The organism is Streptomyces sp. NPDC085932, from assembly GCF_044540525.1.
Taxonomy (GTDB): Bacteria; Actinomycetota; Actinomycetes; order Streptomycetales; family Streptomycetaceae; genus Streptomyces; species Streptomyces levis.
Map to the genome: position 1 here is coordinate 344415 of NZ_JBITSJ010000001.1, position 56329 is coordinate 400743.

At 73.2% G+C, this 56329-nt stretch carries 52 protein-coding genes (2 of these 52 only partly in view); 21 read left to right on the forward strand and 31 right to left on the reverse strand.

Annotated elements, in window-relative coordinates:
- Positions 1–1124, reverse strand: partial view of an MMPL family transporter gene (locus ACIGAQ_RS01410; protein ID WP_399778265.1) — the 5' end (the start) only. Its footprint begins 1126 nt before the window's first position; 1124 of the gene's 2250 nt are visible here — the first part of the coding sequence; its start codon is at positions 1122–1124; the stop codon falls past the left edge of the window.
- Between the two features lie 340 nt (positions 1125–1464).
- On the opposite strand from ACIGAQ_RS01410, the gene ACIGAQ_RS01415 reads away from it, so the two are divergent.
- A complete protein-coding gene (locus ACIGAQ_RS01415; protein WP_399778267.1) occupies positions 1465–2019 on the forward strand; it encodes a DUF1697 domain-containing protein in 555 nt (184 codons plus the stop codon).
- Positions 2020–2201: 182 nt separating this feature from the next.
- Positions 2202–3017 carry a GvpL/GvpF family gas vesicle protein gene (locus ACIGAQ_RS01420; protein WP_399778269.1) on the forward strand — a complete coding sequence of 272 codons (816 nt, stop codon included), beginning with the start codon at positions 2202–2204 and terminating at the stop codon, positions 3015–3017.
- Positions 3018–3039: 22 nt separating this feature from the next.
- On the opposite strand, the gene ACIGAQ_RS01425 is transcribed toward ACIGAQ_RS01420, so the two are convergent.
- From ACIGAQ_RS01425 to ACIGAQ_RS01495, 15 genes are all read right to left on the reverse strand, one after another.
- Positions 3040–3792, reverse strand: a complete 753-nt coding sequence (locus tag ACIGAQ_RS01425; RefSeq protein ID WP_362277936.1) for a sirohydrochlorin chelatase — start codon at positions 3790–3792, stop codon at positions 3040–3042.
- A 5-nt stretch (positions 3793–3797) separates the two neighbouring features.
- On the reverse strand, positions 3798–4697 hold the full coding sequence (locus ACIGAQ_RS01430) for an ABC transporter permease (protein ID WP_311682949.1): 900 nt from the start codon (positions 4695–4697) through the stop codon (positions 3798–3800).
- Positions 4684–5472 carry an ABC transporter ATP-binding protein gene (locus ACIGAQ_RS01435; protein WP_311682947.1) on the reverse strand — a complete coding sequence of 263 codons (789 nt, stop codon included), beginning with the start codon at positions 5470–5472 and terminating at the stop codon, positions 4684–4686. The genes ACIGAQ_RS01430 and ACIGAQ_RS01435 overlap by 14 nt, the downstream gene beginning before the upstream one ends.
- Before the next feature lie 35 nt (positions 5473–5507).
- Positions 5508–6611, reverse strand: coding sequence for an aliphatic sulfonate ABC transporter substrate-binding protein (locus ACIGAQ_RS01440; protein ID WP_399778272.1), 1104 nt, complete (start codon positions 6609–6611; stop codon positions 5508–5510).
- Positions 6612–6833: 222 nt separating this feature from the next.
- Positions 6834–8168: a sulfate adenylyltransferase subunit 1 gene (locus ACIGAQ_RS01445; RefSeq protein WP_399778274.1), complete on the reverse strand. Its 1335-nt coding sequence runs from the start codon at positions 8166–8168 to the stop codon at positions 6834–6836.
- 2 nt (positions 8169–8170) lie between these two features.
- The gene (gene cysD / locus ACIGAQ_RS01450) at positions 8171–9109 is read right to left on the reverse strand and encodes a sulfate adenylyltransferase subunit CysD (protein ID WP_311682941.1); all 939 of its coding nucleotides are present in this window, start codon (positions 9107–9109) and stop codon (positions 8171–8173) included.
- Complete coding sequence (gene cysC, locus ACIGAQ_RS01455; RefSeq protein ID WP_394814271.1) at positions 9106–9642, reverse strand: adenylyl-sulfate kinase; 537 nt, start codon at positions 9640–9642, stop codon at positions 9106–9108. The genes cysD and cysC overlap by 4 nt, the downstream gene beginning before the upstream one ends.
- Positions 9643–9689: 47 nt before the next feature.
- Positions 9690–10400, reverse strand: a complete 711-nt coding sequence (locus ACIGAQ_RS01460; RefSeq protein WP_399778277.1) for a phosphoadenylyl-sulfate reductase — start codon at positions 10398–10400, stop codon at positions 9690–9692.
- Positions 10397–10576, reverse strand: a complete 180-nt coding sequence (locus ACIGAQ_RS01465) for a hypothetical protein (RefSeq protein WP_311682936.1) — start codon at positions 10574–10576, stop codon at positions 10397–10399. The genes ACIGAQ_RS01460 and ACIGAQ_RS01465 overlap by 4 nt, the downstream gene beginning before the upstream one ends.
- Entirely contained in the window at positions 10573–12270 is a 1698-nt protein-coding gene (locus tag ACIGAQ_RS01470; RefSeq protein ID WP_311682934.1) for a nitrite/sulfite reductase, read from the reverse strand. Before ACIGAQ_RS01470 ends, ACIGAQ_RS01465 begins: the two co-directional genes overlap by 4 nt.
- Before the next feature lie 130 nt (positions 12271–12400).
- Positions 12401–12484: a putative leader peptide gene (locus ACIGAQ_RS01475; protein ID WP_311241247.1), complete on the reverse strand. Its 84-nt coding sequence runs from the start codon at positions 12482–12484 to the stop codon at positions 12401–12403.
- A gap of 126 nt (positions 12485–12610) precedes the next feature.
- On the reverse strand, positions 12611–13183 hold the full coding sequence (locus tag ACIGAQ_RS01480; protein WP_399778280.1) for a GNAT family N-acetyltransferase: 573 nt from the start codon (positions 13181–13183) through the stop codon (positions 12611–12613).
- A 22-nt stretch (positions 13184–13205) separates the two neighbouring features.
- On the reverse strand, positions 13206–14525 hold the full coding sequence (locus tag ACIGAQ_RS01485) for a hypothetical protein (RefSeq protein ID WP_399778282.1): 1320 nt from the start codon (positions 14523–14525) through the stop codon (positions 13206–13208).
- Positions 14526–14700: 175 nt separating this feature from the next.
- Positions 14701–15978 (reverse strand): GAF domain-containing protein, encoded by a 1278-nt coding sequence (locus ACIGAQ_RS01490; protein WP_311682928.1) that lies wholly within the window; start codon positions 15976–15978, stop codon positions 14701–14703.
- A gap of 247 nt (positions 15979–16225) precedes the next feature.
- Positions 16226–17872 carry an acyl-CoA dehydrogenase family protein gene (locus tag ACIGAQ_RS01495; protein ID WP_399778284.1) on the reverse strand — a complete coding sequence of 549 codons (1647 nt, stop codon included), beginning with the start codon at positions 17870–17872 and terminating at the stop codon, positions 16226–16228.
- A gap of 110 nt (positions 17873–17982) precedes the next feature.
- Between ACIGAQ_RS01495 and ACIGAQ_RS01500 the strand changes: the two genes are divergently transcribed.
- Positions 17983–19134 carry a YihY/virulence factor BrkB family protein gene (locus tag ACIGAQ_RS01500; RefSeq protein ID WP_399778286.1) on the forward strand — a complete coding sequence of 384 codons (1152 nt, stop codon included), beginning with the start codon at positions 17983–17985 and terminating at the stop codon, positions 19132–19134.
- Positions 19135–19144: 10 nt separating this feature from the next.
- Here ACIGAQ_RS01500 and ACIGAQ_RS01505 read toward each other — a convergent pair whose 3' ends face one another.
- Positions 19145–20068: an NmrA family NAD(P)-binding protein gene (locus tag ACIGAQ_RS01505; protein ID WP_399778288.1), complete on the reverse strand. Its 924-nt coding sequence runs from the start codon at positions 20066–20068 to the stop codon at positions 19145–19147.
- An 81-nt stretch (positions 20069–20149) separates the two neighbouring features.
- On the opposite strand from ACIGAQ_RS01505, the gene ACIGAQ_RS01510 reads away from it, so the two are divergent.
- Together ACIGAQ_RS01510 and ACIGAQ_RS01515 are read left to right on the forward strand one after the other, a co-directional pair.
- Positions 20150–21085, forward strand: coding sequence for an AraC family transcriptional regulator (locus ACIGAQ_RS01510; RefSeq protein ID WP_362277909.1), 936 nt, complete (start codon positions 20150–20152; stop codon positions 21083–21085).
- A gap of 382 nt (positions 21086–21467) precedes the next feature.
- Positions 21468–22157 (forward strand): helix-turn-helix domain-containing protein, encoded by a 690-nt coding sequence (locus ACIGAQ_RS01515; protein ID WP_399778290.1) that lies wholly within the window; start codon positions 21468–21470, stop codon positions 22155–22157.
- On the opposite strand, the gene ACIGAQ_RS01520 is transcribed toward ACIGAQ_RS01515, so the two are convergent.
- Complete coding sequence (locus ACIGAQ_RS01520; RefSeq protein ID WP_399778292.1) at positions 22137–22541, reverse strand: VOC family protein; 405 nt, start codon at positions 22539–22541, stop codon at positions 22137–22139. The two genes, ACIGAQ_RS01515 and ACIGAQ_RS01520, sit on opposite strands and share 21 nt — an antisense overlap.
- A gap of 77 nt (positions 22542–22618) precedes the next feature.
- On the opposite strand from ACIGAQ_RS01520, the gene ACIGAQ_RS01525 reads away from it, so the two are divergent.
- The gene (locus ACIGAQ_RS01525; RefSeq protein ID WP_311688957.1) at positions 22619–23272 is read left to right on the forward strand and encodes a ThuA domain-containing protein; all 654 of its coding nucleotides are present in this window, start codon (positions 22619–22621) and stop codon (positions 23270–23272) included.
- Between the two features lie 308 nt (positions 23273–23580).
- On the forward strand, positions 23581–24120 hold the full coding sequence (locus tag ACIGAQ_RS01530) for a peptidoglycan-binding protein (protein ID WP_399778294.1): 540 nt from the start codon (positions 23581–23583) through the stop codon (positions 24118–24120).
- A gap of 33 nt (positions 24121–24153) precedes the next feature.
- Here the strand turns inward: ACIGAQ_RS01530 and ACIGAQ_RS01535 are convergent, their stop codons facing one another.
- The 3 genes from ACIGAQ_RS01535 to ACIGAQ_RS01545 all read right to left on the reverse strand — a co-directional run bounded on the left by ACIGAQ_RS01535 (position 24154) and on the right by ACIGAQ_RS01545 (position 26443).
- Positions 24154–24582 (reverse strand): helix-turn-helix transcriptional regulator, encoded by a 429-nt coding sequence (locus ACIGAQ_RS01535; RefSeq protein ID WP_362277899.1) that lies wholly within the window; start codon positions 24580–24582, stop codon positions 24154–24156.
- Between the two features lie 210 nt (positions 24583–24792).
- Positions 24793–25215, reverse strand: coding sequence for a RidA family protein (locus tag ACIGAQ_RS01540; protein ID WP_399778297.1), 423 nt, complete (start codon positions 25213–25215; stop codon positions 24793–24795).
- 184 nt (positions 25216–25399) lie between these two features.
- Positions 25400–26443, reverse strand: a complete 1044-nt coding sequence (locus ACIGAQ_RS01545) for a LacI family DNA-binding transcriptional regulator (RefSeq protein ID WP_399778299.1) — start codon at positions 26441–26443, stop codon at positions 25400–25402.
- A gap of 252 nt (positions 26444–26695) precedes the next feature.
- Between ACIGAQ_RS01545 and ACIGAQ_RS01550 the strand changes: the two genes are divergently transcribed.
- Entirely contained in the window at positions 26696–28282 is a 1587-nt protein-coding gene (locus ACIGAQ_RS01550) for a carboxylesterase/lipase family protein (protein ID WP_399778301.1), read from the forward strand.
- Positions 28283–28436: 154 nt separating this feature from the next.
- Here ACIGAQ_RS01550 and mmuM read toward each other — a convergent pair whose 3' ends face one another.
- Positions 28437–29381, reverse strand: coding sequence for a homocysteine S-methyltransferase (gene mmuM / locus ACIGAQ_RS01555; RefSeq protein WP_399778303.1), 945 nt, complete (start codon positions 29379–29381; stop codon positions 28437–28439).
- A gap of 178 nt (positions 29382–29559) precedes the next feature.
- Between mmuM and ACIGAQ_RS01560 the strand changes: the two genes are divergently transcribed.
- From ACIGAQ_RS01560 to ACIGAQ_RS01590, 7 genes are all read left to right on the forward strand, one after another.
- Entirely contained in the window at positions 29560–30678 is a 1119-nt protein-coding gene (locus ACIGAQ_RS01560) for an aminoglycoside phosphotransferase (RefSeq protein ID WP_399778305.1), read from the forward strand.
- Between the two features lie 23 nt (positions 30679–30701).
- Positions 30702–31529: an MOSC domain-containing protein gene (locus ACIGAQ_RS01565; RefSeq protein ID WP_399778307.1), complete on the forward strand. Its 828-nt coding sequence runs from the start codon at positions 30702–30704 to the stop codon at positions 31527–31529.
- Between the two features lie 139 nt (positions 31530–31668).
- The gene (locus ACIGAQ_RS01570) at positions 31669–32760 is read left to right on the forward strand and encodes a family 43 glycosylhydrolase (protein ID WP_399778309.1); all 1092 of its coding nucleotides are present in this window, start codon (positions 31669–31671) and stop codon (positions 32758–32760) included.
- A 1-nt stretch (position 32761) separates the two neighbouring features.
- Positions 32762–34174 carry an RICIN domain-containing protein gene (locus ACIGAQ_RS01575; RefSeq protein WP_399778311.1) on the forward strand — a complete coding sequence of 471 codons (1413 nt, stop codon included), beginning with the start codon at positions 32762–32764 and terminating at the stop codon, positions 34172–34174.
- 115 nt (positions 34175–34289) lie between these two features.
- Positions 34290–35327 (forward strand): rhamnogalacturonan acetylesterase, encoded by a 1038-nt coding sequence (locus ACIGAQ_RS01580; RefSeq protein WP_399778313.1) that lies wholly within the window; start codon positions 34290–34292, stop codon positions 35325–35327.
- Positions 35328–35473: 146 nt separating this feature from the next.
- Positions 35474–37156 (forward strand): DUF2264 domain-containing protein, encoded by a 1683-nt coding sequence (locus ACIGAQ_RS01585; protein WP_399778315.1) that lies wholly within the window; start codon positions 35474–35476, stop codon positions 37154–37156.
- A 239-nt stretch (positions 37157–37395) separates the two neighbouring features.
- Positions 37396–38187, forward strand: a complete 792-nt coding sequence (locus ACIGAQ_RS01590) for an isocitrate lyase/phosphoenolpyruvate mutase family protein (protein WP_399778317.1) — start codon at positions 37396–37398, stop codon at positions 38185–38187.
- A gap of 13 nt (positions 38188–38200) precedes the next feature.
- Here the strand turns inward: ACIGAQ_RS01590 and ACIGAQ_RS01595 are convergent, their stop codons facing one another.
- Both ACIGAQ_RS01595 and ACIGAQ_RS01600 read right to left on the reverse strand, forming a co-directional pair.
- Positions 38201–38788 carry a TetR/AcrR family transcriptional regulator gene (locus ACIGAQ_RS01595; RefSeq protein ID WP_399778319.1) on the reverse strand — a complete coding sequence of 196 codons (588 nt, stop codon included), beginning with the start codon at positions 38786–38788 and terminating at the stop codon, positions 38201–38203.
- Positions 38789–38898: 110 nt separating this feature from the next.
- Positions 38899–40221 (reverse strand): jacalin-like lectin, encoded by a 1323-nt coding sequence (locus ACIGAQ_RS01600; RefSeq protein ID WP_399778321.1) that lies wholly within the window; start codon positions 40219–40221, stop codon positions 38899–38901.
- A 249-nt stretch (positions 40222–40470) separates the two neighbouring features.
- Here ACIGAQ_RS01600 and ACIGAQ_RS01605 point away from each other — a divergent pair, with 249 nt between their 5' ends.
- From ACIGAQ_RS01605 to ACIGAQ_RS01615, 3 genes are all read left to right on the forward strand, one after another.
- Positions 40471–42162, forward strand: coding sequence for a PHP domain-containing protein (locus tag ACIGAQ_RS01605; RefSeq protein WP_399778323.1), 1692 nt, complete (start codon positions 40471–40473; stop codon positions 42160–42162).
- Positions 42159–42671, forward strand: coding sequence for a hypothetical protein (locus ACIGAQ_RS01610; RefSeq protein WP_399778324.1), 513 nt, complete (start codon positions 42159–42161; stop codon positions 42669–42671). Before ACIGAQ_RS01605 ends, ACIGAQ_RS01610 begins: the two co-directional genes overlap by 4 nt.
- Before the next feature lie 143 nt (positions 42672–42814).
- Positions 42815–44107 (forward strand): MFS transporter, encoded by a 1293-nt coding sequence (locus ACIGAQ_RS01615; RefSeq protein WP_399778326.1) that lies wholly within the window; start codon positions 42815–42817, stop codon positions 44105–44107.
- Between the two features lie 28 nt (positions 44108–44135).
- Here ACIGAQ_RS01615 and ACIGAQ_RS01620 read toward each other — a convergent pair whose 3' ends face one another.
- From ACIGAQ_RS01620 to ACIGAQ_RS01645, 6 genes are all read right to left on the reverse strand, one after another.
- On the reverse strand, positions 44136–47012 hold the full coding sequence (locus tag ACIGAQ_RS01620; protein WP_399778328.1) for a glycoside hydrolase family 2 TIM barrel-domain containing protein: 2877 nt from the start codon (positions 47010–47012) through the stop codon (positions 44136–44138).
- Positions 47013–47024: 12 nt separating this feature from the next.
- Positions 47025–47906 carry a carbohydrate ABC transporter permease gene (locus ACIGAQ_RS01625; protein WP_362277847.1) on the reverse strand — a complete coding sequence of 294 codons (882 nt, stop codon included), beginning with the start codon at positions 47904–47906 and terminating at the stop codon, positions 47025–47027.
- Positions 47903–48871, reverse strand: a complete 969-nt coding sequence (locus ACIGAQ_RS01630) for a sugar ABC transporter permease (protein WP_311688912.1) — start codon at positions 48869–48871, stop codon at positions 47903–47905. Before ACIGAQ_RS01630 ends, ACIGAQ_RS01625 begins: the two co-directional genes overlap by 4 nt.
- A gap of 20 nt (positions 48872–48891) precedes the next feature.
- Positions 48892–50157: an ABC transporter substrate-binding protein gene (locus ACIGAQ_RS01635; protein WP_399778331.1), complete on the reverse strand. Its 1266-nt coding sequence runs from the start codon at positions 50155–50157 to the stop codon at positions 48892–48894.
- Positions 50158–50393: 236 nt separating this feature from the next.
- On the reverse strand, positions 50394–51638 hold the full coding sequence (locus tag ACIGAQ_RS01640) for an ROK family transcriptional regulator (RefSeq protein ID WP_399778333.1): 1245 nt from the start codon (positions 51636–51638) through the stop codon (positions 50394–50396).
- A gap of 293 nt (positions 51639–51931) precedes the next feature.
- Positions 51932–52372 carry an STAS domain-containing protein gene (locus ACIGAQ_RS01645; RefSeq protein ID WP_399778335.1) on the reverse strand — a complete coding sequence of 147 codons (441 nt, stop codon included), beginning with the start codon at positions 52370–52372 and terminating at the stop codon, positions 51932–51934.
- A 132-nt stretch (positions 52373–52504) separates the two neighbouring features.
- On the opposite strand from ACIGAQ_RS01645, the gene ACIGAQ_RS01650 reads away from it, so the two are divergent.
- Complete coding sequence (locus ACIGAQ_RS01650; protein ID WP_399778338.1) at positions 52505–52855, forward strand: helix-turn-helix transcriptional regulator; 351 nt, start codon at positions 52505–52507, stop codon at positions 52853–52855.
- Between the two features lie 137 nt (positions 52856–52992).
- Here ACIGAQ_RS01650 and ACIGAQ_RS01655 read toward each other — a convergent pair whose 3' ends face one another.
- On the reverse strand, positions 52993–54249 hold the full coding sequence (locus ACIGAQ_RS01655) for an FAD-binding protein (RefSeq protein WP_399778341.1): 1257 nt from the start codon (positions 54247–54249) through the stop codon (positions 52993–52995).
- Positions 54250–54424: 175 nt separating this feature from the next.
- Between ACIGAQ_RS01655 and ACIGAQ_RS01660 the strand changes: the two genes are divergently transcribed.
- Positions 54425–55432, forward strand: a complete 1008-nt coding sequence (locus ACIGAQ_RS01660) for a hydroxyacid dehydrogenase (RefSeq protein ID WP_399778344.1) — start codon at positions 54425–54427, stop codon at positions 55430–55432.
- A 136-nt stretch (positions 55433–55568) separates the two neighbouring features.
- On the forward strand, positions 55569–56329 hold the 5' portion of the coding sequence (locus ACIGAQ_RS01665) for a radical SAM protein (RefSeq protein ID WP_399778347.1). It continues 565 nt past the right edge of the window; 761 of the gene's 1326 nt are visible here — the first part of the coding sequence; its start codon is at positions 55569–55571; the stop codon falls past the right edge of the window.

A 56329-nucleotide genomic window follows, 5' to 3' on the forward strand; every position in this document is an offset into this window, starting at 1 on the left:
ACACGGCGCAGCACGGCCGTCCAGAACTTGCTGTCCTGCCCGGCACCCCGCTTGCGCCGGCGCAGGAACGGTATACGCCCCTTCTCCACGCGCTCGCCCAGCAGTGACAGCAGCGCGGGCAGCACGGTCACGGACCCCACCATCGCCACCGCGACCACGATCAGCGAGGCCAGACCCATCGCCTCGAACTCGGCGAGCCCGGTGAAGAGCATGCCCGCCATGGCCACGCACACCGTGACACCGGAGACGACGATCGCCCGGCCGCTGGTCGCCGCGGCGATCCGCAGGGCCGTCTGCGCGTCCCGGCCGGCCTCGCGCTCCTCGCGCTCACGGCGCAGGTAGAACAGGCAGTAGTCGACACCGACCGCCATACCGACCAGCAGCATCACGGAGTTGGCGGTGTCGCTCATCGGCATGACGTGGCTGACGACGCCCATCAGGCCCATCGTCGCCATGATCGCGGTGACCGCCAGCGCCACCGGCAGCAGCGCCGCGACCAGCGCGCCGAACGCGATCAGCAGGATGCCGAAGGCCACCGGCACCGCGGAGTACTCGGCCCGCTTGAAGTCCTTCCCGAACGCGTCGTCGAAGGTCTTCATCATGCTGGCGCCGCCGATCTCCTCGATCCGCAGCGCCTCGTGCTCCCGTTGGACGCCCGCGACGGCCTCCAGCACCGGCTCGACCCGCTCGCCGGCCGTGTCGGCCTCACCCCGCATGTCGAACTGCACGAGCGCGCTGCGCCCGTCCTTCGAGATCGTCTTCGTCTCGTACGGCGAGGTCACGTCGGTGACCCGGCCGGTCTTCCCGACCGCCCGGACGACCGCGGTGACCGCGTCGCGGAACTCGGGGTCCGTCGCTTTCAGCCCGTCGTCCTTGGCCTGGATCAGGACCGTCTCGCCGGCCGGTTCGTCGATCCCGGCGTCCTCGATGATCCGGGCGGCGGTGTGCGTCTCCCCCTTGAGCTGGTCACTGTCCTTGACGTCGACCCGTCCGGCCGCCGAACCGAGCCCTGTCGCCAGGACGACGAACAGCACCCAGATGCCGACGGCGGCCCATCGGTGCCGGGCGCTCCAGCCGCCGGCCCGGGCGGCGAAGCCCCGCACCCGTGTTTCTCCGTTCCCCATGACGGGCCTGCCCCCTCGTGACGCGGTGACGGCCCCCTGCCGCCCCCTTCCGTCTCGAAGGTAGGGGCCGGATAAAGCCATCTCGTCGTGCTGCCCGGTGAAGCCGCGCGGCCGGAACTCATCCCCATGGACCCGGTCGTCTCCCCACTGGGGAGGAGCCCCGCGGACCGTGGTCCCTTACACCTATCGGGAGACATTCCGGGCTCCTCGGGTGTGTGGATCCTGAGCAGACGGTTGTGCCCCGCGATGACCGGTGAGTAATTTACGGGGCCGGGCAGCAGCCCGTCGCGGCCGTCGTGCCCACCCCCACGGGGCACGACGGCCGCTCTATCGTGAGCGGATGACCACGATGTACGCGGCCCTGCTGCGCGGGATCAACGTGGGCGGCAGCCGGAAGGTCCCCATGGCCGACCTGCGCGCCCTTCTGGAAAACCTCGGCCACGAGGACGTGCGGACGTACCTGCAGAGCGGACAGGCCGTGTTCTCCAGCGGGCACGGCGACGAGGAGTCACTGGCCGCGGAGCTCGCGCACGGCATCGAACGGCAATTCGGCTTCGGCGTCGACGTGATCGTGCGCGACCACGCCTATCTGCGGGCGGTCGCCGACGCCTGCCCGTTCCCGGCCGCCGACCTGGAGCCCAAGCAGCTCCACGTCACCTACTTCTCGGCGCCCGTCACCCCCGAGCGCTTCGGGCAGCTCGACCAAGCCGCCTTCCTTCCCGAGGAGTTCCGCCTCGGCGACCGCGCCCTGTACCTGTACGCCCCTGACGGCCTGGGCCGCTCCAAGCTGGCCGAGCAGCTGGCGAGACCGCGCTTCACCAAGGGTGTGATCGCCACGACCCGCAACTGGAACACGGTGCTCAAACTGGTGGAGCTGACGGCCCCCGCGGGGTGACCTTCCGGCCCCGGGACAACGCGGGGCCCGGCCGGGTCCCGCGCGACCCGAAGCTCCTCCCGACCGCGCCCGTGTTCGCGTGAACATCACGGCCGCCCCTCCCGTACCTACGGTCGGACGGACGGCACGAGAACGGAGTCTCGCGAGAGGAAGCGCACGGCCAGCGACAGGAGCCCGGATCCATGACCGACACCCAGCTCGTCTACGCCTACGCGGTCCTGCACCGCACCCCCGAGGCCACCGCGGCCGCGGCGCACCTGCGCGGCGTCGCCGGGGAACCGATCCGCCTGGTCGACCCCGCGAGCGCCCCAGGGCCCCTGGCCTTCGCCGTCGGCCACGTCCCGCCCGGCGACTACGACGACGTGCCGCTGCGGGCCCACCTCGACGACCTGGACTGGATGGAGTCCACGGTCCGCTCCCACCACGCCGTGGTGTCCGCCCTGGCCGCCTCCGGCGCCGCCGTCCTCCCGCTGCGCCTGGCCACCGTCTACCGCGACGAGGCCGGCGCCCGCGAGGCCCTCGACATCCGCCGGGCCTACTTCCGCTCCCTGCTGGACCGCCTCACCGGCCACGTCGAACTCGGCGTCAAGATCTACGCCGCCCCCGACCTCGCCCCGCCCGAGGCCGCCCCGGACCCCGGCCGGGACACGGCCACCGGCCTCGGGGTGGGACGTGCCTACCAGGTGATCCGCCGCCGCAGACAGCGCAGGAACGAGGAGGCCTGGCGCACGGTCGCCCAGGCCGCCGCCCGCCTCACCGAAACGGCCGGCACCCTCGCCGTCGACCGCGTCGCCCACACCCCCGAACGCGGCAGCCTCGCGGGCTCCGCCCCCGGCACCAACATGGGCAACGACGCCTACCTCGTCCCCCGGGACCGCGTCGACGCCTTCCGCACGGGCCTCCTGGCAGCCGCCCGTGCCACGCCCGGCCTCCGGGTGGAGATCACCGGCCCGTGGGCCCCGTACTCCTTCGCCCTCCAGCCGGAACCGGCGGCGTAGGCCAGGTGCAGCCGGCGGGAGCTCAGGCGCTGACCGCCGCCAGCGACGGCATCCGTGCCGCCTCGTACCGCTCCAGCACCACCCGCGCCACCTCCGGCGCCGCGCCCAGGACGTCCGCCAGGACGTCCGCCTCCGCCGCGCCCCGGGCGATGCGGTCGGGGAGGAAGCCGGGGGCCAGGACGTAGGGGGCGACCGCGACACGGGCGCAGCCGAGGGCGCGGAGTGCGCGGACGGCGTCCTCGGTGCGCGGGAACCCCGCGGGAGAACCAGCGGAGGCGAACGCAGGCCGCACGGCGCACCAACCGGTGTGCCGCCACTCCCGCGCGATGTCCGCGATCACTGCGATCGCCTCCGGGTCGGTGGACCCCGCCGAGGCCAGCACGACCCCGGTCGAGGACTTGTCGGCGGGGGTCAGACCCGCCTCGTACAGGCGTCGCTCCAGGGCCGCCAGCAGCAGGGGCGAGGGGCCCAGGACCTCCGCCTGGCGGATGCGCAGCTGCGGCGGCGCGTCCGCGAGGACCGCCGGGATGTCGGCCTTGGCGTGGAAGGCGCGGGTGAGCAGGAGCGGCAGGGCGACCACGTCGCGGACGCCCTGCACCGCCAGGGACTCCAGCACGCCCTGCACCGAGGGCACGTTGAAGTCCAGGAACCCGGTCTCCACCCGCACGTCGGGGCGCAGCGAACGCACCCGGCGCACCAGGGCGTGCACCGTCGCGGCGTGCCGCGGGTCGCGGCTGCCGTGGGCGATGACGAGGAGAACGGGCCGGTTCGTCATGTCACTCAGCTCTTCACCAGCAGGCCGCGGCTGCGCAGCACCCACCGCTCCAGCGGGCTGAAGATCAGCAGGTCGATCGCGATGCCGACGATCAGGATGAGCAGGATCGCCTCGAAGACCATGGCCATGTCGCTGGCGTTGCGGCCGTTCTCCAGCAACTGGCCCAGCCCGACGCCGAGGTCGGGGAAGGACGCGATGATCTCGGCGGCCATCAGGGAACGCCAGGAGAAGGCCCAGCCCTGCTTCAGACCGGCCACGTAACCGGGCAGGGCGGCCGGCAGGACGATGTGCCACGTGCCCTTCAGGCCCGTCGCGCCGAGCGTGCGGCCCGCGCGCAGGAACAGCGGCGGCACCTGGTCGACCCCGGACACCAGGCCGTTGGCGATCGACGGGACCGCGCCCAGCAGGATCACCGCGTACATCATCGAGTTGTTCAGGCCCAGCCAGATCACCGCGGGCGGCACCCAGGCGACCGACGGCAGGGACTGCAGGCCCGACAGGATCGGGCCGATCGCCGCGCGGACGAACTTCACCCGGGCCACGATCAGGCCCAGCGGCGTACCGATCGCCAGCGCGAAGCAGAAGCCCAGCAGGCCGCGCGAGACGCTGGTCCAGATGTAGCCGAGCAACTCGCCCTGCAGCCACGCCGTGTGCACGACGTCCCAGACGGCCGACGGCGACGGCAGCTTCGTCGGGTCGTCGACGATCTTGAACGAGACGAGGGCCTGCCAGACCGCCAGCACCAGCGCGACGGCGAGCACGGGCGGCAGGATCTTCTCGGTGAAGGTCTGCCGGAACGGCTTGCGGCTGGTCTGCCGCGTCTCCAGCGCGTCGAGGCCCGCCTCGAGACCGGCGAGATCGGTGCCGTCCTTGTCGACGGTCGTCGTCGAGTCAGTGCTGGCCATGACGGCGGATCTCCCCACGCAGTTCTTCGGTGATCTCGACGGACAGTTCCGCGACGGCGGTGTCCTCGATGCGGCGCGGGTGCGGGATGTCCACCGTCCACTCGCGCGCGATGCGCCCCGGACGGGAGGACAGCAGCACCACGCGCTGCGCGAGACGGACCGCCTCGCGCACGTTGTGCGTGACGAACAGGACGGACACCTGCGTCTCGCGCCAGATGCGGGTCAGCTCGTCGTGCAGCACGTCCCGTGTGATGGCGTCCAGCGCCGCGAACGGCTCGTCCATCAGCAGCAGCCGGCTCTCCTGGGCGAGCGCCCGGGCCAGCGCCACCCGCTGACGCATACCGCCCGACAGCTCGTGCACCCGCTTGCCGTGGGCGCCGGTGAGCCGGACCAGTTCGAGCAGCCGCTCCGCCCGGTCGCGGCGCTCGGCCTTCGGCACGCCCCGCAGCTTCAGGGCGAGTTCGATGTTCTTGCCCGCGGTCAGCCACGGGAACAGCGCGTGCTCCTGGAACATCAGCGCCGGGCGGCCGTCCGTGCTGATCTCGCCGGCGCTGGGCCGGTCCAGGCCCGCCACCAGGTTCAGCAGCGTGGACTTGCCGCAGCCCGAGGCCCCCAGGAGGGTGACGAACTCGCCGGGCGCGACATCGAGGGTGATGTCGTCCAGGACGAGCTGCTGCCCGGCGGGGCCCGCGAACGACTTCGAGACGTGCTCGATGCGAGCGGCGTGCGTGGCCGTCTCGGTGCCGTCGGCGGCCTTGGCGAGGGTCGTGGCCATGGTCGTCACCTCCTGGGAACGGTCGGGTAGCGGGCTTACTTGACGCCGAGGCCGGCGTCGTCGACCGCGGGCGCGCCCTCGGCCTTGAGGACCTTGTTCAGCGGCGCGAGGTCGTAGATGCCCTGCAGGTCCGGCTTCTCCAGCAGCCCCGCCTTCACGGCGTGCTCCGCCTCGGTGTTGAGGGTGGAGGCCAGCGGGTCGTCGGTGAACCGGATCGACTTCCAGGCCGGGTCCAGCACCTCGGCGGGCAGCGCCTTGCCGGTCTCCTTCTCCAGGAGCTTGTTCGCCGCCTCCTTGGCCGCGTCCGGGTTGGCGTTGATCCACTTGTTGGTGGTGACCGAGGCCTTGAGCACGGCCTCGACGACCTTCGGGTGCTTCTGGAGGAACTCCTGCCGCACGATGATGTTCGTGATCACGAACTTCTTGTCCGGCCACAGCGTCGCCTCGTCGAGCAGCTCCTTGCCGCCCTCGGCGACCAGCTTCGACGCGGTCGGCTCCGGCACCCACGCGCCGTCGATCGACCCGGCCTTGAAGGCGTCGGGGGTGACCTTGTTGTCGCTGCGGACGACCGTGACGTCGCCCTTGCCGCTCTGCGGGTCGACCTTCCAGCCCTGCTCCGCGGCCCAGTTGAGGAACGCCACGTCCTGCGTGTTGCCCAGCTGCGGGGTCGCGATCCGCTTGCCTTTGACGTCCTTCAGGGACTTGATCTTGTCCGGGTTCACCACCAGCTTCACCCCGCCGGACGCCGAACCGCCGATGATGCGCAGGTTCTTGCCGCCGGACTTGGTGTAGCCGTTGATCGCGGGGGAGGGGCCGATCCAGCCGATGTCGATGGAGCCGGAGTTGAGCGCCTCGATCTCCGAGGGGCCGGCGTTGAAGACGGCCGGCTCGACCTCGGTGGCGCCGAGCTCCTTCTGGAAGAAGCCCTTCTCCATGCCCACCAGCGCGGTGCCGTGGGTCAGATTGCCGAAGTAACCGATCTTGACGCTGTCCAGACCGTCGATCTTCTTCGCCCCGGCGGCGACCTTGGCGGCGCCGTCGTCCTCGGCCTGGGAGCCGTAGCCGCAGGCGGCCAGGGTGAACAGGGGAAGCGCGGCGACGACCGCGAGACTGCGGCGCACAACGGATGTAGCAGGCACGGGAGGTGGTCCTCTCGGAGGCCCGGCGGTCACGGTCTTTCAGGTCGTGGCCGGGAGGTCGGCAGGTTTTCGTCTACGGCGGTGGGGGGTGAGGGCGCGCAGGCAGTGCGCGTACGTCAGCGCACACATCGCGCCACTCCGCCCTGCCCGCTGCCGAGCGCACCGCTGCCGACGCGGCCGCCCTCCTTCGCGAACATGGAGTAGAAGTCGGGGGAACTCATGTCAGAAGTCCCACCCGTCGTCCTCGGACTCGTCCTTGACCGGCTCGGGGGCGGCGAAGGACTCGCCGACCATGCCCGCGGTCAGGGTCGTGCCGTCGTTCGGGTCGATCAGGATGAAGGAGCCGGTGCGCCGCGAGTCGGCGTAGGAGTCGACCGGCAGCGGCTCGGCGGTACGGATCTTCACCCGGCCGATGTCGTTGGCGACGAGCTGCCCCGGGTGCGGGTGCAGCGACAGGTCGTCGAGCGTGAGCCGGGACGGGATGTCCTTGACGATCGCCTTGACCGTGCGCGTGCCGTGCTTGAGCAGCACCCGGTGCCCGACGGTCAGCGGCGCGTCCGCGACGTGGCAGACGGTCGCCTCGATGTCCTGGGTGGTGGGCGGCGCGTCCTTACTGGGCACGATCAGGTCGCCGCGCGAGATGTCGATGTCGTCCTCCAGCAGGAGGGTCACCGACTGGGTGGTCCAGGCGACGTCGACCGGCTCGCCGAGCAGGTCGATGCCGGAGATCTTCGTGGAGCGGCCCGACGGCAGCACGGTGACCTGCTCGCCCACGCGGAACGAACCGGCCGCGATCTGGCCGGCGTAGCCCCGGTAGTCGGGGTGGTCCGCGCTCTGCGGACGGATCACGTACTGCACGGGCAGCCGGGCGTGGCAGTGGCTCAGGTCGTGGCTGACCGGCACCGTCTCCAGGTGTTCCAGCACGGTCGGGCCGCCGTACCAGTCCATGTGCGAGGACGGCTCCACCACGTTGTCACCGACCAGCGCCGAGATCGGGATCGCGGTGACCTCGGGCACGCCCAGCTCGGTCGCGTACGCCGTGAACTCCTCGGCGATGGCCGCGAACACCTTCTCCTCGTAGCCGACGAGGTCCATCTTGTTCACCGCGAGGACCACGTGCGGCACGCGCAGCAGCGCGGCGATGGCGGCGTGCCGGCGGGTCTGCTCCACGACGCCGTTGCGGGCGTCGACCAGGATCACCGTCAGCTCGGCGGTGGAGGCGCCGGTGACCATGTTCCGCGTGTACTGCACGTGCCCGGGGGTGTCGGCGAGGATGAACCGCCGCCGGGGCGTGGCGAAGTAGCGGTAGGCCACGTCGATGGTGATGCCCTGCTCCCGCTCGGCCCGCAGGCCGTCCGTCAGCAGCGCGAGGTCCGGGGCGTCCTGGCCGCGGCTCGCGGAGGCGCGCTCCACGGCCTCCAGCTGGTCGGTCAGGACCGACTTGGAGTCGTGCAGCAGCCGGCCCACCAGGGTGGACTTGCCGTCGTCGACGGAACCGGCGGTGGCGAACCGCAGCAGGGTGGTGGCCGAGAGCTCCTCGGTCGTGATCGTGCTCATCTCTAGAAGTACCCCTCGCGCTTGCGGTCTTCCATCGCGGCCTCGGACATCTTGTCGTCGGCGCGGGTCGCGCCGCGCTCGGTGAGCCGGGAGGCGGCGATCTCCACGATCACCTTCTCGATCGTGTCGGCGTCGGAGTCCACCGCGCCCGTGCAGGACATGTCACCGACGGTCCGGTAGCGCACCAGCCGCTTCTCGACGGTCTCGCCGTCCTTCGGCCCGCCCCACTCGCCGGCGGTCAGCCACATGCCGGCGCGCCGGAATACCTCGCGCTCGTGCGCGTAGTAGATCTCCGGCAGTTCGATGCCCTCGCGGGCGATGTACTGCCACACGTCCAGCTCGGTCCAGTTGGACAGCGGGAAGACGCGCACGTGCTCGCCGGGGGCGTGGCGGCCGTTGTACAGGTTCCACAGCTCGGGGCGCTGGCGGCGCGGGTCCCACTGGGAGAACTCGTCGCGCAGCGAGAACACCCGCTCCTTGGCCCGGGCCTTCTCCTCGTCGCGGCGCCCGCCGCCGAAGACCGCGTCGAACTTCTCCGCCTGGATCTTCTCGGTCAGCGGCAGCGTCTGCAGCGGGTTGCGGGTGCCGTCCGGGCGCTCCTTGAGCACGCCGCGGTCGATGTAGTCCTGCACGGAGGCGACGTGCAGCCGCAGCCCGTGCCGGGCGACCGTGCGGTCGCGGTAGTCGAGGACCTCGGGGAAGTTGTGCCCGGTGTCGACGTGCAGCAGCGAGAACGGCACCGCCGCCGGGCGGAACGCCTTCAGCGCCAGGTGCAGCATGACGATGGAGTCCTTGCCGCCGGAGAACAGGATCACCGGCCGCTCGAACTCGCCCGCCACCTCGCGGAAGATGTGCACCGCCTCGGACTCGAGGGCGTCGAGGTGCGACAGCGCGTACGGGCTGCCGGTCTCCTCGGACACGGTGGCGACGGTCGTCGTCATGCCAGTCCCCTTTCGGTCAGCAGGGCGTACACCGACGCCGCGGACTCCTGCACGGTCTGGTTCTGCGACTCGATCCGCAGATCGGGCGACTCGGGTGCCTCGTACGGGTCGTCGACGCCGGTGAGCCCGGTGAGCTCGCCCGCGGCCTGCTTGGCGTACAGGCCCTTCACGTCCCGCTCGCTGCACACCTCGACCGGGGTCGCCACGTGCACCTCGACGTACGCCGTGCCGTGGGCCTGGTGGCGCTTGCGCACCGCCTCACGGCTGTCCCGGTAGGGCGCGATGACCGGAACGAGGGCCAGCACGCCGTTGCGGGCGAGCAGTTCGGCGACGAAGCCGATGCGCTGCACGTTGGTGTGCCGGTCCTCGCGGCTGAAGCCGAGGCCCGCGGAGAGGAACTCGCGGATCTCGTCGCCGTCGAGCACCTCGACCCGGTGGCCCTGCTCGCGCAGCCGGCCGGCCAGTTCGTGGGCGATGGTGGTCTTGCCCGCACTCGGCAGACCCGTGAGCCAGACGGTGGCTCCGGTCGTCACGTGAGTCTCCTGAATCGTCCGAATCGTCTGAGGCGTCTGAGGCGTCGTCATCCGTGCAGCCCGCACTCGGTCTTGGCCCGGCCGGCCCAGCGGCCCGCCCGCGCGTCCTCGCCCTCCAGGACCCGGCGGGTGCAGGGGGCGCAGCCGACGGAGGCGTAGCCGTCCATCAGCAGCGGGTTGGTCAGCACGCCGTGCTCGGTGACGTAGGCGTCCACGTCGTCCTGGGTCCAGCGGGCGATCGGGGAGATCTTGACCTTCTGCCGCTTGTCGTCCCAGCCGACCACCGGGGTGTTCGCCCGGGTCGGGGACTCGTCGCGGCGCAGGCCGGTCGCCCAGGCCCGGTAGCCCTTCAGGCCCTCTTCCAGCGGCCGGACCTTGCGCAGCTTGCAGCACAGGTCGGGGTTCCGGTCGTGCAGCTTCGGGCCGTACTCGGCGTCCTGCTCGGCGACCGTCTGACGCGGGGTGAGCGTGATGACGTTGACGTCCATCACGGCGTCGACCGCGTCGCGGGTGCCGATGGTCTCCTCGAAGTGGTAGCCGGTGTCGAGGAAGACGACGTCGACGCCGGGCATGGCGCGGGAGGCGAGGTGGGCGACCACCGCGTCCTCCATCGAGGAGGTCACGCAGAAGCGCTTGCCGAACGTCTCGGCCGCCCACTGCAGGATCTCCAGTGCGGAGGCGTCCTCCAGGTCACGGCCCGCCTGCTCGGCGAGTGCCTTCAGCTCGTCGGTGGTGCGCTCTTCCTGAGTGGTCGTCATATCCGTTCCCCTCCGGAGTCGGATCGCTTCTGTCCCCGGGCCAGCAGGCCCAGGAACTTCAGCTGAAAGGCCCGGCTGCACGCCGCGCATTCCCACGCGCCGTGCCCCTCCTCGCTCGGCCGCAGGTCCTCGTCCCCGCAGTACGGGCAGTAGAACGGGGCCATCCGCTCGCTCACGACAGGGCCTCCTCGCCGGCCCGGGCCGCCCAGGCGGCGAACCGCTCGCCGTCCTCGCGCTCGGCCTGGAACCGCTTCAGGACGCGCTCGATGTAGTCCGGCAGTTCGTCCGAGGTGACCTTCAGGCCGCGCACCTTGCGGCCGAACCCGGCCTCCAGGCCGAGCGCGCCGCCCAGGTGCACCTGGTAGCCCTCGACCTGCTCGCCCTGGTCGTTCAGGACCAGCTGGCCCTTGAGACCGATGTCCGCGACCTGGATACGGGCACAGGCGTTGGGGCAGCCGTTGAGGTTGATGGTGAGCGGCTCGTCGAAGTCCGGCAGGCGGCGCTCCAGTTCGTCGATGAGCTGCGCGCCGCGCTGCTTGGTCTCGACGATGGCCAGCTTGCAGAACTCGATGCCGGTGCAGGCCATGGTGCCGCGCCGGAAGGAGGACGGCCGGGCGGTGAGGTCCAGCGCCTCCAGGCCTTCCACGAGCGAGTCGACCCGGTCCTGCTCGACGTCGAGGACGATCATCTTCTGCTCGACGGTGGTGCGCACCCGGCCCGAACCGTGGGCCTCGGCGAGGTCGGCGATCTTCGTGAGCGTCGCGCCGTCGACGCGTCCCACGCGCGGGGCGAAGCCGACGTAGAAGCGGCCGTCCTTCTGCCGGTGCACACCGATGTGGTCGCGCCACTGGCTGGACGGCTGTTCCGGGGCGGGTCCGTCGGTCAGCTTGCGCCCCAGGTACTCGTCCTCCAGCACCTGCCGGAACTTCTCGGCGCCCCAGTCGGCGACGAGGAACTTCAGCCGGGCGCGGTTGCGCAGCCGGCGGTAGCCGTAGTCGCGGAAGATCGAGATGACGCCCTCGTAGACGTCCGGGACGTCGTCGATCGACACCCAGGTGCCCAGCCGCACGCCCAGCTTGGGGTTGGTGGACAGGCCGCCGCCGACCCACACGTCGAAGCCGGGGCCGTGCTCGGGGTGGGTCACGCCGACGAACGCGACGTCGTTGATCTCGTGCACCACGTCCAGCAGCGGCGAGCCCGAGATGGCCGTCTTGAACTTCCGGGGGAGGTTCGAGTAGGCCGGGTTGTTCAGCACCCGGCGCTTCATCTCCTCCAGGGCCGGGGTGGCGTCGATGATCTCGTCCTCGGCGATGCCCGCCACCGGGGAACCGATCATCACACGCGGGGTGTCACCGCAGGCCGTGACCGTGGACAGGCCCACGCCCTCCAGGCGGTTCCAGATCTCGGGCACGTCCTCGATCCGGATCCAGTGGTACTGGACGTTCTGCCGGTCGGTGATGTCGGCCGTCCCGCGCGCGAACTCCTGCGAGACCTCCCCGATGACCCGCAGCTGCTGCGTGGTCAGCGCCCCGCCGTCGATGCGCACCCGCAGCATGAAGTACTCGTCGTCCAGCTCCTCGGGCTCCAGGATCGCGGTCTTGCCGCCGTCGATCCCGGGCTTGCGCTGGGTGTACAGACCCCACCAGCGCATCCGGCCGCGCAGGTCGTTCGGGTCGATCGAGTCGAAGCCCCGCTTGGAGTAGATCGTCTCAATGCGTGTCCGCACATTGAGACCGTCGTCGTCCTTCTTGAACTGCTCGTTGCCGTTCAGCGGGGTGAAGTGCCCCGCGGCCCACTGGCCTTCACCGCGGTGACGGCTCACCTTGCGGCGTGGAGTCGCGGCGGCAGGCTTCTGCGGGGTGGCGGCCATGGTGGATACGTCCTTCGGGACAGGCGGGAAAGCGGCTCTGACCTGCGCGCGCGGGCGCATGGGCATACGTGCGCGTCATTGCGCGGGAACGAGACGAGAAAGGGGAATGTCGGGCGCGTGCTGAGTGCTCTCAGTGCGCCGGACAGATGGCGCTGGACATGCGGCCGAGGTCGACGTGCCGTCGACTCACCAAGGCGATTCCAGTTCCAGACATGACGGAAGCGTGTCACGGCGATCTGGACACAGTCCAGCATTGTCCAAGATGCGGACACCCTTGTCTCGCACAGCAAGACAGGGGTGTCCTTGGTCACATCCGGTCGGGCAGTGGCGTCCGGCCAGGTCAGGCGGGGAACGCCCCAGGCCACGGTCCCGGAGCGGAAACGTCCGCTTCCTCCTCGACCTTGGTGTCGAACAGCTTGAAGCCGCGGCGCTGGTAGTTGTCCATCGCGTGCTCCCCGTCCTTGCTGCAGGTGTGCAGCCAGACCCGCTTCGTCGGCGCCAGCCCCGCCCAGCGGTCGGCGAGATCCCACGCCCGGGCGGTGCCGTAGGACAGCAGGTGCCCGCCGATGCGCCGGCCGCGGAACGCGGGGAGCAGCCCGAAGTGCACGATCTCCACGACCGCGTCGTCCTGCGCCTCCAGCTCCATGTACCCGGCGGGCGTACCCCGGTCGTAGGCCACCCACGTCTCCACGCCCGGCCGCTCCAGGTGCTCGCGCCAGCGGGCGTACGGCCAGCTCAGCCGGTCGGTCCAGCGGATGTCGCCGCCCACCGAGGCGTACAGGAAACGGCTGAACTCGGGGGAGGGCACCTCGGAGCGGACGATCCGCACGTCCCCCTCCGGGGCGGCGGCCGGCAGCAGATCGGTCGGCGCGGTCTGCTCCAGGGACCAGGTGGTCACGGCGATGGTCGTCATGCGGGCCAGAAAACCATCCGGCCTACTCGTCTGTCGATCGGCCCAGTGCCCGGTCGAGGGAGGTCAGCGGCAGCGCGAACAGCATCCGGCCCGACTGCGACCACACCTCACCGGTCTCCTCCCAGTAGGAGAGGGAACCCGAACCGCCGCTCCAGCAGTGCCGGGTCTCGTCCGTCCCGCACTCCGTCGCCCGGGCCCCGTCCACGTCCTGGCGCCACAGCGTGCCGTGCCCGCCGGGGGAACCCGCCGCGCGGTCCAGGTACCAGGCCGAGCGGTACGCCAGCACGCCCCGCACGTCCGCCGTCTTCGTCTCGTACGCCTCGACCGGCTCCGCACGCCCCGCGGAGTCGGTGCTGAGCAGGCCGGAGCGGGCCGGGTCACGGCTGAGCGCGTAGCGCCACAGCCGGGTCGGGCGGTCACCGTCCGCCGGCACCCACTCGCTCGCGACCAGGCTGTCCGGTGCCGTGCTGCGGTCCAGGGACACGGTGGCCGGACGCGGCGCCTCCCCGCCGGGCAGGGTGTAGGAGCCGACGGCGGGCAGCACGTACCGGGAGCCGTGCGCCGCCCAGCCGCCCCGGACCCGGCCGACCGCGTCGGCGTCGACGGTGGCGCGCTGGATGCGGTCCAGGTCGTACACGTACAGCGCGTCCCGGTCGCCCTCGCGGGTCGTCACCAGCAGCTTGTCCTGGTACCAGACCATGCCCGACAGCGGGGAGACCAGGCCCCGGTAGTCCCGTCCGCCGTCCACCGGGACGGCGAGCAGGGCCCAGGCGTAACGCGGCCGGGCGGGGTCGTTCGCGTCGACGAAGGCGATCTTGGCCAGGCCCCGCTCGGGGTCCGGGCCGTCGAGGGAACCGCCCTCGGCGCCGCCGCGGCTCCAGCCGGACAGCACCACGCGGTTCCCGGCCCAGCGGCCGTCGTCGTCCGCGTCGCCCGAGGTGGTGACCGCGCCGGGCCGCCAGCCCCGGGTGTCGGAGGCGCCGAAGCAGTAGGCGCGCGTGGCCGCCGGCTCGACCGGCAGGCCGTGCCGGTCGGCACCCGCGCAGTCCGCCGCGTCGCGCAGCGGGAGGTCGGCGCCCGCCAGCACCGCGCCGACGCCGACGGGCCGGCCCATCTCCGAGGCGAGCCGGTCCAGCCACGGCCCGGGCACCCGCTGCTCGGCCAGCGGCAGCCGCCCGGTCTCGGCCCCGACCGGCCGCAGGGCCCCGGGGTCGTCGGCGACGGTGGCCTGCGAGGCGCTGATCATGGTGGCGGCGGCGGTGAGCGCGAGGGCCGTCCCGGCCAGGGTCGCGCGCAGCGCCCTTCCCCGCCTGCGCCGCCGGTGTCTGCCGCGATGCTTCATAACGTCCTCCCGAGGCGGACCAACTGCGCCTTGTGATCCGTACGTTGACGGAAGGGCAGGTGGGGTGGCCCGTACAGGGATGCTACGGCAGGGACGGGGGGCGGCGGACGAAGACCCCGCAAATATGCGAAAGACGCACCCCTCGGGGCGGCCCGGACGCCACGGCGCGTGAACCTCAGGGCGCCACCGGGGACCTGCGCAGCCGCGTCACCGCCGGCGCCGCCGAGTGCGGGAGCAGCTCGCCCGGGTCGTCCGGCAGCAGCACCTCCACCTCCGCGTCCTCGGCGAACCGGTACGGCCGGTGCTCCAGGAACGCCCCCAGATACCGCCGCACCCGGGACATCTCCGCACGCACCGTCACCGTGCGGTCCGGGTCGCCGAAGACGTCCGCGGCCAGGCCCGAGGCACTGCGGCCGGAACGGTGCACGGCCAGGAGGTACAGCAACTCCGCGTGCCGCGGACTCAGTTCCCGGGTCCAGGAGCCCGCCGCGCCGGCCACCTCCACCGACCAGCGGCGCGCCTGTCTGAGGTCCAGCACGATCCGGGTCCGGCCGCGCGGCACCGGCTCGTCGGCCGCCGGCCGCAGCAGCCAGCCCCCGGCCAGCGGCTCCACCGCGCACAGCCCGAGCGCCGGCAGCCATCTCAGGCCGGCCGACAGCGACTTCGGCAGGGCCACGCGCCGCGTGTAGGGCATGCCGCTCACCGCGGCCGTCCAGCCGTCCGCGTCGACCGCCAGGGCCCGGCCGCCCAGCCGGGCCAGCACCGGTGCCGCCACCGCGCGCAGCCGCTCCAGCGACTCCAGGTGCATCTCCCGCAGCCGGGCCTCGGCGAGCTTGGCCACCGAGTCGACCCAGGAGAGCGTGGCCGGATGCATCGTCTCCAGCGGCCCGCTGACGTCCACCACGCCCAGCAGCCGGCCGTCCCGCGGATCCGTCAGCGGAGCGCCGGCGCACGTCCAGCCGGCCTGGGAGCGCACGAAGTGCTCGGAGGCGAAGACCTGTACGGGCCGGCGCACCACCGCCGGCGTCCCCAGACCGTTGGTGCCGACCACGCTCTCCCGCCAGTCCGCGCCCAGTTCGAAGCCGAGGCCGTCCGCCCGGCGCAGCACCGGCGGGCTGCCCTCGCGCCACAGCACCCGGCCGTCCTCGTCGGCCACGACCATGATGTGGTGGGCCACGTCCGCCGCGGCCAGCAGACCCTGCCGCAGCACCGGCAGCACATGCCGCAGCGCCGATGTCTCACGCCGCCGCTGCACCTCCTCGCGGGACAGCGGATCGGCCCGGACGTCCCGCTCGGGATCGACGCCGCTGCGCAGCATGCGCTCCCAGGACTGCTCGATCACGGGGCGCGGCGCGACGGGGGCGCGCCGCCCGGACAGCCGGGCGGAACGGACCTCGCTGAGGACCCGGGCCGCACGCGTGGTGTCCACAGCGGCCAGGTGCGTGACGTCCATACGCGTGCGCCCCCCGAAGTTGAGTTTTTGACCGTCTGTCTCATAGTGCCGTCTGTCCCTGGGGTGTGCGCACAGTCCGCCCACAGTCACCAGCAAGTTGCAACCCTCTGCAACCCTGGTGGACGGCCCGGCCCTGACCGAGACTTGAGCGGCGCCGTCCCGAGCGGCGTTCAGTGGCTCGAACGGGCCAGTGCGGCGGGGGTGGTGCCGTGTCGGCGCAGCACCACCTCCGCTTCCCGCAGCGGGGTCAGGACGCCGGGTCGAGTTCCGGCCGGGCCCGCTCCACCACCGCCGCCAGGTCCAGCGTGTGCGGCAGCGTCCCGAAGGCCGCGCCCCCGTCGCCGCCCAGCCGGGCCGCGCAGAACGCGTCGGCGACCTCGGGTGGCGCGAACCGGACCAGCAACGAGCCCTGGAGCACCAGCGCGAGCCGCTCCGCCAGACGCCGCGCCCGGCCCTCCACGCCCTCCAGGTCGGCCAGTTCGGTCAACAGGTTCTTGATCGCCCCGTCCAGCCGGTGATCGGCGCCGCGCGCCCGGCCGACCTCCCGCAGATAGGCGTCGAGCGCCCCGGGCTCCCGCCGCAGCGCCCGCAGCACGTCGAGCGCCTGGACGTTGCCCGCGCCCTCCCAGATCGAGTTCAGCGGCGACTCGCGCACCAGCCGCGGCATCCCGGACTCCTCGACGTACCCGTTGCCGCCCAGGCACTCCGCCGCCTCCACCGCGACCGCCGGGCAGCGCTTGGTCACCCAGTACTTGGCGGCCGGCACCGCGATCCGCAGCAGGGCCCGCTCCTGCTCGCCGCCGTCGTCGCAGGCCGCCGCGAGCCGCAGCGCCAGCGTCGTCGCCGCCTCCGACTCGATCGCCAGGTCGGCGAGGACGTTGCGCATCAGCGGCTTGTCGACGAGCTTCCCGCCGAACGCCTCGCGGTGGGTGCAGTGGTGCACGGCCTGCGCCACCGCCTGCCGCATCAGTCCGGCCGAGCCGAGCACGCAGTCGAGCCGGGTCGCCGCGACCATCTCGATGATGGTGCGCACCCCGCGCCCCTCCTCGCCCACCCGGCGCGCCCAGGTCCCGTCGAACTCGACCTCCGCGGAGGCGTTCGACCGGTTGCCGAGCTTGTCCTTGAGCCGCTGGATCCGGAACACGTTGCGCGAGCCGTCCCGCAGCACCCGCGGCACCAGGAAGCAGGTCAGCCCTTCCGGCGCCTGCGCCAGCACCAGGAAACCGTCGGACATCGGCGCCGAGCAGAACCACTTGTGCCCGGTCAGCTCGTACGTTCCCGCCTCGGCGAGCGGCCGCGCGGAGGTGGTGTTCGCCCGGACGTCGCTGCCGCCCTGCTTCTCCGTCATGGCCATCCCGAACAGGGCCCCGGCCTTGAGGTGCGCGGGCCGCAGCTCACGGTCGTAGATCATGGACGTCAGCCGCGGCTCCCACTCGGCGGCCAGGTCCGGATCCGCGCGCAGGGCGGGCACGGCCGCGTGCGTCATCGACAGCGGGCAGCCGTTGCCGGCCTCGACCTGCGTCCACACCACGAAGGCGGCGGCCCGCCGCAGATGCCCGGCGGGCCTGCCCCAGGCCGCGGTCAGACCGGCCGAGACCCCCTTGCCGAGCAGGCGGTGCCAGGCCGGGTGGAACTCCACCTCGTCGATGCGGTGGCCGTACCGGTCGTGCGTGTGCAGCCGGGGCGGATGCTCGTTCGCCTGCGCGCCCCACTCCTGCACCTGGGCCGAGCCGGAGGTCCGCCCGAGGGCCGACAGCTCGCCGAGCACCTCCTCACGCAGCTCCGGTTCCACATGCCGTTCGACCGCGGCGGCCAGGGCCCGGTCGGCGGAGAAGACGTCGTACCCGACCAGCGGCGGGACCTGGTTCGTCACGAGGTGCGTGCTGCCTGCCATGGTGCGAACGTACCCCGCGGTAGCACCCCGGTCACCAGCGGACCCGGCCCGGTGCGCGAAGAGGCGGCCTGTGGGTGAGTGGGGCCGGGCCCGGCGGATACCGTTAGGGGGTGCAGCCAGCAAGTGAAACCCCCGACACGCCCTCCGGGCGCCTCCACCGGGCGCGGGCCCTCTACCGGAACGTCTCCAAGCGCAAAACCGCCTGGCTGCTGCTCAAGGACACCGTCAACTCCTGCATCGAGTACCGCATCCTGGGGCTCGCGGCCGAGGCCGCCTTCTTCACGCTGCTGTCGGTGCCGCCGCTGCTGCTGAGCATGATCGGGCTGCTCGGCTACGTCGACGCCTGGACCGGCGCCGACACCATCGCGAGCCTGCGCAGCAACCTCCTGGAGGCCTCGCGCACGGTGCTGTCCGACCGCGGGGTGCGCGAGATCGCCGAGCCGATCCTGCACGACGTGATGAAGGGCGGCCGGGTCGACGTCATCTCCCTCGGCTTCCTGATCGCGCTGTGGTCGGGCTCCCGCGCGGTGAACGTCTTCATCGACACCATCACCGTGATGTACGGCCTCGACGGCGTCCGGGGCATCGTCAAGACCAGGCTGCTGGCCTTCCTGCTGTTCATCGTCGCCCTGCTGATCGGCTCGGTCGCGCTGCCGCTGATGGTGGCGGGACCGGACGCGATGGTGGACATCCTGCCCTGGTCGACGACGGTGGTGCAGGTCCTGTACTGGCCGGTGGTGATACTGCTGTCGATCGCCTTCCTCACCACCCTGTACCACGTGTCCGTACCCGTGCGCTCCCCGTGGATCGAGGACGTGCCCGGCGCGCTGGTCGCCCTCGGCATGTGGGTGCTGGGCAGCTTCCTGCTGCGGATCTACCTCCAGAACACCGTCGAGGGCGCCACCATCTACGGTTCGCTCGCCGCCGCCGTCGCCGTGCTGCTGTGGATCGGCGTGTCCGCGTTCGCCGTGCTCGTCGGGGCCGCGGTGAACGCCGCCATCGACCGGGTCTGGCCGGCCGCCGCGACGGCCGCGGCCCGCGAGGCGAACGAGCGGATGCGTCAGGCCCAGGTCGCCGAGTACGTGGCACGCGCCGCCGCCCGGGGCGAGGCCGACCCGGACATGCCGTCCGAGTTCCCCGAGCGCTGGTCCCGCTTCCTGCCCCCGGAGGACGTCACCGCCCGGCTGCGCACGCAGGTGAAGTCCACCCACGGCAAGAACGGCCAGGGCACCGGGGAGGGGCAGCCGCCCGCCGGCAAGTGACGGGCCGGCCTCAGACCTTCCAGGTGCCGGCCGCCGCCTCCTCCCGCACGAACTCGGAGAAGTCCCGGGGCGCCCGGCCCAGGACCTCCTCCACTCCGCCGGAGAGATGCGCGTTGCGGCCGTCGAGGAGGGTGTCGAAGATCGCGGTCAGGGCGGTCACCTCCCGCGGCGGCACACCGAAGGCGGCCAGGGCCTCCCCGTAGTCCCGCGTCGAGACGGCCCGGTACGACAGCGGCCGGCCCGTCACCGCGGCGATCTCCGCGACCGCCTCCCCGAAGGTCAGCAGCCGCCCGCCGGAGAGGGTCAGCGTCCGCCCGGCGTGGCGGTCGCCGGACGTCAGGGCCGCCACCACCACGTCCGCGATGTCCCGGACGTCCAGGAACGGCTCGCGCACCTCGCCGGCCGGGAACACCAGTTCGCCGCGCTCCCGCAGGTCGGCCACCAGCGGGCCCTCGCTGAAGTTCTGCGCGAACCACGCGGCCCGCACGACCGTCCAGTCCGCGCCCGAGGCACGCAGCGCCTCCTCGGTGGGCAGGGCCTGGTCCTCGCCCCGCGCCGACAGCAGCACCAGCCGCCGCACCCCGAGCCCGACCGCCTCCCGTGCGAGTGCCCCGACCGCCTCGGCGGCACCCGGCGCCCCCACGTCCGAGGGGAGGGCGAGGTAGGCCGCGTCGGCGCCGCGCAGGGTGTCCGCCCAGGTCGAGCCGTCCCACCAGTCGAAACCGGTGGCCCGGGACGCCGCCCGCACCGTGAGCCCGGCGGCCTCGGCGGCCCGCGCCACCCGGCTGCCCGTACGGCCGGATGCGCCGGTGACCACCAGCGTCGTCCCCGGGGCGCTCCCGCTCCCCGCCGTGTCCGGCGCCGTCCGGCGCGCCGTGTGCTGCCCGGCGCTGCGCGCCGGGTTCCGTGCTGTGTCGTGTGCCGTGTTCGTCATGCCGTCGAGTCAACTGCCGTACCGCGGACGGAACCATCGCTGAACGGCTCATTCCCATGCGGCCGCGTCTACGCTGGCCGTATGGACGCTCTCGCAGGCCTGCTCGAAGGCCCCCGGGCACGGGGCGCGTTCATGATCAGGGCGTGCTTCGACCCGCCCTGGGCGGTGCGGGTGGAGGACAGGGCACCGCTGACCGTGATGCTCGTCGTGCGCGGCGAGGCCTGGGTCCTGCCCGACCGGGGCGAGAGCGCGAGGCTGCGCGCCGGCGACCTCGCCATCGCCCGCGGCCCCGACCCGTACACCTGCGCCGACGCCCCGGACACGGCACCCCAGGCGCTGATCCTGCCCGGCCAGGAGTGCCGCCGGCCCGACGGGCGGCCCCTCAACGGCTCCATGGACCTCGGCGTGCGCACCTGGGGCGACCGGCTGGACGGCGGGACCGTCCTGCTCATCGGCACGTACCCGATGCGCGGCGAGATCGGCGGGCGGCTGCTGGACGCCCTGCCGCCGCTGCTCACGCTGACACCCGAGGTGTGGGACTGCCCGCTCACGCCGTACCTCTGCGCGGAGATCGTGCGGGACGAGCCCGGCCAGGAGACCGTCCTGGACCGTCTGCTGGACCTGCTGGTCATCGCCGCGCTGCGGGCCTGGTTCGCCCGCCCCGAGGCGGCGGCGCCGGCCTGGTACCGGGCGCTGGCCGACCCGGTCGTCGGCGGGGTGCTGCGTCTGCTCCAGGACGACCCCGCCCATCCCTGGACGGTCGCCGCGCTCGCCGCCAAGGCCGGGGTGTCCCGGGCCGCGCTCGCCCGCCGGTTCACCGGGCTGGTCGGGGAACCGCCGATGACGTACCTCACCGGCTGGCGCCTCGCCCTCGCCGCCGACCGTCTGCGCGACACCGACGACACGCTCGACGCGGTGGCCCGCAAGGTCGGGTACGGCAGCGCGTTCGCCCTGTCCACGGCGTTCAAGCGGGTGTACGGGGTGAGTCCGGCGGAGTACCGGGGGCGGGTGGGGTAGGGGCGGACAGCTGGATCCGGCGGTCGCCGCTCGGCGGTCGGCGGTCGGCGGTCGGCGTGCGGGGTGCGGGGTGCCGGTGGTCGGCGGGTGCGGGTGCGTTGTGGCTGGTCGCGCAGTTCCCCGCGCCCCTGAGGGGGCGGATGGCGGGGCGCTTCTGGGGAGCAGGGGCCGACGGGTGGGCAGGTCCTGGGCGGGTGTCTGTAGCGGCCGGTGCGGGGCGGGCGGCGGGCGGCGTGGGGGGTGCTGGTGGTCGGCGGGTGCGGGTGCGTTGTGGCTGGTCGCGCAGTTCCCCGCGCCCCTCAGGGGGCGCGGTTCCCCGGGCCCTCAGGGGGGCAGTAGTCCGCGCCCCCTGAGGGCGTGTCGGCGGCGTAGCCTGGCTGGCGTGTATGTGGAGCGGGCGTCGCGGCTCGCGGGGGCTGTCGTGTGGACCAACACCCCGGAGCCGTCCGGGACGGGTCGGGTGCTGCCGGACGGGTGCATGGACCTGCTGTGGCACGACGGACGGCTGCTGGTCGCCGGGCCGGACACCCGGGCCCACCTCACCGACGGCGAGGGCGGCTCCTGGGCCGGCATCCGCTTCCCGCCGGGCACGGCGCCGACGCTCCTCGGCGTCCCCGCGCACGAGCTGCGCGACCGCAGGGTCGAGCTGGCGGAGCTGTGGCCCGCCGGCGAGGTGCGACGGCTCACGGCCCGCGTGCGGGCGGCCCCCGACCCCGTGAGCGGCCTGGAGGAGCTGGCGCTGCGCCGGGCGGCGGACACAGGCCCTCCGGACCCGCTGCTGCGGCAGGTGGTCGCGGCCCTCGACGCGGGCCGCCCGGTCGCCGCCACCGCCGACGAACTGGGCGTCGGGGCACGCCGGTTGCACCGCCGCTCCCTGGCCGCCTTCGGCTACGGGCCCAAGGTGCTGGCCCGCATCCTGCGGTTGCGCCGCGCCCTCGCGCTGGCCCGGGCCGGTACGCCCTTCGCGCAGACGGCCGCCCGGGCCGGATACGCCGACCAGGCCCATCTGGCGCGTGAGGTACGGGAGTTGACGGGGCTGTCGCTGAGCGGCCTACTCGGCCGCGGGGTCTAGCGGGGCGTACAGGTCCACCCCGTTGCCGTCCGGGTCGAGCACCACGGCGTACCGCTGCCCCCAGAACGCGTCCCAGGGCTTGAGCTCGCCGTGGTACCCGGCGCCGGTCAGCTCCGCGTACAGCGCGTCCACCTCGTCCGGCCCGTCGCACCGCAGGGCCAGCGAGGTCCTGCCCCCGCCCGAGGGGGGACGCCACCCGGGCAGGAAGGAGCGGACCGTCTCCTCGGTGTCGAGTATCAGCCGCAGCCCGCCGGGCAGCGGGGCCTCGGTGTGCGGCTGGTGATCGGCGTCCTCGGGGAAGGCGAACCCGAGCCGGCGGTAGAAGGCGACGGAGGCGGCCATGTCGGAGACGACGAGGCCGATGGCATCGAATCGTGCGGTCATGGGCCCACCGTAGGCAGCGCCGGGACGGCCGGTCTTGAAGGAAACGGACACCGGCCGCGCCGGTTAGGTTCGATGCCATGGCACCCCGACTGCTCGTCCACACCCGCACCACCGACTACCGGCACGACTCCATCCCGGCCGGTGTCGCGGCCCTGCGCGCCCTCGGCGCCTTCGAGGTGCACGCCACCGAGGACCCGGCCGCCCTGGAACGGCCCCTGGACGGCTACGCGGCCGTCGTCTTCCTCTCCACCAGCGGCGACATCCTCACCCCGGCCGGCCGGGAGCGGCTCGCCGCGTACGTGGAGTCGGGCGGCGGCTTCGTCGGCGTGCACGCGGCGGCCTGCACGGAGTACGGCTGGCCGTACTACGGCGACCTCCTGGGCGCGTGGTTCGACCGCCACCCCCACCACCAGCCGGGCCGGGCCGTCGTCGAGGACCACGACCACCCGGCGACCCGGCACCTGCCCGCCGTCTGGGACTTCACCGACGAGTGGTACGACTTCCGCACCAACCCGCGCGGCAAGGTCCGCGTCCTGGTCACCGCCGACGAGTCCTCCTACGAGGGCGGCGGCATGGGCGAGGACCACCCCCTGGTCTGGTGCCACGACCACGGCCGGGGCCGGGTCTTCTACACGGCCCTCGGCCACGCCCCGGAGGCCTACGCGGACCCCGCCTTCCGGGCGCACCTGCGGGGCGGCATCTCCTGGGCGGCCGCACTGCCCCTGCCCTGACGGGCGTCAACCGGCTTCCGTGTCCCGTCTCCCGTGGTTCACCCTCCCGTGGCCGCCCGGGCGGGCCCGGTGGAGCCCGTGTGCGCGGCCACCCGTCCCACCCGCGTCCCGTCCCACCCGCGTCCCCGGCCGGCCCGTCCCCGGCCGGGACGCCGCCGCCCGGCGCGTGAACCGTCCCCGGGCGGTCCGTGGACGCCGGGAACGCTCGCCGCGGCCGGGGCCGGCCCCCGAGGCTGTGCCGTGCCAGACGAGACGAGCCGCCCCAGGGGGAGACCCGCGGGGGACGGCGGTTCGGAAAGGACAACCGCATGAGGACGCGCAATCGGGCCATGGCGATGGTGACGGCCGCACTGCTGGGGGCCGGCGGCACCGGCATCGCGCTCGCACCCACCGCGAACGCCGCTCCCGCCTACTTCGGCATCGACGGCGGCGGCGCCGTCACCAACGACTGGGAGGACGAGGAGACCCTCGGCGTCGACGCCTACTCCAGGGGCAACGCCATCGCCCTGTGGGAGGCCGTGCTGTGGGCGGACGGCGCCCAGTGGGAGGACGACGAGGGGGAGTGGCGGCCGTTCAAGAAGAGCCAGATCGACGGCTCGTTCGGGCCGGAGACCGAGTCGGCCACGCAGTGGTGGCAGAGCCGGCACAACCTGCCCGAGACCGACGGCATCGTCGTCAGCGAGAGCTGGGACTTCGCCCAGACCCGGCTGCAGGGCCTGCCGGGCAACATCGTCCAGTACAGGGGCGACGCGCGGAACGTCAACTTCAAGCGCGTGGGCGGCAAGTACCAGGTGAAGCTCAGGAACGTCGGGCCCTGGAAGAACGCGTACTACCGCAGCCTGGGCTGAACGGGCCCTCGGGGAGCGGGTGACCTCGCGGGGTCACCCGCTCCCCGCCGGCAGCACCCACAGCAGCCCGGCCAGCAGCACGACGATGACGGCGAAGGAGACCAGGGCAGCCGCCCGCCACCGCCGGTGCGCGGCACCGGCGGGCGGCGTCCCGGCCGCGGGCGGCTCCGCCGGCCCGGCCGCGTCCGCCACGCCGTGCGGCCACGTCGGATCGGCGAGGTCCCACAGCGCCAGCAACCGCGCCGATTCGGCGCCCGCGACTCGGCACAGCGCCTGCACCGCACCCCTCGGCGGCTGCTTGGCCCCGCTGAGGTACCGCTGCCACGACGACTTGCTGTACGCCGTCCGCCGGGCCAGCTCCGCCAGGCTCAGACCCGTGCGGTCCTTCAACGAGCGCAGCTGCTCGACCAGGTGCCGCGCCTCCCTCGGCAGTGCCTCCGGAAGCGGCCGCCAGCGTGTCATGGTCGTCCCCCCACCGCTCGCCGCCATCCCACCCCCGGGTGCCGGCCCCTCCCCGCCGCATCGTTCGACGCCGAGCGGATCCGGCCAGTTCCCCTTCCCGAAGGGCGCGCGGCGCGCGCAGGGGGTGTGCGACCACGGACCGGGCGACCACCGGCCGCCGCCGCGTGCGCCGGGGCGGGGGCGGGGGCGGGCCCGGGCCGGGGGCGACGCTCAGCCGGCGTCCGGTGCCGTCGGGCGGACCGCCACCGCGTCGACCTCGAACAGCATGCCCGGCAGGGCGAGCGCGGCGACCCCGCTCAGCGTCTGCGCGGGGAGGCGGTCGCCGAAGCGGGCGTGCAGGGCCTTGCCGAGCACCTCCAGCCTGCCGGGGTCGTGGTCCACGACGAACGTGCCGAGCCGGACGACGTGTTCGAAGCCCAGCCCCACCCCCTCCAGCGCGGCGCGCAGCCGGTCGAAGGCCAGTTCCACCTGCGCGGCGAAGTCCCCCGGAACGGGCGCGCCGTCGGCGTCGGAGGCGTACTGGCCGGCGATGTACACGGTCTCGCCGGGGGCCGAGACGGCGTGGCTGTACCCGAACGGGGTGGGGTCGTGGAGCGTGGCGGGATTGGTGATCGTGCGCGCGTCGCGCGTCATGCCCGGGCAGTCCTTTCCGCGGAGCGCGGCCGTCACCTCGGCGACGGCCCTGTCTCTCTCGCCAACTCCGGTTGCCCGCAGGCACATTCCCCGGTGCGGGCCCGGTGACGCGCGTCGCCGGGCCCGCCACGCGCGTCGCCGGCCGGTGCGCGGGGTGTCCGTCCGACCGGCCCCGACCGTCCCGTTACGCGCGGGGCGGCGCGGTGCTGGCCCGTTCCACCAGCCGTGTCGACAACTCCGTCCGCGTGCTCTCCGGCCGGTGCCCGTCCATCATGCGCAGCAGCGACCGCAGGGCCGTCGCGGCCATCTCCGACAGCGGCTGGCGGACCGTGGTCAGCGCCGGGGAGGCCCAGCGCGCCTCGGGCAGGTCGTCGAAGCCGACCACGCTGATGTCGTCCGGGACCCTCAACCCCCGTGCGCCGAGCGCCTCGTAGACCCCCAGGGCCATGAGGTCCGAGCAGACGAACACGGCCGTCGGCGGCTGGGGCAGGTCGAGGAGTTCCAGCGTGCGGCGGCGGGCCCGGCCCTCGTCGAAGCCGGCGTACCGGACGTACTCGGCGCGTTGCCGGACCCCGGCCGACGCGAGGGCCGAGCGGTAGCCGGCGACCCGGGCGCCGCTGCACATCGTGCGCCGGGAACCCGCGACCACCGCGATCCGCTCGTGCCCGAGGGAGAGCAGGTGCTCGGTGGCCGTCACACCGCCCTGCCAGTTCGCCGCCCCCACCGACACCACGCCCTCCGGCGGCTCCTGCACGGGGTCGATCATCACGAACGGGATGCGGTGCTGCTCCAGCCAGGCGTACTGCGAGGCGCTCAGCTCGGCCAGGTTGAACAGCACCCCGGAGGAGCCCCGCGCCACCAGCTTGTCCAGCCAGCCCCGCTCGGGGCGCCCGACGCGGGAGCGGGTCAGCGCGGCCGACACCACGACCTCCAGGCCCGCGTCGTGCGCCGCCTCCTCCGCCCCGTGCAGCACGGCGCCCGACCAGGAACTCTCCAGGGAGTGCACGACCAGGTCGACGAGCCGGGGCGCCTTCGCGGCGTCGAAGCGGGGCCGGCGCACGTAACCGAGCCGGTCGAGCGCCTCGGTGACGCGGCGGCGGGTCTCGGGCGCGACGTCCTCGCGGCCGTTGACCACCTTCGAGGCGGTCGGCACCGAGACCCCCGCCTCGCGGGCCACGACCGCCAGCGTCGGACCGGCCGCCGCGCTCGCACTCGCCGTACGCACCATCGGGAACCCGCCTCTCCGGCCCGCCCCGGGGCCGTGGGAAGTGTCGACCAGCACTGCCCGCCGCGGTTCGGCTCCGACCGGGCAGAAAGCGCTTCCTACTGTAGGTGTGGCGCACGACGGCGGGAAGACGGTGCCGACTCGCCGCCGTACGCCGAACAGCCGTATCGCCCGCTCGTGTCCCGGAATACCCGGCCACAATGAGTTGCTCTGATCTTCACGGTGCACGAGCGCGGTGAGGGGGCTGGTGGACGGATGACGGCGGACCGGACGGACCCCGTGGTGAGCACACCCCACGGTGCCCTGCGGGGCAGATACGAGCGCGGCGTCGCGGTCTTCCGCGGCATCCCCTACGCGGCACCCCCCTTCGGCCCGCGCCGCTTCCGCCCGCCCGTGCCCCTCCCGCCCTGGGACGGCGTCCGTGACGCCGGCGCCTTCGGCCCCACCCCGCCCAAACCCCCGTACTCCGACGCCTTCGCCCGCTATCTGTCCGACCCCGTCGTCCCCGGCGACGACATCCTCAACCTCAACGTCTGGACCCCCGACCCGGATCCCGCGGCCCGCCTGCCCGTGCTGGTCTGGCTGCACGGCGGCGCCCTGACCAGGGGCTCCTCGGCGGTACCGGTCTACGACGGCCACGCCTTCGCCCGGGACGGCGTCGTCTGCGTGTCGGTCAACTACCGCCTGGGCGTCGAGGGCTACGGACTGTTCCCCGACACGCCCCCCAACCCGGGGCTGCGCGACCAGATCGCCGCGCTGGCCTGGGTCCACGACACCATCGAGGCGTTCGGCGGCGACCCCGGACGCATCACCCTCTTCGGCCAGTCCGCCGGGGCCATCAGCATCGGCGCCCTGCTCGCCGCCCCGCAGACCCGGGGCCTGGTCCGCCGTGCCGTGCTGCAGAGCGGCCCGCCCGAGGCGTCCGAACGGGCCAAGGTGCGCCGTATGGTGCGCCGCATGGCGTCCCGGCTCAGGATCCCCGCCACCGCCGAGGCCTTCGCAGCCGTCGACCGCGACCTGCTGCTGCGCACCCAGGCCGAGGTGGGCCGGCTCAGCAGCCCGGTCCTCGGCGGCCCCGCCTTCGGCATCGTCGTCGACGGCGACGTCCTCCCGCGCGACCCCCTCGACGCCCTCCTCGACGGCGCCGCCCCGGGCGTGGACCTGATGATGGGCTGGACCCGCGACGAGCACCGGCTCTGGCTGGTCCCCGGCGGCCTCATGGAGCGCCTGGACCGCCTCGGGGCCGTCGCCCTGGCCGGGGCCATGGCCCGCTGCCACTGCGGCAGCGAGGTCCCGCGCGGCTACCGCGCCCTGCACCCGGAGGCCGGCACGGCGGACCTCGTCGGCGACCTCGTCACCGACCACCTCCTGCGCATCCCCCTGCATCGACTGGCCGACGCCCGGACGGAACGGTCGTACGTCTACGAGTTCGCCTGGCCCTCGCGCCTCCCCGGCCTCGGCGCCTGTCACGCGCTCGAGCTCGGTTTCGTCTTCGACACCGGTGAGGTGCCCGAGTCCCGCAGACTCGCCGGCGAGGGCGCGCCCCAGGAACTCGCCGACGCCATGCACTCCGCATGGGTGCGCTTCGCCGCGGAGGGCGACCCGGGCTGGGAACACTGGGACGCCACGCACCCGGTGCGGGTGTTCGGCGACCACGCCCCGGGCGCCGCACACGAGGTGGCCTACACCGCGCACGGCCCGCGCGACCGCGAACTCGCCCTCTGGACCCGCGACGCCGCCACGCCCGCCCCGGCCCCCACCGACACCGGACCACCACGCGGCCCGGAACTCCGCGCAGCGGTACGCCGCCTCCGGCGACCGGGCCCACTCCGCCGGAACTGACACCCCCCGACCACTCCGCCGCCGCCCAGCCGCCCCCTGCCCGACCGCCTGTCGTGGGGTCCGTGTCCGGCCCGCCCGTGCGGGAGGGCTCGTGTCCGGTTCGCGCGTAGGGGCCCTTGCCCGTCCGTCGGGCCCGCCCGTCCGTCAGGCCGGTTCACGGTCGCGGACCGGTACGGTTCCCGGCCGGTTGAGGTGTCGTCAGTGTCTCCGCGATCTTCGAGATCGTCTGCGGCCCCACCCGGCAGCATCCGCCGATCAGCCGGGCGCCCGCGGCCCGCCAGCGTTGCACCTGGGCGGGGGTGAACGTGCCGCGGCCGGACCAGGACCGGGTCGTGGCGTCCCAGGTCTCGCCGCTGTTGGGGTAGACGACGACCGGCTTGCCGGTCACCCGCGCCGCGGTGGCCGCGGCGGACTCGACGTCCTCGGGCGCGCAGCAGTTCACGCCGACCGCGATCACCTCGTCCGCGTCGGCGGCCAGGGCGAAGGCCTCCTCCAGCGGCTGCCCGGCGCGGGTGCGGTCGCCGGCGACCGAGTAGGTCAGCCAGGCCGGCACCCCCAGTCCGCGCACCGCCCGCAGCAGCGCCGCAGCCTCGTCGGCGTCCGGGACCGTCTCCAGCGCGAGGACGTCGGGACGGGCCGCGGCCAGTACCTCCAGGCGGGGGCGGTGGAAGCGCTCCAGCTCGTCCACCGTCAGCCCGTACCGCCCCCGGTACTCCGAACCGTCCGCGAGCATCGCCCCGTACGGGCCCGCCGAAGCCGCCACCCACAGGGGGCGCGGGACCCCGGCCCGGCGAGCCGCCTCCCGCGCCGACTCCACGCTCAGCGCCATGAGCCGGGCCGCCCGGTCGCGACCGACCCCGCGCTGCGCGAAGCCCTCGAACGTGGCCTGGTAGCTGGCCGTGATCGCCACGTCCGCGCCCGCCCGGAAGTAGGCCAGGTGCGCCTCGGTGATCGCCTCCGGCCGTTCGGCGAGGAGCCGCGCGGACCACAGCTCGTCGCTCAGGTCGTGCCCGGCCGTTTCGAGCTGGTTGGACATGCCGCCGTCCAGGACGACCGTCCCGGCGGCGAGGGCCTCGGCGAGGGCGGGGGTGCTGGTCATGCCGCCGACGGTAGTCGACGCCCGCCCGGGGCCGGGTCCCGCTGCCGCTGTGTCCATGGAATGAACAGGTCGGCCGGCATGTGGGACGCCGGGCCACGATCACGGCCCCGGGATCCCGGTGCGCCTGTGGCTGCGGGGACGCGGGGACAGGAGCGGGGCGTCGGCATAGCATCGGGGAATGCCCGAGGTCGCTGCCGCAGATGCCGAAGTACGTGAGGTGCTGGGAGTCCCGCCGGACCGGGCGGAGTTCGAGCCGCTCACGCACAACCCCTCGAACGGCGTCACGGCCGGGGTGTGGCGGGTCGGCGGAGGCGGCCGGACGGCCGTGCTGAAGGTGCTGACGCGGACCAAGGAGACCGGTGTCGCCTGGGCGGCCTCCAACGACCCCCGGCACTGGAACTTCTGGCGCCGCGAGGCCTACGTCTACCGGTCCGGGCTCGCCCGGGTCTGGGAGGCGCACGGCATCCGCGCGCCCCGGCTGCTGGAGTGCGCCGACCGCCCCGACGGGGACGTGGCGTTGTGGCTGGAGGACGTGCCGGGCACCCCGGCCACGGTCTGGTCCCCGGCCCGTCACGTCGAGCACGTCCACCGGCTCGGCAGGGCGCAGGGCGCGGTGGGGGCGGGGGAGGACCACCCCTGGCTGTCGCGGGGATTCCTGCGGGACCACACCACCGACCGGACGACGGGCGCGGAGCTCCTCGACGACGACGCGGCGTGGCGGCATCCCAGGATCCGGCGGCACTTCCCGCCCGGCCTGCGCGCCGACATGGTCCGCCTGCACCACGACCGGGCGTGGTTCCTGACCGTCATGGAGTCGCTGCCGCGCGCCCTGTCCCACCTCGACCAGTGGCCGGCCAACGTGCTCTCCGGCGGCCCCGGCACCAGCGTCCTGCTGGACTGGGCGTTCACCGGCGACGGCGCCCTCGGCGAGGACCTCGGCACGTATCTGCTCGACTCCGTCCTCGACCACTTCCTGCCCGCCGACGAGCTCCCCGGCCTGGCCAAGGCGGCCTACGACGCCTACCTGCACGGGCTGCGTGCGAGCGGCTGGCGCGGTGACGAGCACCTGGTCCGCCTCGGCGTGTGCGCCTCCGTGGTCAAGTACGACTGGCTCACCACGCTGATGCCGGCCCGGGCGGACGACGAGCCGGTGGCATACGGCGGGTCGGGCACCGTGCCGGCCGACCTGCGGTACCGGGAGCGGGGCCTGGCGCTGGCGTACCTGGCCGAACGGGCGGCCGAGGCCAGGGTGCTGGCTCCCCGGCTGGGTTTCCCTCCCGCCCCCAGCGGCCGCTGACCGCACGGACGGAACGGAAGGCCATGGCCCGAGTCACCGAGCTGCTGTACTACCCCGTCAAGGGCTGCGCCGGGACGTCGGCACGGGAGCTGGTGCTGACCCCGGCCGGTCCGGCCCACGACCGCAGCTTCATGGTGGTGAGCGAGGAGGGCGTGTACCGCACCCAGCGGCGCCATCCCCTCCTGGCCGTCGTCCGTCCCGCCGTGACCCCTGACGGCGCCCGTCTCACGCTCTCCGCGCCCCGGACCGAACCTCTCCAGCTGGGGGTGGACACCTCCGGGCCCCGGCGGCGGGTCGACCTCTTCGGCACCGCCTACCAGGGCATCGACCAGGGCGACGAGGTGGCGGAGTGGCTCTCCGGAGTGCTGGGCGCGCGCAGCCGGCTGGTGCGGGTACCGCCCGAACACCACCGGGTGACCGACGGCGCGACCGCGGGCACCTCCGGCTTCGCCGACAGCTGTGCCGTGCACCTCCTGTCCCGCGCCACCCTCGCGCTGCTGGACCGGAAGCTCGCCGCACGCGGGGTCCCGCCGCTCCCGGTGAACCGCTTCCGTCCCAACATCGTCGTCGACGGCTGGGACGAGCCGCACACCGAGGACCGCGCCCACCGCCTGCACGTCGGCGAAGCCGAGTTGGCCTACGCCAAGCCCGCCATCCGCTGTGCCGTCACCCTCGTCGAGCAGGAGTCCGGGTCCAGGGCGGGACCCGAGCCGCTGCGCACCCTCGCCGGCTACCGGCGGGCGGCCCGGGGCGGCGTCGCCCTCGGCACCAAGTACGCCGTGCCGCGGCCCGGCAGGGTGTCCGTCGGTGACGAGGTGACCGTCACGGCATGGGGCGCGTCCGAGGTGTGACACGGTCCCGAACGCCTTTGTCCCGTCGGACCCGTTGACCTCCCCGTGGCCCACCCTTACCTTTTCGGCGTTCGTAATGACAGATGACGTTCGAGATGTCAAACAACGTCGGGTGTTTCCCCCACGAGAGGCAGGCCGCATGAGCCGCGACCCCGCTCTGCCCGAACCCCCCAGCCGCAGGCTGCTGCTGAAGGGCGCCGCCGCCGCGGGCGCCCTGGCCGCCGTCCCCGCCGTCCCCGCGGTCGCCCGGGCGGCCGACCTCGCCCGGCCCTCGAAGCCGGCCCCCTTCGTCAACCCGCTCGTGCGCAACCGCGCCGACCCGCACATCCACCGGCACCGGGACGGCCGCTACTACTTCACCGCCACCGCCCCCGAGTACGACCGCATCGTGCTGCGCCGCTCCCGCACCCTGAACGGCCTGGGCGCGGCGGCCGAGTCGGTCATCTGGCGCGCCCACCCCACGGGCCCGATGGGGGCCCACATCTGGGCGCCCGAGCTGCACCGCATCGGCGGCAAGTGGTACGTCTACTTCGCCGCCGCGCCCGCCGAGGACGTCTGGGCGATCCGCATCTGGGTGCTGGAGAACGCCCACCCCGACCCCTTCAAGGGCACCTGGGTGGAGAGGGGCCAGGTCAAGACGGCCTGGGAGACCTTCTCCCTGGACGCCACCACCTTCACCCACCGCGGCACCCGCTACCTCGCCTGGGCGCAGCACGAGCCCGGCATGGACAACAACACCGGCATCTTCCTGTCCGAGATGGCCGACCCGTGGACCCTGAAGGGCCCGCAGGTGCGCCTGTCCACGCCCGAGTACGACTGGGAGTGCATCGGCTTCAAGGTCAACGAGGGCCCGTACGTGCTCAAGCGCAACGGCCGCCTGTTCATGACCTACTCGGCCAGCGCCACCGACGCGAACTACTGCGTGGGCCTGCTGACCGCCGACGCCGACAGCCACCTGCTGGACCCCGTGAGCTGGTCCAAGTCGTCGGCCCCGGTCTTCACCAGCAACGACACCACCGGGCAGTACGGCCCCGGCCACAACTGCTTCACGGTCGCCGAGGACGGCCGCACCGACGTCCTCGTCTACCACGCCCGCCAGTACAAGGAGATCGAGGGCGACCCGCTGAACGACCCCAACCGGCACACCCGCGTCCAGAGGTTCGGCTGGAAGCCGGACGGCACTCCCGACTTCGGCATACCGGTCGCCGACACCACCCGGGCGGGGGAATGACATGAGACGCGCCTGCGCCGCCCTCCTCGCCCTGTGCGTCGGCCTGTTCGGCGCCCTCGCCACCGCCGGGCCCGCCCACGCCGCACCGCAGACGATCACCAACGGCACCCAGTTCAGGGACACTTCGGGCAGTCCCGTACACGCGCACGGGGGCGGGGTCCTCAAGGTCGGGTCCTACTACTACTGGTTCGGCGAGCACCGCAACGCCGACAACACCTTCCGCTATGTCGACGCCTACCGCTCGACCGACCTGAAGAACTGGGAGTTCCGCAACCACGTCCTGACCGAGGCGAGCGATCCGGAGCTGGCGACCGCCAACATCGAGCGGCCCAAGGTCATGTACAACGCGGCCACCGGCACGTTCGTGATGTGGATGCACAAGGAGAACGGCACCGACTACAGCGAGGCCCGCGCCGCCGTCGCCGTCTCCGGCACCGTCGACGGGGACTACACCTGGAAGGGCAGCTTCCGGCCGCTCGGGCAGCACATGTCCCGAGACATCACGGTCTTCACCGACACCGACGGCACCGGGTACATGGTCTCGGCCGCCCGCGAGAACTACGACCTGCAGATCTACCGCCTGACCGCCGACTACACCGGTATCGCGAGCCTGGTCGCCAACCCTTGGCCGGGCGGACACCGCGAGGCCCCCGCCCTGTTCAAGCGGAACGGCGTGTACTTCATGCTGACCTCGGGCGCGACGGGCTGGAACCCCAACCAGCAGCAGTACGCCACCGCCACGGACATCGCCGGTCCCTGGTCGGCCATGAGGAACATCGGCGACGCGACGACGTACGGCTCGCAGACCGCGTTCGTCCTGCCCGTGCAGGGTACCTCGGGCACCTCCTACCTGTACCTCGGTGACCGCTGGGGCAACTCCTTCGGCGGCACCGTCAACGACTCCCGGTACGTGTGGCTGCCGCTGGACTTCTCCGGCGCCACCACGATGTCGATGTCCTGGTCGCCCGAGGTCACCGTCGACGCGGCCGCCGGAACCGTCTCCGGCACCGGCGCCACCTACCAGACCCTGATCGCCCGGCACTCCGGCCGGTGTGCGGACGTGACCGGTCAGTCGCTGTGGCAGGGCGCCCAGATCAAGCAGTACGACTGCAACGGCGGCGGCAACCAGAAGTACTGGTTCAAGCCCGTCGGAAGCGGCTTCTCCCGGCTGATGGTCCGCAACAGCTCCCTGTGCGTGCAGGAGAACGCGAACACGGTCACCCAGGAGAACTGCGACGCCTCCGCCACGAGCCAGCAGTGGTCGTTGACCACGACCGGCTCGTACGTGAGCGTCAGGTCGCGGGCGAGCGGCGAGTGCCTCGACGTGAACGGCGGCTCCACCGCCAACGGTGCCGCGGTCATCACCTACACCTGCAACGGCGGCACCAACCAGCAGTGGACGCGCGGCACCTGACCGTCACGGGAAGGCGAGCCGGCTCCGCCCGGAGTGCCGTCCGCACCCTGGAAAGCGCTTGCTGCGGGCGGTACGGTCCACCCTCAGGTCCTGTCGTCCGCTGGAGGAGCCGCGAGTGAGACGTCTCAGCATCACCGTCGTGGCGGCGGCGGCCCTGGCCACCGCGCTGCCGACCGCCCCGGCCGGGGCGGCCGGGGCCCCCGCGGGCCACGCGCAGTGCGCCGCCGGTGTCTGCCACTTCGACGTGCCGCCGGGCACGTACGACGTACGGATCGAACTCGGCGGAGCGGCCGCGTCGAGCACGAGTGTCGGCGGCGAGACCCGCCGCTCCCTGCTGCCCGAGACGGCCGTACCGGCCGGTGAGCGCGTCACCCGCGCCCTCACCGTGAACGTCCGCACCCCCGAGGGCGAACCCACCGGCCCCGACGGCACGCCCGGCCTGGACCTGCGGATCGGCGGATCCGCCCCCGCCCTCGCCGGGATCCGGGTCACCCCCGCCCGGCACGCCCGCCAGATCTTCCTGATCGGCGACTCCACCGTCTGCGACCAGCCGGGCGACCCGTACTCCGGCTGGGGACAGCAGCTGCCCCAGTACCTCCGCAAGGGCGTGTCCGTCGCCAACTACGCGGATTCCGGGGAGAGTACGGTGTCGTATCTGGGGAACCCGCAGCTGTGGGCCACCGTACGGCCCCTGATCCGTCCCGGTGATCCGGTGCTCGTCCAGCTCGCGCACAACGACAAGACCACGGACGAGGCCACCTACCGGGCCAACCTGGAGACCCTGGTGGCGGGCGTCCGGGAGCGGGACGGACAGCCGGTCCTTGTCACGCCGATCGTGCGCCGCTGGTTCAACGCCGACGGCACGCTCGACAACGGAACCGCCCTCCTGGTCAACGGCCTCGGCGTCGACCACCCGGCGGTCGTCCGCTCCGTGGCCGCCGCGCGGGACGTCCCGCTGATCGACCTCACGGCGAAGACCAAGGAGCTCGTGGAGTCGCTGGGCGTGGAAGCGTCCAAGGCGCTCTACCTCACCACCGAGGCGCGGGACAACACCCACACCTCCGTGCGCGGGGCGACCCTCTACGCGCGCCTGGTCCGCGACGAACTCGTCACCCGCCATCTGGTGCCGCGGGGCACGGTGCGGGTGGGATGAACCCCTGGGGCGCCCCGACCGGAACCGGGGCGCTCCAGGCCCGGCCCGTTCCGTTCCCCGTCCGGCCCGTTCCCCGTCCGGCCCGTTCCGCGCCCGAACGGTCGGCGCCCGGCCGTTCCGGCCGGTCCCAGCACGAGAGAGAACCGATGCAGCTGCCCGCCGCCGACCGCACGGCGTCCCCGTACACCGGCTACACCCGCGCCCACTGGGAGGCGGCCGCCGACGCCCTGCTCGCCGCCGTCGAACCGTACGCGTCCGAGGACCGGGCGCTGTACCACCTGCCTGGGGACCGCACCAGCTGGTCCGGCCGCCTCTCCGACGGCCTGGAAGGCTACGCCCGCACCCTGCTGCTGGCCGCCTTCCGCCGCGACGAGAAGGCCCTGGAGCGCTACGCCGCCGGCCTCGCCGCCGGGGTCTCGGGCGTCTGGCCGCGCATCGAGGACCGCGGCCAGCCCCTGGTGGAGGCCGCGTCGATCGCCCTGGCGCTGCGCCTGACGCGGGACCTGCTGTGGGACCGCCTGGACGACGGCGTGCGGCAGCGGACGGCGGCGTGGCTGACCGACGCGCTCACGGCCGAACCCTGGCCCTGCAACTGGGAGTTGTTCCCCGTCACGGTCGGCGGTTTCCTCGCGGAGGCAGGCCACGAGCCGGAGGCGTCCCGCGCTGCGGTCGACCGCGGCCTGGAGCGCATCGAGCAGTGGTACCGGGGCGACGGCTGGTACACCGACGGCGACGGCCGCAAGTACGACTACTACAACGGCTGGGCCCTGCACCTCTACCCGGTGCTGCACGCCTGGCTGGAGCGGGACGAGCGCCTGCTGGAGCTGTACGGGGGCCGCCTGGAGCGGCATCTCGCCGACTACGCCCGCCTGTTCGGGGGCGACGGTGCCCCGATGCACCAGGGGCGTTCCCTGACATACCGGTTCGCGACGGCCGCCCCGCTGTGGCTGGGCGCGCTGACCGGCCGTACGCCGCTGGAGCCGGGGGAGACCCGGCGGCTGGCGTCGGGCGTGCTGAAGTACTTCCTGGACCGGGGCGCGGTCGACGACCGGGGCCTGCTGACCCTCGGCTGGCACGGCCCCGACCCGTCCGTCCTCCAGGGCTACTCGGGCCCGGCCTCCCCGTACTGGGCGAGCAAGGGCTTCCTCGGGCTGCTGCTGCCGCCGGAACACGAGGTGTGGACGGCGCCGGAACGTCCCGGGCCGGCCGGGCGCGAGGACGCCGTCACCCCCGTCGGACCGCCCAACTGGCTGCTGCAGTCGACCCGTTCGGACGGCCTGGTGCGCCTGCACAACCACGGCAGCGAGGACGTGCGCTACGACCCCTACTACACGCGCCTCGCCTACTCGACCGTGACCGCGCCCGCCGCGTCGCACGACAACAGCGTGTTCGTGGGCGGCGACCCGGGCCGCACCGGGATCGAACCGCTCGGCACCGGTCCGGGCTGGGCGGCCTCGCGGCACACGGCGGCCGGGGGAGCGCGGGTCACCAGCGTGGTGCTGGCCCGCGGGGCGACGGAGGTGCGCGCCCATCTGGTCAGCGGCGCCGAGCCCGGGACCGTGGTGCGCGTGACCGGGTGGAGCGCCCCGGAGGGCGTCCGCGCGGAACTCCTGCCCGCCGTCGGCCTCGACGGCGACCTCAGCGGCCGCACCGCCGGGGACGCCACCCTGTTCGTCGCGCTGGCCCGCCTCACCGCCGAGCCGGACCCGCGGCCGCTGGCGCAGACGGTGCGTGTCGACACCGACGGGACCGGCGCGGTGACGGTCCGCTGGAGCGCCGGACCCGAGATGCGGGTCCGGCTGGAGGAGACAGGCGTACACGTGACCTGACCCGACGTCCGCACGCGAACCGGTACTCATGGGGGCGGCTGTTGAGCGAGGCACGGTGCGCGGGGGCCGGCACGCGCTGAGCCCGCGTCGCACGAGCCGGCACCTGCGTGAGCCCGCGTGCGCGGGAGACGCCCCGTGCGGGCGCCGGCGGCGCGGGCTCCGGTCCGTGCAGGGCCGTGTGTGCGGACGGGCGTCGTCGTTCGGCGGGCGCCGAAGCGATGCCGGCCTAGCGTGGCGGCATGACCGAAAGCCCCCGGCGCCCCCCGCCGGCCTCCGCCTTCGCCGCGCTCCACCACGCCGAGGAGCCGCTGCTGCTGCCCAACGCGTGGGACTACGCCTCCGCCCGGGCCCTCGCCGGGCAGGGTTTCCGGGCGGTGGCGACGACGAGCCTCGGCGTCGCCGCCGTCGCGGGCCTGCCCGACGCGGCGGCCGCGACCCGCGAGGAGACGCTCCGGCTGGCCTTCGTCCTCGGCTCGGCACCGCTGCTGCTGTCCGTCGACGCCGAGGCCGGCTTCGGCGACGACCCGGACGAGGTCGCGGAGTTCGCGCGTGAGCTGTACGCGGTCGGTGTCGCCGGCATCAACCTGGAGGACGGCCTCGGCCCCGCCGGACGCCTCGCCGCGAAGATCTCCGCCGTGAAGCGGGCCGTCCCCGGGCTCTTCGTGAACGCCCGCACCGACACCCACTGGCTGGGCGACGGCGACACCGCGGACACGCTCGCCCGCCTCGACGCCTATCAGCGGGCCGGCGCGGACGGCGTGTTCGTGCCGGGACTCCTCGACCCCCGCCGGATCGCCGCCCTGGTACGTCGCCTGGACGTCCCCCTCAACGTCCTCTACTCACCCGCCGGGCCGTCCGTCCGGGAGCTCGCCGACGCCGGCGCCCGCCGTATCAGCCTGGGCTCACTGCTGTACCGCAGGGCGCTGGGCGCGGCCCTGCAGGCGGCGGCCGACATCCGGGCCGGCCGGTCGCCGGAAGGAGTGACGCCGTCGTACGGCGACGTGGCGGGGCTTCTTCCGCCGCCGGGCTGACGGGCGCCCCGGTTCAGGCGTCGGGGCGTCCCTGCTCACGGGGCCAGTTGAGCAGCAGTATGTGCAGGGCGTCGATCGCCTTGTCCCAGGAGGCCTGGACGTCGCGGGGCGCGCCGAAGGCACCGGTGGACTCCAGGGCGCAGTAGCCGTGGAACGCGCTGCGCAGCAGGCGTACCGCGTCGGTGAGGTCGGGTTCCTCCAGACCGTAGGCGCGGAGCATGCCGTAGGTGACCTCGGCGGTGCGACGCAGGGCGGGGGAGTCGGTGACCAGGGCCTCGTCCAGGGGGAGCTGCGTCGCCGCGTAGCGGCCGGGGTGCTCCAGGGCGTAGGCCCGGTAGGCGCCGGCGAAGGCGGCGAGCGCGTCCCGGCCGGTGCGTCCGGCGACCGCCGCCGCGATCCGGTCGATCATCTCGCCGCCCGCGAGCAGGGCCATCCGGGTCCGCAGATCCCGCAGACTCCTGACGTGCGAGTACAGGCTCGCGTCCTTCACCCCGAAACGGCGGGCCAGGGCGGACAGGGTGACCTGGTCCAGGCCCGCCTCGTCGGCGAGGTCGGCCGCCGCCGTGACGAGGCGGTCCGGAGTGAGGCCGGCTCTGGGCATGGGACTCGGGCCTCCCTGTCGGACGGTGCCGTGTCGGCTGGGGCCGTGCGATCGTAGCTCGCGCCGCACTCCGGGCCGGGGCGCCGGCCGCCCGGGAGGCTCCCGGCCGCTCAGCGCACCGGCGCGTGGATCACCCCCAGCTTGTCGATCTCGGAGGCCGCGCGGCCCGTGAAGCCCACGATGCGGTGGCCGGAGGGGGCGGTGAAGGTCCGCGCGTCGGACGTGGCCGTGCCGGCGGACAGGGTGCGGCCCCGGTCGGTGGTGAAGGACGCCGAGAAGATCCTGGTCCGGCCGTCCTTCTGCCCCTGGGTCAGCCGCACGGAGGTCAGGTGCTCCCCGGCGGCCAGGGTCAGGGAGCGGGCCGTGCCGCCCGTGCCGCCGTGGGAGAGGACCGTACCGTCGTCGTGGGTGAGGGACAGCGCGTCCAGGCGGGCGTCACCGCGCAGGGTGAGGGTGCGGGGAGCGGGGGTCGCGGGCAGGTCGTCCGCGTCGTTGAACGCCGTGCCGTGCGGGCCGCCGAAGAAGTCGCTCGCGCGCAGTGCGGGGTCCAGGGTGTAGGAGAAGCCGACCGTGTGCGGGAAGTGGTCGGAGAGGTGCTTGCCGTCGGAGCGCAGGAAGGACCGCCAGTCGTTGGCGTACCCGGTGGCGGTGAGGTCCACGAGCGCGCCGCCCCGGTAGAGCACCTTGTCCACGACCTCGCAGTCGTTCGAGGGCGCTGCCGCGTCGCAGACCAGCGCGTCGTCGCCCTGGGCCGGCGGGACGCCGCCCCGCGCGTGCTCGACCCAGGCGTCCGTCAGGCCGTTCTCCGTCACGAGGGTGCGGATGTTGTCGCCGGCGCGGGTGTACCGGGTGTTGGTGTCGCCCATGACGATCACCGCGTTGCCGGACGAGTTCGCCTGGATGAAGTCGGAGAGCTGCTCGATGTTGGCCCGGCGCGCGGCCAGCGCGTCGTCCGTCGAGTCGGCGTTGGTGTGGACGTTGTACAGGTCGACGTAGACGCCCTCCGCCAGCCGGACCCGCGCCAGGCTGAAGCCCTTGGGGGTGAGGCAGTTGGTGCCGGTGCACTGGTTCCACTTCACCCGCTGGAAGTCCTCGAAGGGGAAGTCCGACAGGGTGTTGAGGCCGTCGCCGAAGGCCGCACCGCCGCTGGTCGCGGTGCGGTACGGGTGCCGGTCGTTGGCGTACAGCGAGGCGTGGTAGTTGAAGTCCTCCTGCACGTTGACGATGTCGTACGCCCCGAGCCGCTGCCCGATCAGCGGGGTGTTGGTCTCGGGGTCGCTGTCGCCGAGGCCGAGGGGCAGGCCGGCGATGTTGTAGGTCAGGACGTCGAAGGAGCCGGTGAGCGGGGCCGCGGCCGCGGGGGTGGCGGTTCCGGCGGTGAGCCCGCTGAGGGCCACGGCGGCGGCGGCGAGGATGCCGAGGAGTCGTCTCATGGTGGGGGTGTCTCCGGTCGGGGAGGCGCGACGGAACCTGAACGATGCTCAGGTTGAGCGCCAACCAGTGTGGCGAACAAGGCGAGTTGAGGAAACAGTGAGAGACGGGGAGATCCGCCGTGCCGGGGCCGCCCGCCGCTCATCCCCTGGTCGTTCAACGTTCACCTTTCGCCTCGATCCTCCACACGCGGCGTGGCCACGCGCCGCGGAAGGCAGCCGCCGCACCGGCGGCACACAGGAGGCACTTCAATGGGACACGGGCACGCACACGGCCATCACCACCACGAGCACGACCACGCGCACGAGGCCGCACCGGCCCTGCCCGCCGCCTTCGACACCTCCGTCCCCGACGAGGCCCTCACCCCCGAACAGGCCTCGCGCCGCTCGCTGCTGCGCCGGGCCGGCCTGCTCGGCGCGGGCCTCGCCGCCGGCAGCGTCCTCGCCCAGGCCACGCCCGCCGCCGCGTCCGCGGGCCGCCGCCGCAACGGCTTCCTGTGGCTCGCCGGCGACCACCACATCCACACCCAGTACAGCAGCGACGGCAAGTACCGCGTGGTCGACCAGGTCCGCCAGGGCGCCAAGCACGGCATGGACTGGCTCGTCATCACCGACCACGGCAGCGCCACCCACGCGAGGATCGGCGTGGAGAAGGTCAACCCGGACATCAGGGCCGCCCGCGCCGCCTACGAGGACACGCTCGTCTTCCAGGGCCTGGAGTGGAACATCCCGGCCGCCGAGCACGGCACCGTCTTCGTGCACCCGGGCAAGAACGAGGTCGCCGTCCTCAAGCAGTTCGAGACGGACTACGACGGCAGCGTCAGGAACGCCTCCGACTCCACGCCGGCCAACGAGGCGCTCGCCGTCGCGGGTCTGAGCTTCCTCGCCGACCAGGTCAGGCGCCGCAAGGTCGAGGACGCCCTGATGCTCGCCAACCACCCGGCTCGGCGCGGCGTCGACTCCCCCCACGAGATCCGGGCCTGGCGCGACGCCACCGGCTCCGGCCGGCAGATCGCCGTCGGCTTCGAGGGAGCCCCCGGCCACCAGGCCGCCGGCCTGCCCGCTCCGCTCGGCATGGCCCGCGCCCGCGGCATCTACGACAACAGCCCCTCCGCCAACTCCTTCCCCGGCTACCCGCCGGAGAGCTACCGCACCTGGGGCGGCTTCGACTGGATGACCGCCACCGTCGGCGGCCTGTGGGACAGCCTCCTCGCCGAGGGCAAGCCCTGGTGGATCACCGCCAACTCCGACTCCCACCAGGTCTACGCCGACACCGCCGTGCGCGGCCCCGGCGGCGACTTCAACGCCGACGGCCGCTACCCCGACCCCGTCTACGGCGGGAAGATCGACGTCACCCAGGGCGACTACTGGCCCGGCCAGTACAGCCGCACCCACGTCGGCGCCGACGGCTTCTCCTACGCCGCCGTGATGGACGGCATCCGCGCCGGCCGCGTCTGGGTCGACCACGGGCAGCTCGTCGACGCCGTGGACGTGCGCGTCACGGGCGGCGGCCGCTGGGCCACCCTCGGCGGCGCGCTGCACGTCAGGAAGGGCACCCGGGTCACGCTCACCGTCGACGTGACCCCGGCCGGCGGCCCCAACTGGGCCGGTTTCGTCCCCGAACTGGCCCGCGTCGACGTCATCCGGGGCGCGGTGACCGGCCCGGTCGCCGACCGGGACACCTTCACGGCCCCGACCGCGAAGGTCGTCAAGGCGTACGACGTCAGCAAGGCCACCGGTCCCGTCCGCCTCACCTTCGACCTCGGCCGGGTGGACAAGCCCGTGTACCTCCGGCTGCGCGGCACCGACGGCAACCGGTCCGCCGTCGGCGCGCTGGGCGCGGCCGTCGACCCGGCGGGCCCCGCGCTCGACGTGGTCGGCGACGCCGACCCGTGGCGCGACCTGTGGTTCTACACCAACCCGGTGTGGGTCCTGCCCGCGTGACGCCGCACGCCCTCACCGTCGACCCGGGCATCGGGCAGCTGCGCGCGGCCGACCACCTGCTGCACACCCTGGCGGCCGAACTCGCCCTGCCCGAGGACGTGTTCGGCTGCACCCACCTGGTGCGCGGCGAGCGTCCCCGGGTCGTGCTGTCCTTCGCCCTGCCGTCGGAGCCGCTCCAGCGCACCGCCGTGGAGCGGCTCACGGGCCTGGGGCACACGGTCGCGTCCGGCGTGCCGGACCGAGTGGGCCGCGCGGTGCTCTACCCGGGCGCCGCGTCGCTCACCGGCACGATGACGGTCGCCGAGTTGCTGTCCCGGTCCGCGATCGACCGGGTGACCGTCCTCGGCACCCCGGAGCGGCCCGCGCCCGGCACACCGCTGGCGACCCGGGACCACGTGCGCCCGCAGTGGCAGGACGGCGCGCTCGTGCTGACCGCCATGCCCGCCGTGGGCGGCGCCCTCGTCCCCTTCGAGGTGCCGGACCCGACCCCGTGCTGCGCGGACCACTGAGACGGCTCAGGGCACGGGTCCGCCGGCGGGGCGGTTCCTCACCGCCCGGAGATCACTCACGGCCCCGAGAACCACCGTCCCGGACCTGATGGAAGCAGGCACCATCGAGGAGTTCGGCGAACACCGCACACGGGGGAGACGGCATGGCACACGAGGCGGACCGGCGCGAGGACGAGCCGGGAGGGGCCCCGGCCGGTGCCGACAGCGAGGTCCTGCCCGCTGCCCGGCCGCTGTGGCGGCAGCGGGACTTCGGGGTCTTCTGGACCGCCCAGACCCTCTCCGTGCTCGGCGACTCCTTCGCGCTGATCGCCCTGCCCCTGCTGGTCCTGGAGGCCACGGGCTCGGTCGCTCGCATGGGCTTGCTGACGGCGGTGGGCGGGGCGGCGTCGGTCGTGGCGGCCGTGTTCGCGGGGGCGGTGGTGGACCGGGTGGACCGGCGCCGGCTGCTCATCGCCTGCGACCTGGTCCGCATGGGCCTGTACGGCGTGATCCCGCTGGTGTGGCTGTTCGGCCCGCAGATCTGGCTGCTGTACGCCGTGCTGCCGCTGTGCGAGGCCGTCGGCATGCTGTTCGCGGTCGGCTACGTCACGGTCGTGCGCGCACTGGTCGGCACCGCGCGGCTGACGGAGGCCAACGGGCGGCTGAACGCGACGGCCGCCACCGCCGGTGTCCTCGGGCCGCTGTGCGCCGGGCTGGTGGCCGCCTGGTCGGGCCCGGCCGCGGCGGTGGGCGTGAACGCGGCCAGCTTCGGGGTGTCGGCGCTGTGCCTGCTCCTCGTCCGGCTCGGGCCTCGCACGGCGGACGAGCGGGCCGGTGCGCGCACGGGCCTGTGGCGGGACCTGGGCGCGGGCGTGGCCTTCCTGCGCGGTCACCCGGTGCTGCGCTCCCTGACCGCTCTCCTCTTCGTCTTCAGCTTCCTCACCCTGGGCCTGAACGACCTGGTCATCCACCACCTGAAACACGACCTCGGCCACGACGACGGCACGGTCGGCACGGTCATGGCGGCCGGCGCGCTCGGCACCGTCACCGGCGCCCTGCTGGTCGCCCGGATCCGCCGCCGCCTCGGCTTCGGGGCGACCTGGACCGGCGCCGTCGCCGTGTGCGGCCTGGCCTTCGCCGGTCTCGGCTGGGCCCGCGACGTGCCGGTCGTGGCCGCCCTGAGCGCCGCCTTCCTGGCCTGCGCCGGCATCGCGGGCACCTGCTCGATGTCGCTGCGCCAGGAGGTCACCCCCGAGCACCTCCTGGGCCGCGTCACCTCCGCCTTCTGGACCCTGCAGTACGCGGCGGCGCCGATCGGGGCGGCGGTGCTGACCTGGGCCGCCGAGGAACAGGGCACGACGCCTGTCGCCCTGGCCGCCGGGGCGACCTGCGTCCTGCTCGCCGGGGCGGCCCTGTTCACCCCGATCCGCGCCTCGGGCCGCCCGGTCGGCCGCTGACCGTCAATCGGTCGGCCGACCGGTCAACTCATCGCTCCGTGGCCGAGAACACGAACGAGAACTGCGCCGGCTCGGCCTTCAGGTGGTAGCGCGGCAGCGGGCCCGGACCGCACGACTGCGAACCGATGCCGTGCTGCCCGTGGTCGAGATTGACCCACACCGTGTCCCCGGGCACGAGGTCGGTACGGTGCCGGGCCGCGTCCAGCTGCTCGCTCGTCCAGCGCCGCGCCGTGAACCAGAACTCCGGGTCGCCCTCGATCCGCAGCCCGCCCAGCTCCACCCAGCGCACGTCGGCACGGGCGCCGTTCTCCTGAGGGCGGACATACGGCGTCTGCAGCCCGTCCACCGTCGACCGCCAGCGGCCCACCATGGACGCCGCGCGGGTGTCCGGGTACGCCTCGCCGGGACCGCCGCCGAACCACTCCACCGTGCCGGCCTCCGGCAGCCCGAGACGCACCCCGAGCCGGGGCAGCGGCACCGTCCAGTCGCCCTGGGGCGTCACGGCCACGGACAGCCGCAGCCGCTCGCCGTCGGACGTCCAGCGGTACACCGTGTCCAAACCCACCTCCCGGGCGGCCGGCGCCACCCGGGTGCGGACCGTCAGCGCGTCGTCGCCCGCCTCGACCGACACCAGGCGGTGGCGCATCCGGTGCAGGCCGAGTGCCCGCCACAGCAGGCCGTAGCGGGTGTCGGACTGCCACTCGGCGCCGTCGTCGTTGTCGGTCGGCGCCCGCCACACGTCCAGGCGCGGCGTCGCCGCGACCGGCACCGCGCCGATCGAGAGCAGCGCCCCGGTCCGGGCGTCGAAGGCGGCCGGGCCGAGCGTGATCCGGTCCCCGTCGGGCACGGGCCTGTCGGTCGCGGGGAAGGTCGGAAGCGGCCGCGTCCCGACGGCGAACTGCCCCCAGGCCACGACATGGTCCTTCGCCGCCCAGGCGGTGTCCCGCGCGAGCAGCGCCCGTACCGTCCACTGCCGTTCGCCGCCCCGGCCGTCCGCGGGCGGCTCGGGCAGCTTGACCTCGGCGCTCTCGCCCGGCGCGAGGGCCGGCACCCCGAGGGAGCCCGACTCGACGGTCTCCCCGTCCACCTGGCAGGACCACTCGAAGGCCAGCGCGGACAGGTCGGCGAAGTCGTGCTTGTTGGTGATGCGGACGAGGCCGTCGGCGCCGTCGCCCTCGATGTGGACGGGCTCGATCACCTTCTTGTACTCGATCAGGCCCGGCGACGGCGTCCGGTCCGGGAAGACCAGCCCGTCGCAGACGAAGTTGCCGTCGTGCAGCTCCTCACCGAAGTCGCCGCCGTAGGCGTAGCCCAGCCCGGGGTGCTCGACGCCGTGGTCGATCCACTCCCAGACGAACCCGCCCTGGAGCCGCTCGTGCCGCTCGAACAGTTCCTGGTAGTCGGCGATCCCGCCCGGGCCGTTGCCCATGGCGTGCCCGTACTCGCACTGGATGAACGGCAGTTCGCGGCGTTTGCGGGTGCCGCCGTCGAGCCGCTGCCCGATCCGGTCGACCTCGTCGTGGAAGGCGTACATCCGCGAGTACACGTCGGTGTCGCGGCAGTTCCAGTCGCCCTCGTAGTGCACCAGCCGCTCGGGGTCGCGGGCGCGGATCCACTCGGCCATGGCGGTGAGCCCCCGGCCGGTGCCGGCCTCGTTGCCCAGCGACCAGAACACGACCGACGGGTGGTTCTTGTCCCGCTCCACCATCCGCGCGGCCCGGTCCAGCAGGGCCGGGGTCCAGCGGTCGTCGTCGACCGGGTTGTCCCGCCAGTCCTGCTCGGTGAAGCCGTGGGTCTCCAGGTCGCACTCGTCGATGACCCACAGCCCGTACTCGTCGCACAGGTCCAGGAAGGCCGGGTGCGGCGGGTAGTGCGAGGTGCGCACGGCGTTGAGGTTGTGCCGCTTCATCAGCAGCACGTCCTCGCGCATGGTCTCCAGGTCGAGCGCGCGGCCCGTGCGCGGGTGCCACTCGTGCCGGTTGACGCCCTTGAAGAGGACCGCCGTGCCGTTGACCTTGATCAGGCCGTCCTCCAGGGCGACCGTGCGGAAGCCGATGCGCAGCGGCACCCGTTCGCCCCCGGTGGCCAGCACACCGTCGTACAGCTTCGGCGTCTCGGCGGTCCACGGCTCGACGGCGACGGTCACCGGCTCGCCGGTGGCGACATCGATGTCCAGGGCCGGGACGGTCACCCGGCCCTCGACCTCGGAGTCGACGCGCAGGGTGCCCTCCCCGGTGGTGTGGTCGTAGGAGGCGTGCACGAAGTAGTCGCCGGCACAGCCCTCCGGGCGGTGCAGCAGCGTCACGTCACGGAAGATGCCCGGCAGCCACCACTGGTCCTGGTCCTCCAGGTACGACCCGGCCGACCACTGGTGGACCCGGACGGCGAGCACGTTGCCCCCGGATTTCAGCAGGTGCCCCACCGCGAACTCGTGCGGCAGCCGGGAGCCCTTGAACTCGCCGAGCTCGGTGCCGTTCAGCCAGACGCGGGCGCAGGACTCGACGCCGTCGAAGCGCAGCACCGCCCCGCCGTCCGAGGGCCAGTCGGACGGCAGGTCGAAGGCGCGCAGGTGGTCACCGGTCGGGTTCTCCGTCGGCACGTGCGGCGGGTCGACCGGGAAGGGGTAGAGGTGGTTGGTGTAGATCGGGGACCCGAACGCCCCGTCGCCCTGGAGGACCCAGTGCCCGGGGACCGTGACCTCGGCCCAGGCCCCGGCGTCGTAGCCCTCCTCGGCGAACGAGTCGTCCTCGGCGCCGGCCGTGGCCGACAGCCGGAAACGCCAGCTGCCGTTCAGCGACAGGGACCGCGCGTCCGAGGACGCGTACCAGGCGCGGGGCGGCAGGGCCCCGCTGCCCGGGGAGACGTCCTCGACGTAGTCGACGGACGGGTTCGTGCGGAAAGACATCGGTCTCCTAGCTCAGCCCTTGATGCCGGTCTGCGCGATCCCCTGCACCAGCCAGCGCTGGAGGAAGAGGAAGACGAAGACCAGGGGCAGGATCGAGATGGCCGTGGCCATGAAGATCAGGTGGTAGTTGACGGTCTGGTTCGTCATGTACGACGACAGCGCCACCTGGACGGTCCAGGCGCTCGGGTCCTGGCCGATGACCAGGGGCCACAGGAAGGCGTTCCAGCCGTTGATGAAGGTGATCGTGGCGATGGCCGCGAAGAAGTTCAGCGAGTTCGGCACCACGACACGCCAGTACGCGCCCCAGTAACCGAGCCCGTCCACGCGCGCCGCCTCCTCGAGCTCCTTCGGGAACCCCAGGAAGTACTGCCGGAACAGGAAGCACGTGAAACCACTGAAGAGGCCCGGGATGATGAGACCCCGGTAGCTGTCGACCCAGCCGAGGGACGACACCAGGACGAAGCTCGGCACGAACGTGACCGCCGTGGGAACCATCAGGGTGGCCAGGACGGCGTAGAACACCTTGTTCGCGTGCCGGTACGGGATCCGGGCCAGTCCGTACCCGGCGAGCGAGCAGATCAGCAGGATGCCGGCGGTGTGCAGGACGGCGACGACCACGGAGTTCCACAGGGAACGGGCGAAGTCGACGGTGACGTCGTCGAACGGCTCGGTGAGGTTGCCCCACTGGACGGTGGTGGGGAACCACTTCCACTCCTCGCCCGTGATCTCCGGGTCCGTCATGAAGGCGTTGCGGACGATCAGGTAGAAGGGGATCAGGAACAGGACGGCGGCGACGCCGGTCGCGAGGTACAGGCCGGTGTTGCCGATGACCCCGCCACGCCGGACCCTGCCCGGCTTCGCGGTCTTTCCCACCTCGGGTGCTGTGGTGGTCACTTGGACTCCTCACCCCTTCCGAAGCCCATGATCCTGCCCTGGAGCAGGGTGACGACGCAGATGAGCAGGGTCAGGACGACCGCGCCCGCGCTGCCCGCGCCGTAGTTCTGGTTCTCGCCGAGGGCCATCTTGTACAGCTCGACCAGCGGGGGCTGGCCCCAGGTGGCCTTGGAGAGCAGGTTGAAGAACTCGTCGAAGGCCTGGTAGGCGGCGATCAGCAGGAGCAGGATCACCGCGGTGGACGTGGCCCGCAGCTGCGGCAGCGTGATGTGCCGGAAGGTCTGCCAGCCGGGCTTGGCGCCGTCGATCGCGGCGGCCTCGTACAGCTCCCGCGGGATGTTCTGCAGTGCCGCCAGGAACAGGATCATGAAGAAGCCCGACTGGAGCCACAGCCGGACGGTCACGATGACCAGCCAGTACCAGGGCGGGTCGGGGCTCGCCAGCCAGGCGATGTTGTCCACGCCGAACCAGCCGAGGACGGTGTTGGCGAGGCCGAAACGGACGCCGTTGAAGAGGGACATCTTCCAGATCAGCGAGGCGGCGACGTAGCTGACCGCGGTCGGCAGGAAGAACACCGACCGGAAGAACGCCCGCATGAACCGCAGCCGGTTCACCAGCAGCGCCAGGCCCAGCGACAGCGCCCAGGTGGCGGGCACGATGAACGCGGCGAACACGGTGAACGTGACGAGCGAGTTGCGGAAGTCCGTGTCGGTGAGGACCTCCTTGTAGTTGGCGAACCCGACGAACTCGCTCGGCGTGACCGTGAAGCGCGCCTCGAAGAAGCTGAGCCAGACGCTCCAGCCGATCGGCACGAAGACGAAGATCACCAGGCCGATCAGGAACGGCCCGGTGAAGAGCCAGAAGTTGAAGGTGCTGCTCGCCCTGAGGCCCCGCCGCGGCCGGTCCTGGGAGACCCCGGCCGGGGCGGGGCTCTCGGCGACCCCGGGTGTGGTGGTGGTCGACATGTCGCGATCCGTCCGGCGGCCTAACCGAAGAGCTTCTTGAGCTCGGCGCCGACCTTCTTCTCGCAGGCGGCGAGCTGGGCCTTCGGGTCCCCGTTCTTGCGGACGGAGTTCGCCATGACGTCGTTGAACGCGGCGATCATGGCCTGGGTCCAGCCGATGTTGTCGAAGTGCCCGAACTCGTTGAACAGCTTCACGCCCTCGGCCGGCAGGCCCGACTTCAGCTTGTCGGCGGACCGGGCGAGGGAGGTGCGCGGTGGGATGTGGAAGCCGTAGGAGGTGGCGAAGTCCTCCTGGTACTGCTTCTGGTCGATCCACAGCCACTTGACGTATTCCTTGGCCGCCTCGACGTTCTTGCCCTTGGCGTTGACGAACATCGACCAGCCGCCGTTGTAGACGGACTCCTTGCCGGCCGAACCGACCTTCGGGAAGGGGAAGATGCCGATGTCGTCGCCGAGCGCCTTCTGCATGACCGGCATGGCCCACATGCCGCACCACTGGATCGCCGTCAGGCCCTGGGTGAAGGCCGAGGGGTCCCACCAGTCCGCGGGGGCGCCGAGCAGCAGGTCGCCGCTGGTGAACAGGCCACGCAGCTGCTTGAGGCCGTCGGCGACCGCGTCGGTGTTGAAGGCGGGCTTGTTGTCGGCGGTCAGGGTGTCGGCACCGGCCGACCAGATCAGGTTGTGCTGCACCGGGGTGAGGTCGTTGCCCAGGTAGGCGCCCTTGACCTTGCCGGTCTTCAGCCGGGCGGCCGCCTCGACCAGCTCCTCCAGGGTCGTCGGCACCTCGACGCCGGCCTTCTCGAACATCGACGGGCGGTAGAAGAAGAACTGCGGATCGTCGATCATCCGGACGCCGTATATCTTCCCGTCGACCGTGTGCGACGTGATGTCGGCCTGGTTGAAGTCGTCCTTGACCGGCTCGATGATGTCGGTCAGGTCGGCCACCTGACCGCTCTTGACGAGCTGGATCTGCGGGTGGAACTCGAAGACGTCGGGCGCGTTGTCGGTGAGCAGCGCGGCGAAGAGCTTCTGCTCGAAGTTGTTGCCCGTGATCCACCGGGTGGTCACGTCGGCGTCCTTGTAGGCCTTGGCGTAGCGCTTGACGGCCTGTTCGACGCCGGCCTCGCCGTACGCGTGGAAGTACTGCACCAGGTTCTTGCCCGAACCGGATCCGCCGCCCCGCCCGGTGTTGCTGCCGCAGGCGGCCAGTCCGCCGGCGGCGGCCAGGCCCATCGCGGCCCGCAGTACGGTTCGGCGGTCCCAGGTGCTGTTGCTCGATGCCGACATGCTGACGTCCTTGTCTTGAGTACGGCTGCGGCTCTTCGGCTCACGGCCTGCCGGCGCCGGCCCGGTGGGCGCTCGGCCCGGGGAGGTGCGCCGGATGGCTCGAAGAGGGGGTGCGGTGCGGGACGCTAGAGCTTCGGCTAAGGCTTCGGCAAGGGGTTGGACGAAGTCGGTGCGAAGCGTTGTCTCCGGTTCGCGATATCGAACACCCGAAGGGTGCGGAGGTGGTGCTTCCGCCGCTACGAGGGCGGCGCGGTGGCACGGCCGCGCGCGGCGGCGCGTTTGCCGTTCTTCTGCCCGACCGCCTGCAGCGCGCCTTCCAGGGCGAACGTCGCCGCGCCCAGGCAGACGGAGTCGGTGGGGATCGGCGACAGGACGATCTCGGTGGCGGCCAGCGGCCGCGGCAACGCGTGCCGCGTCACGGCGTCGCGCACCTCGCGCAGCAGCGGCTCGCCCAGGGTGCGGGCGACCCAGCTGCTCAGCACGACGATCTCGGGGTTGAACAGGTTCACCAGGTCGGCGACTCCGGCGCCCAGATAGCGGGCGGTCTCATGGACGGCCCGGCGCGCCACCGGGTCGCCCGCGACGACTCCCCGGGCCAGCGCGTCGATGGTGGCCGTCTGGTCCTCGGGGTGCAGCAGCGCGCTGTCGGGGCTCAGCTCCCGCAGGTTGAGCATGATGCCGCGGGCGCCGACATAGGCCTCCACGCAGCCGTGGTTGCCGCACCGGCACAGTCGTCCGTCCAGCACCATCGTGGTGTGGCCCCACTCGCCGGCGCTGTTGCTCACTCCGCGGTGCAGGCCGCCGCCCAGGACGAGCCCGGCGCCCACGCCCGTCCCGAGGTTCACCACCACCGCGTTCCCGCGCCCGCGCGCGGCCCCGAACCACAGCTCGGCGACCGCACTGGCACGCAGCGGGTTGTCCAGGTACAGCGGGTAGGCGATGTGCTCGGTGAGCAGGTCGAGCAGCGGCACGTCGTGCCAGTCCCAGTTGGGGGCGTACTCGGCGATGCCGGTGGCCCGGTCCACCTGCCCCGGCACGCTCACCCCGACCCCGAGCACCCGGGCGCCCTCGACGCCGGCCTGCGCGACCACCGCGCCGACGGCCGTCGCCACGTGGCCGACCACCTGCTCGGGCAGGCTCTCGCCGGGCCGGACGTCCTCCTCGGCCCGGGCCAGGACGTTCAGTCCCAGGTCGAACAGCTCGACGTGGACGTACGTCTCGGCGATGTCCACGCCGATCAGCGCGCCGCCCGACGTGTTGACCGCGACCAGGCCGCGGGGGCGCCCACCGGCCGAGTCCTCGAAGCCGACCTCGGTGATCATGCGCAGGTCGAGCAGCTCGCCGACGAGGGTGGCGACGGTCGCCAGACTGAGGCCGGTGGCGGCCGCGAGTTCCTGCCGGGAGGTGGGGGACGCCGCGATGATCTGGCGCAGCACCTCGTAGCGGTTCGCGGTGCGGATGTCGCGTGATGTGCGCTTCACCGGGTGCCCATCCCTTCCCAGACCGGCTCGGGCCGGGTCGACGTCGGCACCGGCGCGGCGCAAGGCTATGGGCTGCCGGGACTTTCGACAAGGGCTTTGGAAAGGGGCTTTATAAAGTGCACGCCGGTGGTGAGCGGCCGCGTGTGGGGGTGTGGCTTGCTCATGATGCCCGAGGGGGTGGGGCGGGGGTGTCCCGGGGTGGTGCGGGGGCGTCCCGGCGCGGGGTCGCGGTCGGCCCGTCCCTGGCACGGGGCACCGGCCGGACGCGGGGCGAGGCCCGCTGCCGACCGCTGTCAGAGGACCGGGGGTACCAGCTCCGCCGACGGGCCGGGCTGTCGCTCCGGGGCCTCGAACAGCTCCCGCGCACCCGTCAGGTCGAGCAGGCGCCCGACCGCCGTCCCCGCGGAGCGCACGGTGACCGTCCTGCCCTGGCCGAGGGCCCGGGTGCGCAGGTCCATGAGCATGCCCAGGCCGGAGCAGTCACAGAATCCGACCGCGTCCAGGTGGAGGTCGAGACCGCTGCCCGACAGGGCGAGGACGTCGTGCAGGTACGGCAGCAGCCGCCGGCTGCCCAGGTCCAGCTCTCCCCGCACGGTCACGTTCGTCCGGTCGCCGTCCGGCGTGACGTCCAGGGTCGCCAGGCAGGGCGGCACCGCCGTGGGCGCGTCGTCGCTCGCCGTACCTGCGGCGCGCCCCTCGGGGTGGGACCGTGCAGGGTACGCACGCTCCGGCATGGCCGTCGCTCCTCCTCCGTCCGCCCTGCCCTCGTCTCCAGCGTTGCCCCTCTACCCCACACCTGTCAACCGATACATGAAATGCAGTACGTGTTTTTGAGTGCGCGAATGTTCGGTCAGTAGAGTGGGGGCATGGATGGAGTGCCCGAGCCCCACACCGGATGGACGTTCCTCACCAATCACGCCCGGGTGCTGGCGGCCATCGCCGACAACCACAGCGCCCGGATCAGGGACATCGCGGCCCACTGCCGGCTCACGGAACGTGCTGTCCAGAAGATCATCTCCGACCTGGAGCGGGACGGATACCTCTCCCACACCCGCGAGGGCCGGACGAACACGTACCGGATCGACCCCGGCAAGGTGCTGCGGCACCCCGCCGAGGCCGGCCTGACCGTGGCGTCCCTGCTGTCGCTGCTGCTCCAGGACGAGGCGGACCGCGTCGTGCCCCCCGGCAGGCCCGGCCGGCCGCACGCCACGGCCTGACCGCCCGGCGCGTGCCGCCACCCCTGGCGCGCCCCGCGCCCACGCCGGCGTCCCTGCTCACCTCCGTCGGCGTGCCCTGCACTCCCAGGGGCACACCCTGCCCCCGCGGGCACGCCTCGCACCCGGCGCGGGCGCCCCTACGCCCCTGCCAGCACGTCCCGCACGAACGTGTTGGCGAACGTGCCCCGCGGGTCCAGCTCCCGCGCCAGCGCCCCGAAGTCGCCCAGGCGCGGGTACAGCCTGCCCAGGGCGGGGGCCGGCAGGGTGAACACCTTGCCCCAGTGCGGCCGTGGCGAGAGCGGAGCCAGTGCCTCCTCCACCCGCCGCACCACCGGCAGCACCGCCCGGGTGTCCGCCACCCACGTGAAGTGGACCGCCACCGTGTCCTGGCCGTAGGACGGGCTCAGCCACTGGTCGTCCGCGGCGACGGTACGCACCTCGCAGGTCTGCAGGACGGGCGCGACGGTGTCCCGGATCGCGTCGAGCGCGTGCAGCGTCTCCACGGCGTGGTCGCGCGGCAGCAGGTACTCCGACTGCAGCTCCGCTCCGCTGCTCGGCGTGAACTCCGCCCGGAAGTGCGGCAGCCGCTCGTGCCACGGCCCCGGCACGCCGAACTGCTCGGTGCAGTTGACCGCTGGCATGCCCGGCACCGGATGCAGCTTCTCCGTGGCCGGCGCGGCCCACGGGAAGGCGGGCAGCGGCTGGTCCGTGCGCCGCTTGAGCCACACCTGCCGGAAGCCCGGCGCCCGCCAGTCGGTGAACAGGCTGACGCTGTACGCCGTCGCCATCACCGTCTCGAACACCCCCGCGTCCAGCCCTTCCAGCGGCAGTTCGGTGAACAGGTGCTGCTCCACCTCGTAGGCCGGCTCCAGGTCGAGGGTGAGCGCGGTGACCACGCCCAGCGCGCCGAGCGAGGTGACGGCCCCGCCGAACCGCTCCTCGTCCCGGCCGATGCGCACCGTCGCACCGTCGGCGGTGACCATGTCGACCTCGCGGACGGGCGCCGCGAGCGGTCCGTTGAGCACCCCGGAGCCGTGCGTGCCGGTCGCGACCGACCCGGCCACCGAGATGTGCGGCAGGGAGGCCATGTTGGGCAGCGCGAGCCCGTGCGCGTGCACCCGCCGGGCCAGTTCCGCGTAGCGCACGCCGCCGCCGACCCGGACCGTGCGGGCCGCGGTGTCGACGTCCACCTCCGGGGGCAGGTCCGCCAGGGACAGCAGGACGCCCTCGGCGCCGGGCTCGGCTATCGCGTTGAACGAGTGCCCGCTGCCCAGCACCCGCACCCGGTCGCTGTCCGCCACGAGCGCTCGCAACGCGTCGAGCGAGCCCGGCCGGTGCAGTTCCTTCGCGGCGTAGGTGATGTTGCCCGCCCAGTTGGTCACGGTCCCGTTCATCGCGTCGTCCTTCCCGAGGCAGCGGGGCCGGGAAAGCCCCTGCCGGAACCTACCCCGGCCGCTGTGCATTGCCGACGCCGCCCGGGTCCGCCTACCGTGGAGACGTTGCAGAGAGCGGTTTCTGCCCCGTCGCCGGCGCCGCTCCGCCCGCGTCACGAGTGGGAAGGTCTCCTCCTTGAGCCAGCGCCCCCAGGCACTGTTCGCCATGGCCGCCGAGCACGTGCCGCAGGTCTTCCCGCCCGAGGTGCTCGCCCGGCTGCGGGCGTCGGTGGAGCTCGACCCCGCCCTGGTGGTACGGGACTTCACCGAGCCCGCCGTCCGCGATGTCCTCGCCCGGACCGAGGTCCTGGTGACCGGCTGGGGCTGCCCGCGCCTCGACGAGGCGGTCCTGGACGCCGCCCCCCGGCTGCGCGCGGTGCTGCACTCGGCCGGGTCGGTGAAGTCCTTCGCCGGCCCCGCGCTCTGGGAGCGCGGCGTCGTCGTCTCCTCGGCGGCCGCCGCCAACGCGCTGCCGGTCGCCGAGTACACCCTCGCCATGATCCTGCTCGCCGGGAAGGACGTGCTCGCCGCCCGTGAGCGGCTGCGCGCCACCCGGGTGTCGGCCGGCTGGGGCGTCGTCCCCGGCATCGGCAACCACGGCCGGCGCGTCGGTGTGATCGGCGCCTCCCGCATCGGCCGGCGCGTCCTCGAACTGCTCCGCCCCTTCGACCTGCGGCCCGCCCTCACCGACCCCTACGTCGACGAGCGCGAGGCCGCCGCGCTCGGCGTCCCCCTGCTGTCCCTCGACGAACTGCTGCGCACCAGCGACATCGTCACCGTCCACGCCCCCGAGACACCCGAGACCCGGCATCTGATCGGCCGGCGCGAGCTGGCCCTCATGCCCGACGGGGCGGCGCTGATCAACACCGCCCGCGGCTCCCTGGTCGACCACGCCGCCCTCGTGGCGGAACTGCGCGCCGGGCGCCTGACGGCGATCCTGGACGTCACCGACCCCGAGCCGCTCCCGGCCGACTCGCCCCTGTACGACCTGCCCGGGGCGTTCGTCACCCCGCACCTCGCGGGCTCCCAGGGCAACGAGCTGGCCCGGCTCGGCCTGGCCGTGACGGAGGAGGCGGAACGGCTGCTGGCCGGGGACGCTCTGGCCCACGCCGTCGATCCCGCGGTCCTGGACCACGCGGCCTGACGACGACCTGTGATAGCAAAGCGGGCGAAGTGGCAGATTCCTGGCATCGCACCGGCTCGGGGGGACCGGTACCGCTCCCGCACACCCATGGGCATACCGTGAGGAGTCGTACGTCCGAGCCGGGAGGAGACACGGGATGGGCAGCGGCAGCCGTACCGCGCTGGTCGAGGATCTGATGGAGCGGTTCCCGCACGTTCCGCGGGAGGCCGTCTTCAAGGAGGACCTGCTCCGGGGCGGTGTGGCCTTCGACCCGTCCGCGCTCAGCGACAACGAGGACGGCGAGGTCAAGCCGAAGTCGTACTTCATCTTCTCCTTCGACCACGGCACCCTGCCCGAGCTGGGCGAGGCCGCGCTGCGCCGCCCGCCCGAGGAGATCATCCTCACCGGCGGCCCCTACGACCTGCGCCGCACGGTCGTCTCGGTCCGGGTGAACCCCGCCTCGCCCTACCGTGTCGCCGCGAACGAGGACGGCGTGCTCGGCCTCTACCTCGACGGCAGGCGGATCTCCGATGTCGGCGTGCCGCCGATGCCCGAGTACTACCGGCACACCCTGTCCAACGGGAAGTCGGTCATGGAGGTCGCCCCGACCATCCAGTGGGGCTACCTCATCTACCTGACGGTCTTCCGGGTCTGCCAGTACTTCGGCGCCAAGGAGGAGTGCCAGTACTGCGACATCAACCACAACTGGCGCCAGCACAAGGCCGCCGGCCGCCCCTACACGGGCGTGAAGGACGTCGAGGAGGTCCTCGAAGCCCTGGAGATCATCGACCGGTACGACACGGCGAAGACCTCCACCGCCTACACCCTCACCGGCGGCGCCATCACCAAGACGGTCTCCGGCCGTGACGAGGCCGACTTCTACGGCCACTACGCCAAGGCCATCGAGGAGCGCTTCCC

Coding starts and splice junctions, on each gene's coding strand:
- ACIGAQ_RS01415 (WP_399778267.1), top strand. CDS start 1,465: ATGACCACGATGTACGCGGCCCTGCTGCGCGGGATCAACGTGGGCGGC.
- ACIGAQ_RS01420 (WP_399778269.1), top strand. CDS start 2,202: ATGACCGACACCCAGCTCGTCTACGCCTACGCGGTCCTGCACCGCACC.
- ACIGAQ_RS01425 (WP_362277936.1), bottom strand. CDS start 3,792: ATGACGAACCGGCCCGTTCTCCTCGTCATCGCCCACGGCAGCCGCGAC.
- ACIGAQ_RS01430 (WP_311682949.1), bottom strand. CDS start 4,697: ATGGCCAGCACTGACTCGACGACGACCGTCGACAAGGACGGCACCGAT.
- ACIGAQ_RS01435 (WP_311682947.1), bottom strand. CDS start 5,472: ATGGCCACGACCCTCGCCAAGGCCGCCGACGGCACCGAGACGGCCACG.
- ACIGAQ_RS01445 (WP_399778274.1), bottom strand. CDS start 8,168: ATGAGCACGATCACGACCGAGGAGCTCTCGGCCACCACCCTGCTGCGG.
- cysD (WP_311682941.1), bottom strand. CDS start 9,109: ATGACGACGACCGTCGCCACCGTGTCCGAGGAGACCGGCAGCCCGTAC.
- ACIGAQ_RS01460 (WP_399778277.1), bottom strand. CDS start 10,400: ATGACGACCACTCAGGAAGAGCGCACCACCGACGAGCTGAAGGCACTC.
- ACIGAQ_RS01470 (WP_311682934.1), bottom strand. CDS start 12,270: ATGGCCGCCACCCCGCAGAAGCCTGCCGCCGCGACTCCACGCCGCAAG.
- ACIGAQ_RS01475 (WP_311241247.1), bottom strand. CDS start 12,484: ATGTCTGGAACTGGAATCGCCTTGGTGAGTCGACGGCACGTCGACCTC.
- ACIGAQ_RS01480 (WP_399778280.1), bottom strand. CDS start 13,183: ATGACGACCATCGCCGTGACCACCTGGTCCCTGGAGCAGACCGCGCCG.
- ACIGAQ_RS01485 (WP_399778282.1), bottom strand. CDS start 14,525: ATGAAGCATCGCGGCAGACACCGGCGGCGCAGGCGGGGAAGGGCGCTG.
- ACIGAQ_RS01490 (WP_311682928.1), bottom strand. CDS start 15,978: ATGGACGTCACGCACCTGGCCGCTGTGGACACCACGCGTGCGGCCCGG.
- ACIGAQ_RS01495 (WP_399778284.1), bottom strand. CDS start 17,872: ATGGCAGGCAGCACGCACCTCGTGACGAACCAGGTCCCGCCGCTGGTC.
- ACIGAQ_RS01505 (WP_399778288.1), bottom strand. CDS start 20,068: ATGACGAACACGGCACACGACACAGCACGGAACCCGGCGCGCAGCGCC.
- ACIGAQ_RS01510 (WP_362277909.1), top strand. CDS start 20,150: ATGGACGCTCTCGCAGGCCTGCTCGAAGGCCCCCGGGCACGGGGCGCG.
- ACIGAQ_RS01520 (WP_399778292.1), bottom strand. CDS start 22,541: ATGACCGCACGATTCGATGCCATCGGCCTCGTCGTCTCCGACATGGCC.
- ACIGAQ_RS01525 (WP_311688957.1), top strand. CDS start 22,619: ATGGCACCCCGACTGCTCGTCCACACCCGCACCACCGACTACCGGCAC.
- ACIGAQ_RS01530 (WP_399778294.1), top strand. CDS start 23,581: ATGAGGACGCGCAATCGGGCCATGGCGATGGTGACGGCCGCACTGCTG.
- ACIGAQ_RS01535 (WP_362277899.1), bottom strand. CDS start 24,582: ATGACACGCTGGCGGCCGCTTCCGGAGGCACTGCCGAGGGAGGCGCGG.
- ACIGAQ_RS01540 (WP_399778297.1), bottom strand. CDS start 25,215: ATGACGCGCGACGCGCGCACGATCACCAATCCCGCCACGCTCCACGAC.
- ACIGAQ_RS01545 (WP_399778299.1), bottom strand. CDS start 26,443: ATGGTGCGTACGGCGAGTGCGAGCGCGGCGGCCGGTCCGACGCTGGCG.
- ACIGAQ_RS01550 (WP_399778301.1), top strand. CDS start 26,696: ATGACGGCGGACCGGACGGACCCCGTGGTGAGCACACCCCACGGTGCC.
- mmuM (WP_399778303.1), bottom strand. CDS start 29,381: ATGACCAGCACCCCCGCCCTCGCCGAGGCCCTCGCCGCCGGGACGGTC.
- ACIGAQ_RS01560 (WP_399778305.1), top strand. CDS start 29,560: ATGCCCGAGGTCGCTGCCGCAGATGCCGAAGTACGTGAGGTGCTGGGA.
- ACIGAQ_RS01565 (WP_399778307.1), top strand. CDS start 30,702: ATGGCCCGAGTCACCGAGCTGCTGTACTACCCCGTCAAGGGCTGCGCC.
- ACIGAQ_RS01570 (WP_399778309.1), top strand. CDS start 31,669: ATGAGCCGCGACCCCGCTCTGCCCGAACCCCCCAGCCGCAGGCTGCTG.
- ACIGAQ_RS01575 (WP_399778311.1), top strand. CDS start 32,762: ATGAGACGCGCCTGCGCCGCCCTCCTCGCCCTGTGCGTCGGCCTGTTC.
- ACIGAQ_RS01585 (WP_399778315.1), top strand. CDS start 35,474: ATGCAGCTGCCCGCCGCCGACCGCACGGCGTCCCCGTACACCGGCTAC.
- ACIGAQ_RS01590 (WP_399778317.1), top strand. CDS start 37,396: ATGACCGAAAGCCCCCGGCGCCCCCCGCCGGCCTCCGCCTTCGCCGCG.
- ACIGAQ_RS01595 (WP_399778319.1), bottom strand. CDS start 38,788: ATGCCCAGAGCCGGCCTCACTCCGGACCGCCTCGTCACGGCGGCGGCC.
- ACIGAQ_RS01600 (WP_399778321.1), bottom strand. CDS start 40,221: ATGAGACGACTCCTCGGCATCCTCGCCGCCGCCGCCGTGGCCCTCAGC.
- ACIGAQ_RS01605 (WP_399778323.1), top strand. CDS start 40,471: ATGGGACACGGGCACGCACACGGCCATCACCACCACGAGCACGACCAC.
- ACIGAQ_RS01615 (WP_399778326.1), top strand. CDS start 42,815: ATGGCACACGAGGCGGACCGGCGCGAGGACGAGCCGGGAGGGGCCCCG.
- ACIGAQ_RS01620 (WP_399778328.1), bottom strand. CDS start 47,012: ATGTCTTTCCGCACGAACCCGTCCGTCGACTACGTCGAGGACGTCTCC.
- ACIGAQ_RS01630 (WP_311688912.1), bottom strand. CDS start 48,871: ATGTCGACCACCACCACACCCGGGGTCGCCGAGAGCCCCGCCCCGGCC.
- ACIGAQ_RS01635 (WP_399778331.1), bottom strand. CDS start 50,157: ATGTCGGCATCGAGCAACAGCACCTGGGACCGCCGAACCGTACTGCGG.
- ACIGAQ_RS01645 (WP_399778335.1), bottom strand. CDS start 52,372: ATGCCGGAGCGTGCGTACCCTGCACGGTCCCACCCCGAGGGGCGCGCC.
- ACIGAQ_RS01650 (WP_399778338.1), top strand. CDS start 52,505: ATGGATGGAGTGCCCGAGCCCCACACCGGATGGACGTTCCTCACCAAT.
- ACIGAQ_RS01655 (WP_399778341.1), bottom strand. CDS start 54,249: ATGAACGGGACCGTGACCAACTGGGCGGGCAACATCACCTACGCCGCG.